40 protein-coding genes (1 of these 40 running past the window's edge) are annotated in these 57,671 nt (G+C 70.3%); 24 read left to right on the top strand and 16 right to left on the bottom strand.

Going from position 1 to position 57,671, the window contains the following annotated elements:
* Window positions 1-382 carry the 3' end of a homogentisate 1,2-dioxygenase gene (gene hmgA, locus CEK69_RS17990; protein ID WP_152247128.1) on the top strand. It extends 920 nt beyond the left edge of the window, so 382 of the gene's 1,302 nt are visible here — the last part of the coding sequence; the start codon falls outside the window, past its left edge; its stop codon occupies window positions 380-382.
* 73 nt (window positions 383-455) lie between these two features.
* Here the strand turns inward: hmgA and CEK69_RS17985 are convergent, their stop codons facing one another.
* A complete protein-coding gene (locus CEK69_RS17985; protein ID WP_152247126.1) occupies window positions 456-962 on the bottom strand; it encodes a hypothetical protein in 507 nt (168 codons plus the stop codon).
* A 230-nt stretch (window positions 963-1,192) separates the two neighbouring features.
* Between CEK69_RS17985 and CEK69_RS17980 the strand changes: the two genes are divergently transcribed.
* Window positions 1,193-1,885: a lectin gene (locus tag CEK69_RS17980; RefSeq protein ID WP_193314032.1), complete on the top strand. Its 693-nt coding sequence runs from the start codon at window positions 1,193-1,195 to the stop codon at window positions 1,883-1,885.
* Between the two features lie 154 nt (window positions 1,886-2,039).
* Here the strand turns inward: CEK69_RS17980 and CEK69_RS17975 are convergent, their stop codons facing one another.
* The 3 genes from CEK69_RS17975 to CEK69_RS17965 form a co-directional block, all read right to left on the bottom strand.
* Window positions 2,040-5,150, bottom strand: a complete 3,111-nt coding sequence (locus CEK69_RS17975; RefSeq protein ID WP_152247124.1) for an efflux RND transporter permease subunit — start codon at window positions 5,148-5,150, stop codon at window positions 2,040-2,042.
* A 148-nt stretch (window positions 5,151-5,298) separates the two neighbouring features.
* Window positions 5,299-8,532: an efflux RND transporter permease subunit gene (locus tag CEK69_RS17970; protein ID WP_043094504.1), complete on the bottom strand. Its 3,234-nt coding sequence runs from the start codon at window positions 8,530-8,532 to the stop codon at window positions 5,299-5,301.
* Window positions 8,533-8,729: 197 nt separating this feature from the next.
* Complete coding sequence (locus tag CEK69_RS17965) at window positions 8,730-9,968, bottom strand: efflux RND transporter periplasmic adaptor subunit (RefSeq protein WP_017912391.1); 1,239 nt, start codon at window positions 9,966-9,968, stop codon at window positions 8,730-8,732.
* 286 nt (window positions 9,969-10,254) lie between these two features.
* Between CEK69_RS17965 and CEK69_RS17960 the strand changes: the two genes are divergently transcribed.
* From CEK69_RS17960 to CEK69_RS17945, 4 genes are all read left to right on the top strand, one after another.
* A complete protein-coding gene (locus CEK69_RS17960; RefSeq protein ID WP_017911042.1) occupies window positions 10,255-11,559 on the top strand; it encodes a M20 family metallopeptidase in 1,305 nt (434 codons plus the stop codon).
* Window positions 11,560-11,948: 389 nt separating this feature from the next.
* Window positions 11,949-12,767 (top strand): NADPH-dependent 7-cyano-7-deazaguanine reductase QueF, encoded by an 819-nt coding sequence (queF, locus tag CEK69_RS17955; protein WP_152247122.1) that lies wholly within the window; start codon window positions 11,949-11,951, stop codon window positions 12,765-12,767.
* 371 nt (window positions 12,768-13,138) lie between these two features.
* Window positions 13,139-13,432 (top strand): LysM peptidoglycan-binding domain-containing protein, encoded by a 294-nt coding sequence (locus tag CEK69_RS17950; RefSeq protein WP_017911040.1) that lies wholly within the window; start codon window positions 13,139-13,141, stop codon window positions 13,430-13,432.
* A gap of 48 nt (window positions 13,433-13,480) precedes the next feature.
* Window positions 13,481-14,005, top strand: a complete 525-nt coding sequence (locus CEK69_RS17945) for a hypothetical protein (RefSeq protein ID WP_017912389.1) — start codon at window positions 13,481-13,483, stop codon at window positions 14,003-14,005.
* Window positions 14,006-14,392: 387 nt separating this feature from the next.
* On the opposite strand, the gene CEK69_RS17940 is transcribed toward CEK69_RS17945, so the two are convergent.
* From CEK69_RS17940 to CEK69_RS17920, 5 genes are read right to left on the bottom strand one after another with little or no spacing between them, the layout of a single operon-like run.
* A complete protein-coding gene (locus tag CEK69_RS17940; RefSeq protein ID WP_152247120.1) occupies window positions 14,393-15,517 on the bottom strand; it encodes an amidohydrolase family protein in 1,125 nt (374 codons plus the stop codon).
* Window positions 15,514-16,290 carry a DeoR family transcriptional regulator gene (locus CEK69_RS17935; RefSeq protein ID WP_026143390.1) on the bottom strand — a complete coding sequence of 259 codons (777 nt, stop codon included), beginning with the start codon at window positions 16,288-16,290 and terminating at the stop codon, window positions 15,514-15,516. Before CEK69_RS17935 ends, CEK69_RS17940 begins: the two co-directional genes overlap by 4 nt.
* 33 nt (window positions 16,291-16,323) lie before the next feature.
* A complete protein-coding gene (locus CEK69_RS17930) occupies window positions 16,324-17,658 on the bottom strand; it encodes a D-tagatose-bisphosphate aldolase, class II, non-catalytic subunit (RefSeq protein WP_152247118.1) in 1,335 nt (444 codons plus the stop codon).
* Window positions 17,659-17,673: 15 nt separating this feature from the next.
* Window positions 17,674-18,612 carry an ROK family protein gene (locus CEK69_RS17925; protein ID WP_152236744.1) on the bottom strand — a complete coding sequence of 313 codons (939 nt, stop codon included), beginning with the start codon at window positions 18,610-18,612 and terminating at the stop codon, window positions 17,674-17,676.
* Window positions 18,605-19,759 carry an SIS domain-containing protein gene (locus CEK69_RS17920; RefSeq protein ID WP_152247116.1) on the bottom strand — a complete coding sequence of 385 codons (1,155 nt, stop codon included), beginning with the start codon at window positions 19,757-19,759 and terminating at the stop codon, window positions 18,605-18,607. The genes CEK69_RS17925 and CEK69_RS17920 overlap by 8 nt, the downstream gene beginning before the upstream one ends.
* A gap of 323 nt (window positions 19,760-20,082) precedes the next feature.
* Here CEK69_RS17920 and CEK69_RS17915 point away from each other — a divergent pair, with 323 nt between their 5' ends.
* The 7 genes from CEK69_RS17915 to CEK69_RS17885 all read left to right on the top strand — a co-directional run bounded on the left by CEK69_RS17915 (window position 20,083) and on the right by CEK69_RS17885 (window position 34,330).
* Window positions 20,083-23,445 (top strand): TIM-barrel domain-containing protein, encoded by a 3,363-nt coding sequence (locus CEK69_RS17915; RefSeq protein ID WP_152247114.1) that lies wholly within the window; start codon window positions 20,083-20,085, stop codon window positions 23,443-23,445.
* Between the two features lie 119 nt (window positions 23,446-23,564).
* Complete coding sequence (locus tag CEK69_RS17910; protein ID WP_152247112.1) at window positions 23,565-26,537, top strand: TonB-dependent receptor; 2,973 nt, start codon at window positions 23,565-23,567, stop codon at window positions 26,535-26,537.
* A 64-nt stretch (window positions 26,538-26,601) separates the two neighbouring features.
* A complete protein-coding gene (locus CEK69_RS17905) occupies window positions 26,602-27,957 on the top strand; it encodes a Gfo/Idh/MocA family oxidoreductase (RefSeq protein WP_152247110.1) in 1,356 nt (451 codons plus the stop codon).
* A gap of 226 nt (window positions 27,958-28,183) precedes the next feature.
* Complete coding sequence (locus CEK69_RS17900; protein ID WP_152247108.1) at window positions 28,184-28,666, top strand: hypothetical protein; 483 nt, start codon at window positions 28,184-28,186, stop codon at window positions 28,664-28,666.
* Window positions 28,667-29,145: 479 nt separating this feature from the next.
* On the top strand, window positions 29,146-31,377 hold the full coding sequence (locus CEK69_RS17895) for an NADP-dependent isocitrate dehydrogenase (protein WP_152247106.1): 2,232 nt from the start codon (window positions 29,146-29,148) through the stop codon (window positions 31,375-31,377).
* Between the two features lie 258 nt (window positions 31,378-31,635).
* The gene (gene aceK, locus CEK69_RS17890) at window positions 31,636-33,375 is read left to right on the top strand and encodes a bifunctional isocitrate dehydrogenase kinase/phosphatase (protein WP_152247104.1); all 1,740 of its coding nucleotides are present in this window, start codon (window positions 31,636-31,638) and stop codon (window positions 33,373-33,375) included.
* Window positions 33,376-33,436: 61 nt separating this feature from the next.
* On the top strand, window positions 33,437-34,330 hold the full coding sequence (locus tag CEK69_RS17885) for a TonB family protein (RefSeq protein WP_226975221.1): 894 nt from the start codon (window positions 33,437-33,439) through the stop codon (window positions 34,328-34,330).
* Window positions 34,331-34,392: 62 nt separating this feature from the next.
* Here the strand turns inward: CEK69_RS17885 and CEK69_RS17880 are convergent, their stop codons facing one another.
* From CEK69_RS17880 to trxA, 3 genes are all read right to left on the bottom strand, one after another.
* Window positions 34,393-35,193 (bottom strand): hypothetical protein, encoded by an 801-nt coding sequence (locus CEK69_RS17880; protein WP_152247102.1) that lies wholly within the window; start codon window positions 35,191-35,193, stop codon window positions 34,393-34,395.
* 127 nt (window positions 35,194-35,320) lie between these two features.
* The gene (gene rho, locus CEK69_RS17875; RefSeq protein ID WP_152247100.1) at window positions 35,321-37,120 is read right to left on the bottom strand and encodes a transcription termination factor Rho; all 1,800 of its coding nucleotides are present in this window, start codon (window positions 37,118-37,120) and stop codon (window positions 35,321-35,323) included.
* Between the two features lie 242 nt (window positions 37,121-37,362).
* The gene (gene trxA / locus CEK69_RS17870; RefSeq protein ID WP_017908556.1) at window positions 37,363-37,704 is read right to left on the bottom strand and encodes a thioredoxin TrxA; all 342 of its coding nucleotides are present in this window, start codon (window positions 37,702-37,704) and stop codon (window positions 37,363-37,365) included.
* A gap of 202 nt (window positions 37,705-37,906) precedes the next feature.
* Here trxA and rhlB point away from each other — a divergent pair, with 202 nt between their 5' ends.
* The 6 genes from rhlB (at window position 37,907) to rpoH (ending at window position 44,072) form a co-directional block, all read left to right on the top strand.
* The gene (gene rhlB, locus CEK69_RS17865; RefSeq protein ID WP_152247098.1) at window positions 37,907-39,664 is read left to right on the top strand and encodes an ATP-dependent RNA helicase RhlB; all 1,758 of its coding nucleotides are present in this window, start codon (window positions 37,907-37,909) and stop codon (window positions 39,662-39,664) included.
* A 73-nt stretch (window positions 39,665-39,737) separates the two neighbouring features.
* Window positions 39,738-40,424, top strand: a complete 687-nt coding sequence (ftsE, locus tag CEK69_RS17860; RefSeq protein ID WP_043094534.1) for a cell division ATP-binding protein FtsE — start codon at window positions 39,738-39,740, stop codon at window positions 40,422-40,424.
* The gene (gene ftsX / locus CEK69_RS17855; protein WP_152247096.1) at window positions 40,421-41,365 is read left to right on the top strand and encodes a permease-like cell division protein FtsX; all 945 of its coding nucleotides are present in this window, start codon (window positions 40,421-40,423) and stop codon (window positions 41,363-41,365) included. Before ftsE ends, ftsX begins: the two co-directional genes overlap by 4 nt.
* A 7-nt stretch (window positions 41,366-41,372) precedes the next feature.
* Window positions 41,373-42,215 (top strand): response regulator, encoded by an 843-nt coding sequence (locus tag CEK69_RS17850; RefSeq protein ID WP_017909425.1) that lies wholly within the window; start codon window positions 41,373-41,375, stop codon window positions 42,213-42,215.
* Between the two features lie 28 nt (window positions 42,216-42,243).
* Window positions 42,244-42,975 (top strand): uracil-DNA glycosylase, encoded by a 732-nt coding sequence (gene ung / locus CEK69_RS17845; RefSeq protein WP_152247094.1) that lies wholly within the window; start codon window positions 42,244-42,246, stop codon window positions 42,973-42,975.
* A 218-nt stretch (window positions 42,976-43,193) separates the two neighbouring features.
* On the top strand, window positions 43,194-44,072 hold the full coding sequence (rpoH, locus tag CEK69_RS17840; RefSeq protein WP_026144446.1) for an RNA polymerase sigma factor RpoH: 879 nt from the start codon (window positions 43,194-43,196) through the stop codon (window positions 44,070-44,072).
* Window positions 44,073-44,196: 124 nt separating this feature from the next.
* Here rpoH and CEK69_RS17835 read toward each other — a convergent pair whose 3' ends face one another.
* Both CEK69_RS17835 and CEK69_RS17830 read right to left on the bottom strand, forming a co-directional pair.
* The gene (locus CEK69_RS17835; RefSeq protein WP_026143642.1) at window positions 44,197-44,814 is read right to left on the bottom strand and encodes a trimeric intracellular cation channel family protein; all 618 of its coding nucleotides are present in this window, start codon (window positions 44,812-44,814) and stop codon (window positions 44,197-44,199) included.
* Window positions 44,815-44,871: 57 nt separating this feature from the next.
* Window positions 44,872-46,176 (bottom strand): NAD(P)/FAD-dependent oxidoreductase, encoded by a 1,305-nt coding sequence (locus CEK69_RS17830; RefSeq protein WP_152247092.1) that lies wholly within the window; start codon window positions 46,174-46,176, stop codon window positions 44,872-44,874.
* A gap of 194 nt (window positions 46,177-46,370) precedes the next feature.
* Here CEK69_RS17830 and CEK69_RS17825 point away from each other — a divergent pair, with 194 nt between their 5' ends.
* Window positions 46,371-48,104 (top strand): VanW family protein, encoded by a 1,734-nt coding sequence (locus CEK69_RS17825; RefSeq protein ID WP_226975220.1) that lies wholly within the window; start codon window positions 46,371-46,373, stop codon window positions 48,102-48,104.
* Between the two features lie 253 nt (window positions 48,105-48,357).
* Here the strand turns inward: CEK69_RS17825 and CEK69_RS17820 are convergent, their stop codons facing one another.
* A complete protein-coding gene (locus tag CEK69_RS17820) occupies window positions 48,358-50,547 on the bottom strand; it encodes a primosomal protein N' (protein ID WP_152247090.1) in 2,190 nt (729 codons plus the stop codon).
* A 697-nt stretch (window positions 50,548-51,244) separates the two neighbouring features.
* On the opposite strand from CEK69_RS17820, the gene CEK69_RS21350 reads away from it, so the two are divergent.
* The 3 genes from CEK69_RS21350 to sppA all read left to right on the top strand — a co-directional run bounded on the left by CEK69_RS21350 (window position 51,245) and on the right by sppA (window position 56,208).
* Complete coding sequence (locus tag CEK69_RS21350; protein WP_226975219.1) at window positions 51,245-52,702, top strand: hypothetical protein; 1,458 nt, start codon at window positions 51,245-51,247, stop codon at window positions 52,700-52,702.
* A 160-nt stretch (window positions 52,703-52,862) separates the two neighbouring features.
* Window positions 52,863-54,233, top strand: a complete 1,371-nt coding sequence (locus CEK69_RS17805) for an MATE family efflux transporter (RefSeq protein ID WP_017911990.1) — start codon at window positions 52,863-52,865, stop codon at window positions 54,231-54,233.
* A 76-nt stretch (window positions 54,234-54,309) separates the two neighbouring features.
* Entirely contained in the window at window positions 54,310-56,208 is a 1,899-nt protein-coding gene (sppA, locus tag CEK69_RS17800) for a signal peptide peptidase SppA (RefSeq protein WP_017911991.1), read from the top strand.
* Window positions 56,209-56,290: 82 nt separating this feature from the next.
* Here the strand turns inward: sppA and CEK69_RS17795 are convergent, their stop codons facing one another.
* Window positions 56,291-56,497 carry a hypothetical protein gene (locus CEK69_RS17795; protein ID WP_017914852.1) on the bottom strand — a complete coding sequence of 69 codons (207 nt, stop codon included), beginning with the start codon at window positions 56,495-56,497 and terminating at the stop codon, window positions 56,291-56,293.
* Between the two features lie 87 nt (window positions 56,498-56,584).
* Between CEK69_RS17795 and CEK69_RS17790 the strand changes: the two genes are divergently transcribed.
* Window positions 56,585-57,358 carry an SDR family oxidoreductase gene (locus CEK69_RS17790; RefSeq protein WP_152247088.1) on the top strand — a complete coding sequence of 258 codons (774 nt, stop codon included), beginning with the start codon at window positions 56,585-56,587 and terminating at the stop codon, window positions 57,356-57,358.
* Window positions 57,359-57,671 lie beyond the last annotated feature (313 nt).

Here is a 57,671-nt window from a genome sequence, read left to right as displayed (position 1 = left end):
CGCCAACATGGATTTCGCGATCTTCCCGCCGCGCTGGTTGGTGGCGCAGCACACCTTCCGGCCGCCGTGGTTCCACCGCAACGTGGCCAGCGAGTTCATGGGCCTGGTGCACGGCGTCTACGATGCCAAGGCCGACGGCTTCGCCCCGGGCGGCGCGTCGCTGCACAACTGCATGAGTGGGCACGGCCCGGACGCGGCCACCTTCGACAAGGCCTCGCAGGCCGACCTGTCGCGCCCGGACGTCATCGCCGACACCATGGCCTTCATGTTTGAGACCCGCGCGGTGCTGCGCCCGACCGCGCAGGCGCTGGACGCCGCGCATCGCCAGCGCGACTACCAGCAGTGCTGGCAGGGCCTGCGCCGGCACTTCCGCGCGCCCTGAGCGGGCGCCGGCGCGGTCGCGCCGCTCAGGCTGCTGCCGGGACTGCCGCTGCCACGCACGGCGGCGCTGCCCGTCAGGCGGCCTCCGCCGCGGCCGTCAGCGCGCCGTGCAGCGATGCCGGCAGGATCTCCAACACGCGCTCGCGGATGCGCTGCGCGTAGCGCTCGGAGGTCATCTCCGGCATGGCGCGCAGCGCCAGCGCGATCGCGCGCAGGGTGTCCTGCTCCTCGCGCGCGGCGCGCAACTGCAGCTGTAGGGCAGGCGAGGCCGGATGCCGCTGCAGTTGCAGAAGGTCCAGCAGATACATGCGTGCATTGAGCAGGGCGCGACGCGGGTCGGCCGGTGGTGGTGGCGCGCTCGCGGCCACCGTTGCGGCGGCGACGCCGCGCCCATCGTCCAGGTAGCCCTGCTCCAGCAGCCCCTGCACGATCGCATCGGCGCCGCGGCCGCCCAGCGTGGCCAGTTCCTCGAGGCTGCGCTGGCCGTCGGCCAAGATCAGCACGCGTCGCTGGCGCATGTCCAGCGGCGCATCGTGCGATTGCAGTGCCGCAAGGGCGAGGGCGGTCTTGCGCGGGTGCATGGCGGCGCGGTCGGTAGGCGCGCAGCTTGGCGCAGCGCGGTGAAATGCCGATGACAGGGGCGATGCGTCGGTGTGTCGGTGCCTGCAGCCGTCTTGTCATCGGCGTGATCGAACGCCCGGTTCAGGGCGCTGTGCCGAGCCGCGGCTGCGCGCTGCGTGTCGTCGCCGCAGCGCCGTGCAGCGCAAGCGCATGCACGCTAGCCTATGCGCTGGTCCAGCGAGGAAGTGCGATGAAGCCGATTCAACCAGGCGTGGCGGTGTTGCTGCTCGCGCTTGCCGCCTGCGACCGGCAGCCGCCCGCGCCGCCAGCCGCGCCTCCCGCACCGTCTGCGCCGGCGCAGGTGCCGACCGCGGCACCCGCCACGGGCGACGACGGCGCCTTGCCGCCGCCGGACATCGACCAGCCCGATAGCGACGTGCCGCCGGCACAGGCGCCGGCCTCGGCGCTGCCGCCGGAACTGGCCGCGGACGACCGGCAACTGGCCCGCATCGATGGCTATGGCGACCTGCGCCTGGGCATGTCGGCGGCGCAGGCACGCGCCGCTTGGGGCGGCGAGCTCGACGGCCAGCCCAGCGCCGGCAGCAGCTGCTACGTGCTGCGTCCGCGCTGGGCCAAGGGCAACCACCGGTTCGGCCTGATGGTCGAAGACGACAAGTTGGTGCGCTACGACGTGCGCACCCCCAAGGAGACCGCGCCCGGCGGCGGCAAGGTCGGCATGGACCTGGCGCAACTGCGCGCGCTGTACGCCGGTCGCGTGGAAGAGCAGCCGCACAAGTACGTCGAAGGCGCCAAGATGCTGCGCGTGCGCGGCGAGTCCGGCCAGCCTGGCGTGTTGGTGTTCGAGACCGACGCAGCCGGCAAGGCCGTCGCCTGGCGCGTGGGCCTGCCGCCGCAGGTGGATTACGTTGAAGGATGTGGCTGAGAAGCCGGGAATAGGGAATCGGGAGTGGGGAATGGGAAGAGCATGAGGGTCGAGTGACTGAGGCAGCTGGTGCCGCTTTCGCCTCAGTGGCGCATGACCGCTCTTTGCTCCTCGCTTTTCCGATTCCCCATTCTCTATTCCCGATTCCCGGCCGTCAGGCCACCCGCAGCTGCCGGCGCTCGCGCCGGCGCGCGCGACGGGCGTACCAACGTTCGCGCAGGCAGGAGAAGATCACGTACAGGGCCGGGGTGCTGAGCAGGGTCAGGCTCTGCGAGATCAGCAGGCCGCCGATCATCGCGATGCCGAGCGGGCGGCGCAGCTCCGAGCCTTCGCCCAGGCCCACCGCCAGCGGCACCGCGGCCAGGATCGCCACCATCGTGGTCATCATGATCGGGCGGAAGCGCACGATGCAGGCTTCGCGCGCGGCCTCCAGCGGGGTCTTGCCGTGCTCGCGCTCGGCGACCAGGGCGAAGTCGATCATCATGATCGCGTTCTTCTTGACGATGCCGATCAGCAGCACCAGCGCGATCATCGAGATCACCGACAGCTCGGTGCCGGTGACCCACAGCGCCAGCAGCGCGCCCATGCCGGCGGCCGGCAGGGTGGAGAGAATGGTCACCGGGTGCACCAGGCTCTCGTAGAGCATGCCCAGCACGATGTAGACCACCACGATCGCGGCCAGCACCAGCACCAGCATCGAGTTCGGCTGCAGCTGCACGCCGAAGCCGCCGCCGTCGGCGATGCGGATATCGCCGGGCATGCGCAGCCCGGCCACGGTGGCGGCGATGATCGCATCGCCCTCGCCGGTGCTCACGCCTGGCGCCAGGTTGTAGCTCAGGTCCATGGTCGTGTACTGGTTCATGTGCGTGATCTGCGACGGCGCCAGCCCCGGCACCTGACGCGCCACCGCGGTCAGCGGGATCATCGTGCCGTTGCGGGTGGGCACGTAGATGCGGTTCAGCGCCGCCGGCGTGGCGGTCTGGTCCGGCAGCGCGTTGACCACCACGCTGTACTGGTTGAGGTCGGAGTAGATGGTGGAGATCTGGCGCTGGCCGAACGCGCCGTACAGCGCGCCGTCGATGGCGCCGATCGACACGCCCAGGCGCGCGGCCAGGGCGCGGTCGATCACGATGTTCTGGCGCAGGCCGGCGTTGTCCACGTCGGTGCCGACGTCGCGCAGCTTGGGGTTCTGCTTCAGGGCGGCCTGCAGCTTGGGCAGCCACTCCTGCAACTGCGCGTTGTCGTTGCCCTGCAGCGAGACGCGGTACTGCGCGCCCTGGCTGGTGCCGCCGCCACCGTCGCTGGGCAGGTCCTGGATCGCGCGCAGGCGCAGCTGCAGGTCGGGGTAGCGGTCGGCCTTGGCGCTGAGCCGCGCCAGCACCTGCGCGGTGGTATCGGTGCGGCCTTCGTCGCGGCGCTTGAGCTCGATGTTGAAGCTGGCGCTGGAGCCCTGGCGGCTGCTGCCCAGGCGCGCACCGACGATCTTCACCGCCGGGTCGGACATCAGCATGTCGGTGATGCGGCGCTGGCGGTTGACCATGTCGGCGAAGGACACGGTGGCGCTGGAGGTGGCGCGGCCCCAAATCAGGCCGGTGTCCTGCGCCGGGAACGAGCCCTTCTTGACCGCGCCGGCCAGGAACACCGTGGCCGCGATCAGCAGCAGCGGGGTCAGCGCCAGCAACAGCGCGTGGCGCAGCGAGAAGTCCAGGGCCACGGTGTACACGCGCAGCATGCGATCGTGCATGCGCTCCAGCCAGGCGCCGAAGCGGCCGGGTTGCTCCGGCTCGGCGTGCGCGGACAGGAAGCGGCTGCACAGCGCCGGGGTCAGCGTCAGCGAGACCACCGCCGAGACGCAGATCGCCGCGACCAGGGTGACGGTGAACTCGCGGAAGAACACCCCGATCATGCCGCTGGCGAACAGGATCGGAATGAACACCGCCACCAGCGAGGCGGTGATCGAGACGATGGTGAAGCCGATCTCGCGCGCGCCGGCCAGCGCCGCGTCCAGCCGCGACATGCCCTCGTCGAGGTGGCGCATGATGTTCTCGATGACCACGATCGCATCGTCGACGACGAAGCCGATCGCGATCACCAGCGCCAGCAGGCTCAGGTTGTTGAGGGTGAAGCCCATGACGTACATCGCCAGCGCCGCGCCGGCCAACGACAGCGGCACGGTGGCCGCGGCGATCAGCGTGGGCGCCAGCCGGCGCAGGAACAGCGCCATGGTCAGCACCACCATCGCCAGGCTGATCATCAGCGTGGCCTGCACCTCGTTGAGCGAGGCGCGGATGGTCGGGGTACGGTCGAAGTACGCCGTCATCTTCGTGCCCGGCTGCAGGTAGGTGCGCAGCATCGGGATCTCGGCTTTGACCCGGTCCACCGTCTCCACGATGTTGGCGCCGGCGCGGGTGAACACATACATCACCACCGCCGGCTTGCCGCCGAACCAGGCCGCCTGGTAGGCGTCCTGCTGGCCGTCGTAGACGTTGGCGATGTCGCGCAGGCGCACCGCGCGGCCCTGCTGCTGGCTGATCACCACCTGGCCGAAGTCGGCGGCCTTGGCCACCGCGTCGTTGGCGACGATGGCGGTGGTGGTGGCGCCGTCGCTGAGGAAGCCGGTGGGCGAGGTGACGTTGGCCGCGCGCACCGCGTTGCGCAGGTCGTCCGGGGTCAGGCCCATGGCGTTGAGCGCGCGCAGGTTCACGTCCACCCGCACCGCCGGCGTGGAGGCGCCGCCGATGTCCACCGAGGCCACGCCGGTGATCTGGCGCAGGCGCTGCGCCAGCAGCGAATCGGCGACGTTGTACAGCTCGTCGGCCGACTGCGTGTCCGAGGTCAGGGCGATGGCGATGACCGGGTCGTCGTTGGGATTGGCCTTCTGGTAGCGCGGCGTGGCCAGGCCGGAGGGCAGGTCGGCCTGCGCGGCGTTGATCGCGGTCTGCACGTCCTGCGCCGCCGAATCGATGTTGCGGCTGCTCTGGAACACCAGGAACACCATGCTGTTGCCCTCCGAACTGGAGGAACGCATGGTGTCGATGCCGGGCACCTGGCCCAGGTGCCGTTCCAGCGGCGCGGTGACGGTGGCGGCCATGGTCGAGGCGTCGGCGCCGGCCTGGCTGGCCTGCACGAAGATCACCGGGATCGAGATGTTCGGCAGCGCCGCCACGCCCAGGCGCAGGTAGCACATCATGCCGATCACGAACAGGCCGATGGCCAGCAGCGCGGTGCCGATGGGACGGCGGATGAAGGGCGCGGAGATGTTCATGGGGCAGGGATTGGGGAGTCGGGATTGGGGATTCGGGAAGCGACATTCCCGCGCGCTGCCGGCTCAGTGACGCCATGTGGGATGCCCGGGAATCCGACGCCGCACGCGCGCCACGACTCCCGAATCCCGACTCCCCAATCCCGGCCCCTCACGCCCTTCCCTCCGCCGCCGTCGCCTGCCGCGCCGCACGCCGCTCGCGCCAGCGACGCACGCGCTCGGAGGCGCGTTCCATGTACAGGTAGATCACCGGGGTGGTGTACAGGGTGACCAGCTGCGACAACAGCAGGCCGCCGACGATGGAGATGCCCAGCGGGCGGCGCAGTTCCGAGCCGATGCCGTCGCCCAGCGCCAGCGGCAGTGCGCCCAGCATCGCCGCGGCGGTGGTCATCATGATCGGGCGGAAGCGCAGCAGGCAGGCGCGGCGGATCGCGTCGTGGGCGTTGGCGCCTTCGCGGCGCGCGTCGATCGCGAAGTCGATCATCATGATCGCGTTCTTCTTGACGATGCCGATCAGCAGCACGATGCCGACGATGCCGTCCACCGACAGGCTCAGTCCGCACAGCATCAGCGCCAGCAGCGCGCCGACGCCGGCCGGCGGTAGCGTGGAGATGATCGTCAGCGGGTGGATGTAGCTCTCGTACAGCACGCCCAGCACGATGTAGATCAGCACCACCGAGGCCAGCAGCAGCCACACCACGTCGGTCTGGCTGCCGGTGAACTCGGCGGCCTTGCCGATGAACTCGGCATGCAGCTGCGGCGGCAACTGCAACTGCGCGCGGGTTTCCTCGATCGCCGCCACCGCCTGCGACAGCGAGTAGCCCTGCGCCAGGTTGAACGACACGGTGACCGCCGGCAGCTGCTGCTGGTGGCTGACCACCAGCGGCGTGGTCGACTGCTTGGCCTCGGCCACCGCCGCCAGCGGCACGGTGCCGCCGCTGCCGACGGTGATGCCGGTGTTCTGCGCGCCGATGCCAGTGGCGGTGGAGGAGTTGCTGGAGGTGGTCTGGCCGAAGCTGGTGGCGTTGCTGGCGGTCAGCGCGCCGCTGCCGTTGCTGGCCACCGCCAGCTGGTTGAGCAGCGCGGTGCTGGTGCGGAACTCCGGCGCCACTTCCAGCACCACGCGGTACTGGTTGAGCTGGGTGAAGATGGTGGAGATCTGGCGCTGGCCGAAGGCGTCGTACAGCGTGTCGTCGATGGTCTGCATCGGCACGCCGAGGGTGCTGGCCTTCTCGCGGTCCACGTGCAGTTCCAGCGCACGGCCCTGGTTGGCCAGGTTGTTGTCCACGTCGGCCAGTTCCGGGCGCTTGCGCAGCGCCTCGGTCAGGCGCGTGGCCTGGGTCGCCAGCTCGGCGCTGTCCACGTCCGAGAGCGAGTACTGGTATTCGGTGGCGGCCACGCGGGTGTCCAGGGTCACGTCCTGCACCGGCTTCAGGTACAGGGCGACGCCGGGCAGCCCGGCCACCGCCTTCTGCAGCCGCGGCAGCAGGTCTTCCAGGCTGTCGCGGTCGCTGCGCGGCTTCAGCACGATGCTGAGCTGGCCCTGGTTGAGGGTGGGGTTCATCGAGCCGGCGCCGATGAAGGCGGCCACGCCGGTCACCGCCGGGTCGCGCCGCAGCGCCTCGGCCACCGCCTGCGTGCGCTGCTCCATCTGCGGGAACGCCACGTTCTGGTCGGCCTGGACCACGCCCGTGATCAGCCCGGTGTCCTGCTCGGGCAGCAGGCCCTTGGGGATCACCACGTACAGCAGCACGGTCAGCACCATGGTCGCCAGCGCCACCAGCAGGGTCAGCTTCTGGTGGCCCAGCACCCAGTCCAGGCTGCGCTCGTACACGCCCACGGTGCGCGACCACAGCGTGGTCTTGCCGGCCGCCGCGGTGCGCTCGTGCGCGTCCTCGCCCTCGGGCAGGGCGTCGGGCTTGAGCAGGTAGGCGCACATCATCGGCGTCAGCGTCAGCGACACCAGCATCGAGATCACCACCGCGATGCTCAGCACCCAGGCGAACTCGTGGAACAGGCGGCCGGTGACGCCGGGCATCAGGATCAACGGCAGGAACACCGCCACCAGCGACACGGTCAGCGACAGCACGGTGAAGCCGATCTGGCGCGCGCCGATCTCCGCGGCCTCGCGGCCGCTCTTGCCCTGTTCGATGTAGCGCACGATGTTCTCGATCATCACGATCGCATCGTCGACCACGAAGCCGGTGGCCACCACCAGCGCCATCAGCGACAGGTTGTCCAGCGACATGCCGGCGAAGGCCATCACCGCGAAGGTGCCGGCCAGCGACAGCGGCACCGCCACCGACGGGATCACCGTGGCCCACAGCCGGCGCAGGAACACGAAGATCACCGCCACCACCAGGCCGATGGTCAGGATCAGTGTGAACTTGACCTCGTGTACCGAGGCGCGGATGGTCTCGGTGCGGTCGGAGAACACGTCCAGGTGCACGCCGGCCGGCAGCACGCCCTGCAGCTGCGGCAGGATCGCGCGGATCTGCTCGACCGTCTGCACGATGTTGGCGCCGGGCTGGCGGCGCACTTCCAGCAGCACCGCCGGCTTGCCGTCTGCCCAGGCGGCGAGCTGGTCGTTCTCCACCCCGTCCACCACCTTGGCCACGTCCGACAGCCGCACCGGCGCGCCGTTGCGGTAGCTGATCACGGTGTCGCGGTACTCGGCGGCGCTGGACAGCTGGTCGTTGGTGCCGATGCTGTAGGACTGGGTCTTGCCGTTGAGCGAGCCCTTCGGCGCGTTGACGTTGGTCTGGGTCAGCGCGCTGCGCAGCGCCTCCAGGGTCAGGCCCATGTTCGACAGTTGCGCCGGATTGACCTGGATGCGCACCGCCGGGCGCACGTTGCCGGCGATCGACACCAGGCCCACGCCCGGCACCTGCGACAGACGCTGGGCCAGGATCGAGTCGGCGTAGTTGTTGACCTCGCGCAGCGGCAGCGTGTCGGAGCTGAGCTTGAGGGTGAGGATCGCCGCGTCGGCCGGGTTCACCCGGTTGTAGACCGGCTGGTAGGGCAGCGAGGAGGGCAGGGTGGACTGGCGGATCGCCGCCTGCACGTCCTGCGCGGCGATGTCGATGTCGCGGTCCATCGCGAACTGCAGCACGATCGTGGACAGACCGGCCGACGAGTCGGAGGTCATCATCTGCAGCCCGGAGATCTGCCCGAGCTGGCGCTCCAGCGGCGTGGTCACCAGCGAGGCCATGGTGCTGGCGTTGGCGCCGGGATACTGCGTGGTCACCACCAGGCTGGGCGCGTCGATTTCCGGCAGCGCCGACACCGGCAACTGCCGGTAGCCGAGGATGCCGAGCAGCAGCACGCCTGCCATCAGCAAGGTGGTGGCGATCGGGCGGCGGATGAAGATCGTCGAAAAGCCCACGGGGAAGATCCTTGCTGGTGAGAGTCCGGCGCGGCCAGGCCGGCGCCGGGAAAGACGGCGGAATCAGCGGGGGCCGCGGCCTTGCGCCGCGATCGCGACGCAGGGCGGGAACGCCGCCGCCTGCGCGCGATCCGGCCGACGCCCGCCACGCAGGCGCGGCAGGGCAGTTGCCGCCGCGCGCCGCGTGCGCGGCACGCTCAGCGCGGCCCGCCGCCGCGGCGTCCGCCGCCGCGCTGCTGCTGCTTGCCCTCGGCCGCCTTCAGTTCGGCCTCGGTCGGCTCCGGCGGCGCTTCGCCCGGCTTCAGCGCGTTCACCTTGGTGCCGGGCTTGAGCCGGAACTGGCCTTCGGTGACCACCCGCTCACCGGCCTTCAGGCCTTCGGTCAGCTGCACGTGGCTGTCGCCCACTTCCGCGCCCTGCTTCACCGTCTGCATCTTGACCGTGTTGTCGGCCTGCACCACGTACACGTAGTCGCCGTTGGGCCCGCGCTGCACCGCCTGGGTCGGCACCACCACGCCGTCGGCCACGGTGCGCAGGGTCAGGCGCACGTTGACGAACTGGCCCGGCCACAGCGCGCGGTCGTCGTTCGGGAACACCGCGCGGACCTTGAACGTGCCGGTGTCGGCGCTGATCTGGTTGTCGATCACGTCGACCTGGCCGTCGCTGGCGATCGGATGCGCATCGGTGCGGTCCAGCGCGGTCACCGGTAGCGGCGCGGCCGCCTGCGCCTGGCGCACGTCCTGCAGCTGGATCTCCGGCAGGTTGAAGGTCACGTAGATCGGGTGCACCTGGGTGATGGTGACGATGGTGCTGCTGGTGCTGACGATGTTGCCCACGTCCACGCCGCGGATGCCGGCGATGCCGTCGCTGGGGGCGAGGATGCGGGTGTACTGCAACTGCACCTGCGCCGCACGCATCTGCGCGTCGTTGGCGGCGACCGCCGCTTCGTACTGCGCCACCTGGTTGCGCTGGGTGTCCAGGTCGGTCTTGGCCACGTACTGGCGGTAGGCCGGCGAGTCGGAGCGCTGGAAGGTGGAACGCGCGGTGGCCAGCAGCGCCTGGTTCTGGCGCTTGCTCGCCGCGGCCTGGTCGTAGCTGGCCTGCAGCGAGCGCGGGTCGATCTGCGCCAGCAGCTCGCCCTTCTTCACTTCCTGGCCTTCGCGGAAATTCAGGCTCATCAGCTGGCCGCCGACCTGCGGGCTGACGGTGACGGTGCTCAGCGCGGTCACCGTGCCGGTGGCGGTGGCGTAGATCGGCACCGCCTGGTGGGTGGCGGCGACGACCGTCACTGGGACCGGCGTGTTGTCGCTGTCGTCGCCCATGCCGTCACCGGGGCCGCCGCCCTTGTGATGTCCGCCGCGCATGACGCGCATGCCCACCACCACCACGGCCACCGCTGCGAGGATCAGCAGCGCAATCTTCCAGAAACGCGACATCCGGGGAAACTCCTGTGGCGAGGCGGGGTGGAGGGCCCTCCCGCAGTGGCTGGTGACGAGCGAGAAAGCATATCGCCGGCGCGTTGCGATTGGACCATGACTGAAGGGACAGACCCTGCGGGCGGGCAAGGCCGGTCGTCCGCTCTCGCAACGCGCAGGCGGCGCATCGGTTGACACGGATTCGCAAGGGTTTTTTGTCCGCAGCGGGATCCGCGGCCGCCCCTCGCCGGCGGCCGATGCACTACAGTGACTGAACGCCCGTTGCGTCCCGATCTGGAGCCTTGCCATGCCGCGCCTGTCCCGCCTGCTGTCCGCGATGCTGTTCGCCGTCCCCGCCCTGGCCTGGGCGCAGAGCGCCGAGCGCCCGGAGGTGACGGCCGCCGCGGCCAGGCTGCAGGCCAAGGTGGTGGAGTGGCGGCGCGACTTCCACCAGCACCCGGAGCTGTCCAACCGCGAGGAGCGCACCGCCGCCAAGGTCGCCGAGCGGCTGCGCGCGCTGGGCCTGAAGCCGCAGACCGGCATCGCCCACCACGGCGTGGTGGCGATCGTCAAAGGCGCGCTGCCGGGGCCGAAGATCGCCCTGCGCGCGGACATGGACGCGCTGCCGGTGACCGAGCAGACCGGCCTGCCGTTCGCCTCCAAGGCCACCAGCGAGTACCGCGGCGAGACCGTGGGGGTGATGCACGCCTGTGGCCACGACGCGCACACCGCGATCCTGCTCGGCGTCGCCGAGGCGCTGGTGGCGATGCGCGCGCAGCTGCCGGGCGAGGTCATGCTGGTGTTCCAGCCGTCGGAGGAGGGCGCCCCGGGCAACGAGGAGGGCGGCGCCTCGCTGATGCTCAAGGAAGGCCTGTTCCGCGACTTCAAGCCGCAGGCGATGTTCGGCCTGCACGTGTTCTCCAGCGTCCAGGCCGGCAAGATCGCGGTGCGCGGCGGCCCGCTGATGGCCGCCTCGGACCGTTTCAGCATCAAGGTGATCGGCCGCCAGACCCATGGCTCGGCGCCGTGGAACGGCATCGACCCGATCGTGACCAGCGCCGACCTGATCGGCGCGGCGCAGACGGTGATCAGCCGACGCGCCAACCTGTCCAAGCAGCCGGCGGTGCTCAGCTTCGGTGCGATCAAGGGCGGCATCCGCTACAACATCATTCCCGACGACGTGGAGATGGTCGGCACCATCCGCACCTTCGACGAGGGCATGCGCCAGCAGATCTTCGCCGACCTCAGGACCGTGGCCGAGCACACCGCCGCCGCGCACGGCGCCAAGGCCGAGGCGCACGTGCCCGACCAGGACGGCAACCCGGCCACGGTCAACGACCCGGCGCTGACTGCGCGCATGCTGCCCAGCCTGCAGGCGGTGGTCGGCGCCGGCAACGTCTACGAACCGCCGCTGCAGATGGGCGCGGAGGATTTCTCGTTCTACGCGCAGCAGGTGCCGTCGATGTTCTTCTTCGTTGGCGCCACCGGCCCCGGCATCGATCCGGCCACCGCGCCCAGCAACCACTCGCCGCAGTTCCTGCTCGACGAGACCGCCCTGGACGTCGGCCTGCGCGCGATGCTGCAGGTGACGCTGGATTATTTGAAGCAGTGATTGGGGAGTCGGGATTGGGGATTCGTAAGCGCATGGGTGCGGCGGCTTAGGGAATCGTCATCGGTGCTGCTCCATCGCATATCCATTGGAGCGGCGCTCGATCGTCCCCGGTGAGTCAACCGTCATGCAGGCGCGAGGCGCGAGTGGCGCGCTTGCCGATGGCGCAATGCGTCGGGACTGAAGTCCCTCCCACAGTGCATCCGGCGGGCTCGCGGTGAGCCTTTGTGGGAGCGATCTCGGTCACGACGTGCAACGCCTCGCATCGACGCGAGCACGTCGATCCAGGTGAGCCAGATTTTGCTTCTGCCAATCCCGAATCCCGAATCCCGAATCCCGAATCCCCACCCCATACACCTCCCAGCCAGAACGCGCCCGCTACACTGCACGGCATGAACACCCCCCAGGATTCCAGTCTCGGCCGCGAGGTCGCCTACCCGTCGCAGTACGATCCCGCGCTGCTGTTTCCCATCCCGCGCGCTGCGGCGCGCACCGAGATCGGTCTCGACCCCGCGGCGCTGCCGTTCTCCGGCGTGGACCGCTGGCACGCCTACGAACTGAGCTGGCTCGATGCGCAGGGCAAGCCCTGTGTCGCCACCGCGACCCTGCACGTGCCGTGCGCCTCGCCCAACCTGATCGAATCCAAATCGCTCAAGCTCTATCTCAACTCGCTCAACGCGATGCGCTTCAACAGCGCCGAGGCGCTGCGCAGTTGCATCGTCACGGATCTGTCGGCGCGCGCCGGTGCCGACGTGGCGATGGAATTCGGCTTGCCGCCGATGGACACGCTGGGCGAGGGCGAGTCGCTCGATGCGCTGGACATCGCCATCGACTGCTACGGTCCGCCGCGTCCGGACTTCCTGTCCGCTGCCGACGGCGACATGGTCGAGGAAACGCTGACCAGCGAATTGCTCAAGTCCAACTGCCCGGTCACCGGCCAGCCGGACTGGGCCTCGCTGCATGTGCGCTATCGCGGCGGCCGCATCGACCGCGAAGGCCTGCTGCGCTACCTGATCAGTTTCCGCGAGCACGCCGGCTTCCACGAGCAGTGCGTGGAACGCATCTTCCACGACCTGATGACCCGCTGCCGGCCGCAGTCGCTGCAGGTGGAGGCGCGCTACACCCGCCGCGGCGGGCTGGACATCAATCCCTGGCGCGCCACCGCGGACGTGGCCGAGCCGCTGAGCTTCCTGCGCGATCTGCGTCAGTAGAGCGGCGCTGACACCGCGATTGCGCCATCGGCCGCGACGCGCGACTTCATCGACGCGGCCGAGCGTGCTGCAGTCGGGACTGAAGTCCCTCCCACAAGAAGCGCCCTGCGGGGAGCGCTGTCGTCAGCTTCTCTGCGGCAGGCCGGGGTTCGCGCAGTCGTCGCCTGGACGATGCGCCCACATGGCGATGGTGGCGTGTGTTCGCGGTCCTGCTGGCATGCACGGTCCCGAGCATGCGAGCGACACATTTCGCCGCGTTGGAATGCGCGCGGCGCGCCTGAACCGCAGCCGCGCGGTTCACGGCCGCGCGATCCTTTTTTAACAAATCCTGTGACACCGTGGCAGTGTCCCATCACGCAGGAAGCCACGCGATGAACAGCGACAAGCGCGCCGATTTCTCGGCGGTCACCGCCAAGGTGGACACAACCGCCGACGTCGTACAGAAAGCGGATTTTTCCGCCGTGCAGAGCAAGGTCGACAGCACCGCCGAGCAGGTGCAGCAGGTGTACGTGGTCAAGCCTGGCGATTCGTTATCCAAGATCGCCAAGCTGCATTACGGCGACGGCAACGCCTGGACGCGCATCTTCGAGGCCAACCGCGACGTGCTGGCCGACCCCGACAAGATCTATCCCGGCCAGACCCTCAAGCTGCCCGCCGGCGCCTGAGGCGTCGCCACCCCCCCCCTTTCGTTATTCCGACAGGAGTCCTCACCGATGAAGACCCGCTCGATCTCCGCGTTTTCGCCCCTGATGATCGCCCTGGTCGGCGCGTTGGCGCTGGCCGGCTGCAAGAAGCAGGAGCAGCAACAGACCGTGTCGCCCGATCCCACCTCGTCCGCGCCGACCGAGCAGATGCCGGGTCCGGCCGCAGCCCCGGCGGAGCAGCCGGCGCCGGCCGCCGCAGGCGCCAATGCGGTGAACGTGGCCGCCGTCGCTGTCGGCAACACGGCCGCCGCGGACAAGTCCGTCGCGCCGATGACCACGCTCGCCAGCAAGGACAAAATCATCGTTTCGGTGAAGACCGAGGGCTCGGCGACCAACGCCAACGTCGGCGCCAAGCTGGTGTTCCAGGACGGCCAGACCGCCGGCGAGCGCACCGAGACGCTCAATACCAGCGGTGCCGACACCACCAACTTCGAGTTCACCAATCCCAAGGGCTGGCCGGCCGGCCAGTACAAGGCCGAGGTCACCGTGAACGGCCAGGCGGCGGGCACGCCGCAGACGTTCGAGGTGAAGTGATCCAGGGCTGAGGCCCGATCACGGGTCGCACGCGCCGCCTCTCTCCCGGCACGTGCTACACGCTGGCGCAGCCGCGAGGCTGCGCCTTTTTTATGCGTGGCCCGATGCTCCGACAGCACTGCCGATGCGCTGGAGGAAGAAGGTGAGGGGCTTCAGGACACTCCCACAGCCCGGAAACCCGTCATAGGAGCGGCTTCAGCCGCGATCGGCCTTAGCGGGTACGCCCGTCGCGGCTGACGCCGCTCCTGCCACGGAGGCGCAAGCTGCATCCGGCGGATCAGCGGCGCCCTTCCATCCCGACGCACGTCCTGGACGATGCCTTGCCGTCCACTCGGCGGCGTCTGCGCGCACCACCGCTGGCCAGCACCGCGCAGCCGCGCACGGCGATCAGTGATGCGCGTGCAGATCCAGCATGCGCCCACCCACCACCACCTGGCGCAGGCGCAGGTCGCTGTCCAGCACCACCAGGTCGGCGCGGGCGTCGGGGGCGATGCGGCCGCGGTCGCCGAGGCCCAGGTAGTCGGCCGGGAAGGTGGACACGCGCTGTGCGGCATCGGCCAGTTCCAGGCCCGCCTGCACCAGGTTGCGCAACGCCTGATCCATGGTCAGTGCGCTGCCGGCCAGCGAGCCGCTGGCCAGGCGCACGCAGCCGCCGCACTTGTGCACGCGCTGCTCGCCCAGTGCGTATTCGCCGTCGGGCATGCCGGTGGCGGCGGTGGCGTCGGTCACCGCGTACAGGCGCGGGATCGCACGCGCGGCAAGGCGAATCACGCCGGGATGCACATGCTGCAGGTCGGGAATGAGTTCGGCGTACTGCGCATGCGCCAGCGCCGCGGCGGCGATGCCGGGGCGGTAGTGGTCCACGCCGGTCATGCCGTTGAACAGGTGGGTGAAGCCGGCCGCGCCGGCCTGCAGCGCCGCCACGCCGTCCTCGTAGCTGCCGGCGCTGTGGCCGAGCTGCACGCGGATACCCAGCGCGGTCAGCGCCGGAATCAGCGCGGTGTGCGCGCCGATCTCCGGCGCCAGGGTCAGCACCCGGATCGGCGCCAGCGCCTGCCACTGCTGGACCAGGGCGAGGCTGGCCTCGATCGTGCGGTCGGGTTGCGCGCCCAGCCGCTGCGGGCTGATGAAGGGGCCTTCCAGGTGCACGCCGGCGATGCAGGCGGCGTCGGCATCGGGCGCGGCCATGGCCGCGGCGACGCCGCGCAGTGCGTGCGCGATCTCCTCGACGCCGGCGGTCATGGTGGTCGCCAGCAGGGTGGTGGTACCGAAGCGCAGGTGGGTGCGGGCGATGCGCCGCGCCGCGTCGCCGCCCTGCATCAGGTCCACGCCGGCGGCACCGTGCACATGCAGGTCGACGAAGCCCGGCAGGATCAGCGGCAGCTGCGGATCGTCGCCGCCGCTGTGGTCGTCCACCTGCAGCCGGCGCACGTGGGTGTCGAAGTGGACGTGGCCGCGGCGCCAGCCCAGCGGCGTGAGCAGGCGGCCGTGCAGGGAACGCGGGTCGGTCATGGCGCGGGCTCGGCGACGATCACCTCGATGCCCAGCCGCTGCAGCCCCTCGCGGGTGGCCTCGTCGATGCCGGCGTCGGTGATGATGGCGTGGATCTGGTCCAGGCGGGCGATGCGGTGCAAGCTGACCCGGCCGAACTTGGAGGCGTCGGTCAGCACCACGATGCGCCGCGCGCGCTCGACCATGCGGTGGTTGAGCCGCGCTTCGGCCTCGTCGTGGGTGGTCAGGCCGAACTGCAGGTCCAGGCCATCCACGCCCAGGAACAGCGTGTCGAAACCGTAGGCGTTGAGGCTGGCCTCGGCCTGGCTGCCCTGCAGCGACAGCGATTGCTGGCGCAACTGGCCGCCGGTGAGCAGCACGTTGATGCCCGGCGCGTTGGCCAGTTCCCAGGCGATGTTGAGGCCGTTGGTCATCACCGTGACGTCGCGGTGCGCGCGCAGGTGGCGGGCCAGGGTCATCGTGGTCGAACCGGAGTCGATGATGATGTTGGCGCCGGGCTGCACCATGCGCGCGGCGCAGGCGCCGATCGATTCCTTCAGTGGCAGGTTCAGCGCGTCCTTCTCGTGGATGTCCTGCTCCTGCGGCGGCGTGCGCACCAGCGTGGCGCCGCCGTGGGTGCGGGTGGCCAGGCCCTGCGCCTCGAAATGGTTGAGATCGGCGCGAATGGTCACCGCCGACACGTCGAAGCGTTCCACCAGGTCGGCAACCTGCACCGTGCCATGTTCGAGCAGCGACTGCAGGATCTGCTGGCGGCGGGAGCGGGTGTTGCGCATGGCCATTCTCGGATTCGCGGGCGACCGGGAAGATTAGCCGTTCGCCGCGACGCCGGCAGCCGCTTCGGCGCGTGGCTGGCGCGCGCCGGCGCGGTTGGCGCTGCAGGCGCGGGCGTATTCGCCCAGGCACAGGCCGATGCGGTGCTGGACCAGGGCCGCCGGGGTATTGGCGAGCTGGCCGGCGCGCACCGCGCGGTACTGCTCGGGCAGGAACTGGCTGAGCAGCACCAGCGGCGGCGCATGCGCTTCCAGGTTGGCGAACAAGGTGTCCACCGCCGCGCGCACCGCCGGCGCGCCCCAGTAGTAGCGGCAGCGGTCGCTGAAGGAATGGCGGCGCAGCAGGCGTTGCGCGGCGGCGTCGCCCGGATAGTAGGACTGCCAATATCCGGGTTGCGCCAGCATCGCCGCGTCCAGCACCTGCGGCAGTTGCGAGCACTGCGCCGCGGGGAGCAGTTCGGCTTCGATCGCGGCCAGCGCGCACAGCGCTTCGCGGTAGGCGAAGGTGGCGGCCGGGCCGACCTTGAGGATGGCGAAGTGGTCGCGCACCAGCGCGTGCAGCGCGTCCTCGCGCTGGTAGTCGGTGGAGTGCGCCTCGAACACGATGCGCGGTTGCTGCTCGAGGAAATCGGCCAGCGCGGCGGCGGCGGCCGGGTCGTAGTCGTGCACGCTGCTGTGGTCGAAATCCACGCCCGGCTGCACCACCAGCGCGATCACCCGCTGCCACGCGGCGCGCAGCGACGGCGTGTCGAAGGCCCGCCGGTGGATGGCCAGGGTCTGCGCGGCCGCGGCCGGCGTGGTCACCTGCAGGCCGCCGGCCAGCGAGGCTTCGCCACCGGGAATCGGCACCTCGGTGCCGATCACGTACACCGGCGGCGGCAGCCCATGTGCGGCGGCGGTGCGCTCGGCGATCTCGGCCAGTTCGGCCGACCGCGCGGCGACGATGGCATCGGGCAGCGGCACCGGGTCGTCGGCGCAGGCCATGCTGCAGTCCAGGTGGATCTTGTGGAAGCCCGCGGCGACGTACTGTTCGATCAGCACGCGCGCATGCGCCATGGCCTCGGCGGCCGGCCCCTTCTGCCAGGCGTTCGGGCCCAGGTGATCGCCGCCCAGGATCAGCCGCGCGCGCGGGAAGCCTTCCGTGTCGGCCAGTGCGCCGACGTAGTCGCGGTACTGCGCCGGGGTCATGCCGGTGTAGCCGCCGAACTGGTCGACCTGGTTGGAGGTGGCCTCCACCAGCAGCAGCGTGTCGTGGGCCAGCGCGACCTGCATCGCCGCGCGCAGCACCTGTTCGTTGCTGCAGCAGACGCTGTACAGGCCGACGTTGGCGCCGGCGCGGTGGGAGGCGAGCAGGGTCTGCAAGGGCGACATGGACACTCCGGCGGATCAGGAATAAGCGGGATGGCAGGCCAGCAGCGCGGCACCGCGGGCGCCGCCGGCATCGCCGAAGCGCGGCGGCACGATCGGCGGCACCTGCACGCCGGCGAACAGGTGCGCGGCGATGGCGTCGGGCAGTTGCCGGTACAGCGGCGGGTATTGCGACAGCCCGCCGCCGAGCACGATCACGTGCGGGTCCAGTGCCAGCACCACGGCGGCCAGGCTGTGGCCGAGCAGGTCGCGGTGGATGTCCAGCGCCTGATGCGCGCGCGCATCGCCGGCCTCGGCCAGGGCGATCACCGCGCTGGCGTCGGCGGCGTCGCTGCCGAGATGGCGCGCGATCGCCGCCACGCCGCTGCCGGACACGTAGCGCTCCACGCAGCCCTGCAGGCCGCAGCCGCAGTCCAGCAGCGGCAGGCGATGGCGCTGCAGCAGGTGCCCGGGCACGCTCCAGTGGCCCCATTCGCCGGCGATACCGTTGCAGCCCGCGAGCAGGCGGCCTTGCACGCAGAAGCCGCCGCCGGCGCCGGTGCCGAGGATGGCGCCGAACATGCTGGGGTAGCCGTCGGCGGCACCGCCGTGCGCCTCGGACAGTGCGAAACATTGCAGGTCGTTGCCGATGCGCAGCGGACGCGGCAGCCGCGCCTGCAGGTCATGCGCCACGCACTGGCCGGTCAGCGCCGGCACGTTCGCGCTCAACTGGCGGCCGTTGCGGCGGTCGCGTACACCGGGCAGGGCGATGCCGAGCGGGCTGTCGTGGTGGCCGAGCGCGGCATCGGCCGCGGCCACCAGCGCCACCACCGCCTGCAGGAAGCCGGCGTAATCGCCCTGCGGCGTGGCCACGCGGCGCCGCCACAGCACCTGCAGCGCGGCGTCGCAGGCCACCAGCTCGATCTTGGTGCCGCCGACGTCGAGGCCGTAGCAGGTGGGCGCGCCGGTCTCAGCCATGGTGGATGGTGACGCCCTGGACCACGCGGTTGACGGTGCCGTCGGGGAACGGATTGTCCGGGGTCAGGCCGAGCGCGGCCGAGCGCTGCAGCGCGAACAGTTGCGCGAAGCCCAGCCACAGCGGCGCCAGCCACGGATCGTCCAGGCCGGCGACGGCGAGCGTGTGGTCGTCGCCGGCCCCGATGTCCGCATGCGGGCCGATCGCCAGCACCTGGCCGGCCACGCCATCGCGACGCAGTTCGTCGAGCAGGTCCTGCTCGTAGCGGCGCGCCAGCGGCTGCACGCTGCGCAGCATCACCACCAGGGTGCTGCGGTCGAGCGTGGACTTGGGGCCGTGGCGGAAGCCCAGCGGCGTGTTGGCCAGCGCCAGCACGCGGCCGGCGGTGAGTTCCAGCACCTTCAGCGCGGCCTCGCGCGCCAGCGCTTCCAGCGGGCCGCTGCCGAGATAGATCACCCGTGCGAACGGGCGCTGCGCCAGCGCCGCCACCGCGCCATCCCATTGCGTCAGGCCGCGGTCGGCCAGTTCGGCCAGCCGCTGCAGGCGCGCGCTGCGCGTTTCCCACGGCGCACGCTCGAACACGCTCAGCGCCGCCAGCAGCATGCAGGTCAGGCTGCTGGTCATGGCGAAGGCGCGGTCGCAGCTGGCCGGCGGCATCAGCAGGGTGCAGGTGTCGGCGCGGCCGGCGCCGCGGCGGGCCAGTTCGCCGTCGGCGTTGCAGGTGATGTCGAGGAAGCGCGCGTCGTCCACGTCGCTGCGCACGCGCTCCACCGCGGCCACGCTTTCCGGGCTGGAGCCGCTGCGCCCGAACGACACCAGCAGGGTCGGCCGCGCGCGCTGCAGGTACAGCGCCGGATGGGTCAGCAGGCTGGTGGTGTGCACCGCGCGCACCTCGGCCGGCCACTGCGCATTGATCGCGTCGGCCACCATCTCGGCGATGAAGCCGGAACTGCCGGCGCCGGTGAACAGCACGCGCTGGTTCGGATCGGCGAGGCGGTCGCCGAGGAAGGCCTGCAGGCGGTCGCCGGCCTGCGCCAGATCCTGCGCCAGGGTCCGCCACAGCGCCGGCTGCTGGGCGATCTCGCGGGCGGTATCGGCCCCGCCCAGGCGCTGCCAGGCGGATGCATCGGAAAGCTGAAGGAGGTCCATGCGGTGGTTCCTGTTGGGCCATCGCACCATCCGGCTTTTCTTTCGAAATGTCAAACATCGAAAGAAAAAAGAAAGTATTTACCTGTGCCCAATGTGCTTGCGGATGGCCCGCCCTAAAACGAAAGTTGCAAGTGGATGCCGTTATCGCAAGCCGGATCAGCCGATTCTGCCGAGCTGAAAGCAAAGTCATGCGAGGCAATATCTTTCGTTTTGCCAAAATAAATCTTGTTTTTTGCTTTCAATTTATTGACATCTTTCAAATCCCTGGCCTAGAGTCGGCGCAACGCTTTCGAAACGCCCGGGGAAACGGGTTTGGGGGTCGTGTGGAGAATCGCGTTCGTCGCTCGTCGCTGTTGCCGGCGATCGCGCTGCCGGCCCTGCTGCTGGTGGCGGCCACCGTCGTCGCCGAGCCGGTCGGCAACCTGCGTACGGTCGCCGCCAGCGCCAGCCGCGACGGCGTGCAAGGCTGGGACCTGCAGACCGACCGCGGCGTGCGCCTGCGCATCGAACTGCCGGCGGCCGACATCGTGCGCGTGCAGGCCGGGCGCCACGGCACGCTCACCGGCGCCGGCGACAAGGCCACGCCGATCGTGCTGCCGCAGCCCAAGGCCGCGGTGCAGGCGCAACTGGAAGACGATGCGCAGGAACTGCGCGTGCGTACCGACGCGCTGGTGCTGCACGTGCAGCGGCAACCGCTGCGGCTGCGCCTGGAGCGGCTGGAACAGGGCCGCGCGGTCGCGCTGTGGCAGGAACTGCAGCCGCTGGACCTGGATGCCACGCAGAGCGTGCAGGTGCTGTCCTCGCAGGCCGACGAAGCCTATTACGGCGGCGGCCAGCAGAACGGGCGCTTCGAGTTCAAGGGCCGTGAACTGGAAGTGTCGTATTCCGGCGGCTGGGAGGAGGGCGATCGCCCGAGCCCGGCGCCGATGCTGCTCAGCAGTCGCGGCTGGGGCATGCTGCGCAACACCTGGAGCGACGGCAGCTACGACCTGCGCCAGCCCGACCAGGCCACGCTGCTGCACCGCGAAGACCGCTTCGACGCCTACTACTTCGTCGGCGCCGACCTGCCGGCCCTGATCGAGCGCTATACCCGGCTGACCGGCCGCCCGAGCATGCTGGCGCGCTGGTCCCTGTCCTACGGCGATGCCGATTGCTACAACGACGGCGACAACGCCAAGAAGCCCGGCACCGTGCCCGACGGCTGGCACGACGGCCCCACCGGCACCACCCCGGACGTGGTCGACAGCGTGGCGCGGCAGTACCGCGAGCACGACATGCCCGGCGGCTGGATCCTGCCCAACGACGGCTACGGCTGCGGCTACACCAGGCTGCCGGAGACCGTGCAGGGCCTGGCCCGCGATGGCTTCCGCACCGGCCTGTGGACCGAGAACGGCGTGGACAAGATCGCCTGGGAAGTCGGCAAGGCCGGCAGCCGCGTGCAGAAGCTGGACGTGGCCTGGACCGGCAAGGGCTACCAGTTCGCGATGGACGCCAACCACCAGGCCTACGACGGCATCCTCGCCAACTCCGATGCGCGCCCGTTCCTGTGGACGGTGATGGGCTGGGCCGGCATCCAGCGCTACGCGGTGGCCTGGACCGGCGACCAGAGCAGCAGCTGGGACTACATCCGCTGGCACGTGCCGACCCTGATCGGCTCCGGCCTGTCCGGCATGGCCTACGCCGCCGGCGATGTGGATGCGATCTTCGGCGGCAGCGCCGAGACCTTCACCCGCGACCTGCAGTGGAAGGCCTTCACCCCGGTGCTGATGGGCATGAGCGGCTGGTCGTCGAACGCGCGCAAGCATCCGTGGTGGTACGACGAGCCGTACCGCAGCATCAACCGCGATTACCTCAAGCTGAAAATGCGCCTGACCCCGTACATGTATGGCCTGGTGCACGATGCCGCGCAGACCGGCGCGCCGCCGGTGCGCGGGCTGATGTGGGAGGACCCGCGCGATCCGCACGCGCAGGACGAGACCTACAAGACCCAGTTCCTGCTCGGCCGCGACCTGCTGGTGGCGCCGGTGTACCGCAGCCAGGCGGCCAGCCGCGGCTGGCGGCGCGACATCCATCTGCCGGCCGGCGGCTGGATCGACTACTGGGACGGCCGCCGCGTGCAGGCCGGCGCCGATGGCCGCCAGCTCGACCGCCAGGTCGACCTGGCCACGCTGCCGCTGTTCGTGCGTGCCGGCGCGATCCTGCCGATGTACCCGGCGATGCTGTACGACGGCGAGAAGCCGCTGGACGAGGTGACCTTCGACCTGTATCCGCAGGGGGCCTCGCAGTACACGCTGTACGAGGACGACGGCAACACCCGCCGCTACCAGCAGGGCGAGTCCAGCACGCAGGCCGTGCGCGTGCAGGCGCCGGCGCAGGGCAGCGGCCCGGTGCAGGTATGGATCGATCCGGTGCAAGGCCGCTACGCCGGACAGCTGCCGCAGCGCCGCTATGCCTTGCGCGTGCTCGCGCGGCAGGCACCGCGGTCGGTGCAGGTCGGCGAACGCGCGCTGCCGACGGTTGCCGACGCCGCGGCCTTCGCCCAGGCCAGCGAAGGCTGGTACTTCGACGCCAAGGAGCGCCGCGGCACCGTGCACGTGCGCACCGCCGTGCAGGACATCCGCCAACCGCTGCAGCTGCGGTTGGACTTCCCGGTCGCCGCCGCTGCGGCCGACGACGCCTATCCGGCTGCGCCGGAGCTGGGCCGCGCGCTGCCCGCCGACAGCCTGCTGGTGGTGAACCGCCCGGCCGAGGAGCCCGGGCACCCGCTGGAGAACGCTTTCGACGACGACCCGGGCACCTGGTTCCGCAGCGTGCGCAACCAGGCCGTGCGCACCGGTGCGCACGAATGGGTGATCGGTTTCGGCGAGCGCAAGATGATCGACGGCATCGAGCTGGCGCCGCGCAACGACAAGAACTGGAAGCACGGCCAGGTGCGCGACTACGAGGTCTACCTGGGCGACAGCAACGGCGAGTGGGGCGAGCCGGTGGCGCGCGGCCATCTGCGCTTGCAGGAAGGCGTGCAGCGCATCGACTTCCCGGCGCATGCCGGCCGCCTGCTGCGCTTCCGCGTGCTGAGCGTGCAGAACCCCGAGGGCGACGGCGCCGACAGCAACGATCCGATGGTCGTCGCCGCGCAGCGCCGGCCGCGCGCCTTCGATGCGCTGCAGCCGCGCGACGTCGGCCCGATCGCGCTGTCCACCTTCCACATCCTCGAGCACCCGGCTTCGGAACGGCCGGCGCAGCAGCGCTATCTGTCCGAGCTGGCGTTGCCGGCGGCATTGGCCGGTCGCGTGCGCGCCGACCAGGCCTTGCGCGGCGATGCCGGCATGCGCATGAACGGCCTGCAGTTCCGCCGCGGCCTGGGCGTGGGCGCCGACAGCCGCCTCGACCTGCGCCTGCACGGCGACTGGCGCCTGCTGCGCGCCGACCTGGGCATCGACGACGCCTGTCGCAGCGCCGGCGGCCTGCAGTTCCAGGTCTGGGGCGATGGCCGCCTGCTCTACGACAGCGGCCTGGTCAGCGCGCCCGGCGTGGTCAAGCCGGAACTGGATATCCGCGGCCTGTCCACGCTGAGCCTGCGCACGCTGGGTGCGCAGGGCCCGCAGCCTGCCCAGGTCTGCGCCAATTGGGCCAACGCCGTACTGATCGGCCAGGAGGGCGACACCGCCAGCTTCGTCGCCCCATGACCGCCCCGTAACACCGCTCCTCCCCCGCCTTTCCCGACTGCGGCCGCCTGGCCGTGGCCCGGGAGCGCTTTGCCCGCCGATTCCGCGTTCGCGCCGCACCCTGCCAGGAGAGAACCCCGATGTTGCCCGCCCGTCACCGCCATTCCCGCTGTCGCCCGCTCGCTCCGTTGACCCTGGCCATCGCCGGTGTCCTGCTCGCCGCCCTGCAACCCGCCGCCGCGCAGGACAGTCAGGCCGCCACCGACCTGGCCCGGGTCGAGGTCACCGGCTCCAACATCCGCCGCACCGACGTGGAGACCGCCTCGCCGGTGCAGGTGATCAGCAAGCAGGACATCCAGGCGATGGGCGCGCGCACGCTGCTGCAGGTGCTCGACAACCTGCCCGCGGCACGCCCGGCGCAACAGGACGCGCGCTCGCTGTTCACCGGCTCCGATGGCGCCTCGCAGGCCAATCTGCGCGGCCTCGGCGCGCAGGGCACGCTGGTGCTGTTGAACGGCCGCCGCCTGTCGTACTACGGCGCGCCGGCCGGCTTCCAGACCCAGTTCGTCAACATCGATGCGATCCCGGCCGCGGCGATCGAGCGCATGGAAGTGCTCACCGATGGCGCCTCGGCGGTGTACGGCACCGACGCGGTGGCCGGCGTCATCAACGTGATCACCAAGCGCAACTTCCAGGGCGCGGAGATCAATTTCAGCAACGACACCTCCAGCCGCATCGAGTCCTACGGCGAACACCAGGCCAGCATCACCGCCGGCTTCGGCGACCTCACCGAGAACCGCTTCAACGTCTACGGCGCGGTCAACGTGTACCGGCGCGATGCGATCCCGCTGCGCGACTTCTACGACAAGCGCCCGGCGCAGTACTACGTCAACAATCCCAACTACCTGACCAACCTGCGCCTGGGCGTGGGCAGCAAACCGGGCCAGTTCAACCCGGGCAGCTACTTCGCCTTCGACCCGGTCACCGGGCGCCGTGTGCAGGAAGCCGCACCGGGCTGCCAGAACGTGCTGACCAGCGAGGCCGCCGGCCCGCGCTGCGTGTGGGAAACCTGGTTGAACAACGAGATCGACGCCGGCGCCAAGTCCGAACGCAACACGGCCTACCTCAACGGCACCTTCCTGGTCGGCGCCAGCACCGAACTGTTCGCCGAGGCCACCTACACCGACATCGACCTGCGCGCCAACGGCGGCACCCCGCGCGCGTTCAACACCACCACCGGCAACCCCACCAGCTGGTTCTCGCGCAACACCGGCAACACCGTCAACCAGTTCCTGTATCCGTTCCTCGGGCCCAACAACGAGTACAACCATGCCAGCCCGCAGTTGAAGGCGATGATGGGCGGGGTGGTCGGCCTGCAGTACCTGCTGCAGGACGCCGGCCCCGACTACTTCGGCCAGCGCAACACCGACAAGAGCTACCGCGTGCTCGGCGGCGCGCGCGGCAGCTTCGGCGACTGGAACTGGGAAACCGCCTTCGCCACCGCCGGCACCCACTCGGTCACCTACCAGACCGTCAACGTCAACGTGAAAGGCTTCGAGAAGGCGTTCGGCCCGTTCACCATCGACCCGGGCACCGGCCGGGTGATCATCTCCGACCACCCGGCGTACAGGTTCGGCGAGATCAGCGCCGCCAACGCCGCGCTGATCCGCGAAGCATTCCCGACCTTCGACATCGAATCGTGGACGCGCCTGCACACCCTCGACGGCAAGATCGAAGGCCCGCTCTTCCAACTGCCGGCCGGCGAGATGCGCGCCGCGTTCGGCTTCAACGCCAGCCGCGAGACGTTTTACACCCCCGGCAACCCGGACGCGGCCAACGGCCTGATCACCCAGCAGGGCGGCTCCTGGTTCGACGGCAAGCGCAACACCTATGCGCTGTTCGCCGAGACCGTCGCGCCGATCACCGACAAGCTGGAACTCGACGCCGCGTTGCGCGCCGACAAGTACCCGAACTTCAGCACCAACCTGGCGCCCAAGGTCGGCTTCAAGTACCAGGCCTTCGAGCAACTGCTGCTGCGCGGCACCTATTCCACCGGCTTCCGCGCGCCCAGCCTGGCCGAGTCCGGCAGCGGCGGCGTCTACGCGCAGTTGGGCGGCTACCGCGACGAGGTGCGCTGCGGCGAGACCAATGCCATCGCCAACCTGCTGCTGCAGTCGCGCCGCAGCGGCGACGTGGATCTGGGCAAGAGCCTGCTCAACGCCGACTGCAGCCGCACCGTGGCGCGCATGACCCAGCCGAACCCGGACCTGAAGCCGGAGAAGGCCAAGATCGCCACGCTCGGCTTCGTCTACGAGCCGGCCAACTGGCTGTCGGTGTCGGCCGACTACTGGTTCATCTACCGCGACAACGAGATCGTCGCCCCGGACTACCGCCGCGCCGGCGACATCACCGCCATGACCCGCTCGCCGATCACCGACAGCGACCGCGCCAACCTCGCCCAGCTGGCGGCGATGTGCGCCGATCCGGCCAGCGGCGTGGCCTGCCCGGGCACGTTGCCGGGCTACAGCGTGGGCAATGTCGCCAGTGTGGTCGGGCAGTACCGCAACCGCGGCAAGACCCTGGTCGACGGCTTCGACATCGACGCGCGCAGCCGCTTCTCGCTCGGCCAGTGGGGCGGGCTGAACATCGGCCTGGCCGCCACCATCGCCAACCGCAACCGCTTCTACATGGACCAGGATAGCGGCTGGTACTACGGCGACGTTGTCGGCTACTACAACAACCCGCGCCTGCGCGCCACGCTCAACGCCGACTGGACCTACCGCCAGGTCACCACCAGCATGTTCGTCAACTACGTCGGCGGCACCAAGTGGGCCACCGACCGGATCGACGCCGAGGACAACAACCCGCAGACCTGCACCGCCGGCTACCTCAAGCTGCAACCGAGCAAGTGCGATGGCGCGCCGTCGTGGTGGACCGCCAACCTCAGCGTCACCTGGCGCCCGGACGACGCCTGGAACCTCAGCTTCACCGTCAAGAACCTGTTCGACCGCCTGCCGTTCTACGATCCGAACAGCTTCCTGGGCGATTCCAGCGACTACGCCACCATCTCCGGCCGCGGCTACAGCGTGACCATCGGCTACCGCTTCAAGTGAGCGCACCTGCAGCAGCATGCGTGCCGGCCGACGCCGGCGCGCATCCAAGAGGAGACCGCACCACATGAAACGACGCGACTTCATCGCCGCTGGCGCCGCCATCGCCGCCAGCAGCCTGCTGCCGCAGACACCGGCCTGGGCACGCAAGCGCACCCTGCGCCTGGCCATGATCGGCACCGGCATGCGCGGCCAGGTGCTGCTGACCGAACTGCTGCGCCGCGACGACGTCGAACTGGTCGCCCTGTGCGACAGCGAGCCGATCATGCTCGGCCGCGCCATGGCCATGGTCGCCAAGGCCGGCAAGCCCGCACCCACCGCATACGGCCAGGACCGCGACGCCAATGCATGGAAGCGCGTACTGGCGCACAAGGGCCTGGATGGCGTGATCGTGGCCACGCCCTGGGAGTGGCATGCGCCGATGGCGATCGCGGCGATGCAGGCCGGCGTGGCGGTCGGTTGCGAGGTGGTGGCCGGCATCACCCTGCGGGACCACTGGGATGTGCTCAACGCCCAGCTCGCCACCGGCACCCCGTACATGCTGCTGGAGAACGTCTGCTACCGCCGCGACGTGATGGCCGCGCTGCAGATGGTGCGGCAGGGCCTGTTCGGCGAACTGGTGCACCTGCAAGCCGGTTACCAGCACGATCTGCGCGGGGTGAAGTTCAACTCCGGCGACCCGGACCAGCCCTACGACAGCGGCGTGGAGTTCGGTGCCAAGGGCTGGAGCGAAGCGCGCTGGCGCACCGCGCATTCGGTGCAGCGCAACGGCGAGCTGTATCCCAGCCACGGCATCGGCCCGTGCGCGATGTACGCCGGCATCAACCGCGGCAACCGCATCACCCACCTCAACGCGTTCGCCAGCAAGGCCCGCGGCCTGCACGACTACACCGTGGCCAAGAGCGGCGGCAACACCCATCCCAGCACCAAGGTGGCGTTCAAGCTGGGCGACGTCGTCACCACCACCCTGGCCTGCAGCAACGGCGAGACCATCCTGCTGCAGCACGACACCTCGCTGCCGCGTCCCTACTCGATGGGGTTCCGCGTGCAGGGCACCAAGGGCCTGTGGATGGATCTCAACCAGTCGATCCACCTCGAAGGCCGCAGCCCGCCGCACCAATGGGAAGCCTTCAAGCCCTATCAGGACCAATACGAGCACCCGCTGTGGACGCGCTACGCCGCCACCGCGGCCGGCGCCGGCCACGGCGGCATGGACTGGTTCGTCATCCACGCCTTCGTCGAAGCACTGAAGGCGAGGGCACCGATGCCGATCGACATCTACGACGCCGTGACCTGGAGCGCGATCACCCCGCTGTCCGAACAGTCGATCGCCAGCGGCTTCCAGACCGTCGCATTCCCGGATTTCACCGCGGGCGCGTGGCGCCAGCGCACGCCGATCTTTGCGTTCGACGGCATGTACTGAGCGCGGTCGCCCCGGTACTCCACGCCTTGCATCCGTGCCGGGTGGCGGCCGGGTGTTTCGCTCCACGGACACTTGCATGTCAAACACCAGCGGCTATAGTGCCGCGCGTGGTGCGCTCCGGCGCGCTTTTTTCTGCGTGTCCAGTGTTGCGGTCGGGCCGATTCGCCTTGGGTGGATGGCCGGCCTGGGCTGGGCGTCGATCATCCTTTAGCCGTCAGTGAGCGCAATGAACGCACCCCTCTTGGAACTCGTCGAGCTTCTTTCTTCCGGCAGCACCGAACCCGACGAACGAAGCGAGATCGTTCGGGACATCGAAGCCTTCCTGCCGGAGCTGGAGTGGACCGAGTGCGAGGAACAGGCGTATGCAGTCGCGATCACCGCGGCGATGGAGCGTTACTCCGCCAACGGCGACAAGATGATCGATGTCCACCACGAGCTCTGCCAGATGATGGGCGACGCATTCCCTGCCTTTCCCAAGAACGTGGGGACGCAGACCGAGTACTTCACCTGGCTGGATCGCCATCTTGCCGAATGGACGGACGAAGGCGATGGCTACGACGTGGTGGAAATCGACGATATGACCACCGAAGACAATCACCTGTTTGTGGTCTACCGGCGCGACGTGCCGCGCATTCTCGAGATTGCGGCGTCGTTGGGCGTGCCCGCCAGGCGTCCGCTGGACTACTGGCGCGGGCTCGGGTACGTCTGAGGTCGGCTATCCAGTTAGGCGGATGACTCCCAGGAAGGCGTAGCGCGGCCACGCCGGTTGGCGGTCGAGCTGTAGAGCGAATCCGATCTACACAGGCGGCGCGTCATCGCGGAGATGATCTTGGGCGCCGCGAGAGAGAGCCCGGCCGCATGGTGTGCTGTCATTCGGCAGAGACGGGTGGCGCCGCATCACTGCTCACGCCCGCTACCGACATTCGTCCGGCGGCGTGAGCCGCAGGTGTCGATCCACGCACGGCGTCCATCGGCACCCCGCGGATTGAAGCGCCCTCCCAGTGATGGAGCGCGCATGAACCGCGCTGGCGGACGGCGGACCCCGCGCTTTGCCCGCAGCCGGCAGACACGCGACAATGGACGGCCGATGTCAGGCAATTGCCGGCATCGCGAACCTACAAGAAAACATACGCCGCCGTACTGTCGGTGCTGCCTATTTCCCCCCTGCCAGAGGTCATCCGTCGCGTCATGTCGAATACGCCCAAGATCCTGTACACGCTCACCGATGAAGCCCCGTACCTGGCGACGCAGTCGCTGCTGCCGATCGTCGCCGCGTTCGCCGGCACCGCCGGCATCGCCGTGGAGACCCGCGACATCTCGCTGGCCGGTCGCCTGATTTCGCAGTTCCCCGAATACCTGCGCGAGGACCAGCGCATCGCCGACGACCTGGCCGAGCTGGGCCAGCTGGCGACCACGCCGGAAGCCAACATCATCAAGCTGCCCAACATCAGCGCCTCGGTGCCGCAGCTCAAGGCCGCGATCAAGGAACTGCAGCAGCAGGGCTATGCGCTGCCGGACTACGTGGACGAGCCGAAGGACGAGAAAGAGAAAGAAGCAAAGGCGCGCTACGACAAGGTCAAGGGCAGCGCGGTCAATCCGGTACTGCGCGAGGGCAATTCCGATCGCCGCGCGCCGGCCTCGGTGAAGAACTACGCGCGCAAGCACCCGCACCGCATGGGCGCGTGGAGTGCCGATTCCAAGTCGCACGTGGCGCACATGGACGCCGGCGATTTCTACGGCAGCGAGCGTTCGGCGCTGATCGAACAGGCCGGCAGCGTCAGGATCGAGCTGGTCGGCAAGGACGGCGCGGTGACCGTGCTGAAGGAAAAGACCGCGGTGCAGGCCGGCGAGCTGATCGACGCGGCGGTGATGAGCAAGCGTGCGCTGGCCGCCTTCGTGCAGGCGCAGATCGCCGATGCCAAGCAGCAGGGCGTGCTGTTCTCGCTGCACCTGAAGGCGACGATGATGAAGGTCTCCGACCCGATCATGTTCGGCGTGGTGGTCGAGGCGTTCTACCGCGACGTGCTGGACAAGCATGCCGCCACGCTCAAGCAGGTGGGTTTCGACGCCAACAACGGCATCGGCGACCTGTACGCGCGCATCGCCAGCCTGCCGGAGGCGCAGCGTGCACCGATCGAGGCCGACCTGCAGGCGCTGTACGCGCAGCGTCCGGGCCTGGCGATGGTCAACTCCGACAAGGGCATCACCAACCTGCACGTGCCCAGCGACGTGATCGTCGATGCGTCGATGCCGGCGATGATCCGCGACTCCGGCAAGATGTGGAACGCCGAAGGCAAGCTGCAGGACACCAAGGCGGTGATCCCGGACCGCTGCTACGCCGGCGTGTACCAGGCGGTGATCGAGGACTGCAAGCTGCACGGCGCGTTCGACCCGGCCACCATGGGCAGCGTGCCCAACGTCGGCCTGATGGCGCAGAAGGCCGAGGAATACGGTTCGCACGACAAGACCTTCCAGATTCCGGTCGACGGTACCGTGCGCGTCACCGATGCCGGCGGCACGGTGCTGCTGGAGCATGCGGTGGAAGCCGGCGACATCTGGCGCATGTGCCAGACCAAGGACGCGCCGATCCAGGACTGGGTCAAGCTGGCGGTCGAGCGCGCGCGCCTGAGCGCCACCCCGGCGGTGTTCTGGCTGGATCCGCAGCGCGCCCACGATGCGCTGATGATCCAGAAGGTGGAGCGCTACCTGCAGGATCACGACCTCACCGGCCTGGACATCCGCATCCTGCCGCCGGTGGAGGCCACCGCGTTCTCGCTGCAGCGCATCCGCAAGGGCGAGGACACCATCTCGGTCACCGGCAACGTGCTGCGCGACTACCTCACCGACCTGTTCCCGATCATGGAGCTGGGCACCAGCGCCAAGATGCTGTCGATCGTGCCGCTGATGGCTGGTGGCGGCCTGTTCGAGACCGGTGCCGGCGGTTCGGCGCCCAAGCACGTGCAGCAGTTCGTCGAAGAGAACTACCTGCGCTGGGATTCGCTGGGCGAGTTCCTGGCCCTGGCCGCGTCGCTGGAGCACCTGGGCCAGCGCCACCATAATGCCGCCATCGGCGTGCTGGCGCGCACCCTGGACCAGGCCAACGGCCAGTTCCTGGACAACGACAAGTCGCCTTCGCGCAAGGTCGGCGGGCTGGACAACCGCGGCAGCCACTTCTACCTCGCCATGTACTGGGCGCAGGCGCTGGCCGCACAGGACGAGGACGCCGCGCTGAAGGCGCGCTTCGCGCCGCTGGCCAAGCAGCTGACCGAGCAGGAAGCGACCATCGTCGCCGAGCTCAACGGCGTGCAGGGCCAGCCGGTCGACATCCAGGGCTATTACCGTCCGAACCTGGAGCTGATCGGCAAGGCGATGCGGCCGAGCAAGACCCTCAACGACGCCCTGGCGACGTTGAACGCCTGATCGCCCGAACTGGATGTGACGCAAGGGCCGCCCCTCGGGGCGGCCCTTTGCGTTTCCGGCGCAGGAAGCGTCAGGTAGGAGCAGCTTCAGCCGCGACAGGGCGTTCCCGGTACGGCCGGTCGCGGCTGAAGCCGCTTCTACGGCCGACCTGTGTCCGGCTCGATCCTGGCGAAGCAGGTCGCTGGATGTGCGCACGAGGCGGAGCGTGGCAAGGTGCCCGACACCCGCGCGACGCCGCCACCTGGGTACACTGCGGCCATGCCCTCCGCGCCGCTGCCGCTGCCGTCCGAACGCCGTGCCCTGGTCATCGGCCGTATCGTCTTCGAGGCGTTCGAGGACTATCACGCGCGCTTCGCGCAGATCTCTTCGCGTGCGCGCCAACGCTTCGAGGCGCGCGACTGGAGCGCGGCACGCGAAGACGCGATCGAACGCATCGCCTTGTACGACCAGTGCATCGCCGAGTGCATGCTGCGCCTGCGCGCGGTACTGCTCGGCCAGGCGCACGATCGCGCGCTGTGGATCCGTGCGCGCGACCACTACGCCGAACTGATCGCTGCGCTGATCGACCAGGAACTGTACAAGACCTTCTACAACACCCTGACCCGGCGCTTCTTCCGCACCCAGGGCGTGGACGCGCAGATCGAGTTCGTGGCGCTGGACATCGAACCCACCGACGCCATCACCCATCCGGTGGCGCGGCACAACTACGTGGTGTCCGAGGCGCGGCCGGTGGATGCGTTCGTGCGCGTGCTCGGCGACTACCGCTTCGACGTGCCGTACGCGCACCGCACGCGCTGTGCGGCGGCCATCGCGGTGCGGCTGCAGGACGACCTCGCCCACTGGGGCGAGAATCCGGTACGCGGCATCGAACTGCTGGAGACGGTGTTCTATCGCGAGCGTCGCGCCTACCTGATCGGCCGCGTGTTCGGCGAACACCGTTTCTCGCCGTGCGTGATCGCCCTGGTCAACGACGAACAGGGCCTGCGCGCCGAGGCGGTGCTGACCAAGCGCAACGACGTGGCGCAACTGTTCGGCATCTCGCGCAGCTATTTCCAGGCCGACCTGGCCACCGTCGGCGATGCGGTGGTGTTCCTGCGCAGCCTGCTGCCGCACAAGCCGATCGACGAGCTGTACACCATGCTCGGCCGCGCCAAGCAGGGCAAGACCGAGCGCTTCCGCACCTTCTTCCGCCACTTCCAGGCGCATCCCAACGAACAGCTGGTGCATGCCGAGGGCACGCCGGGCATGGTCATGGCGGTGTTCACCCTGCCCAGCTATCCGCTGGTGTTCAAGCTGATCCGCGACCGTTTCGCCTATCCGAAGACGATGAGCCGCGAGGAAGTGGAGGAGAAGTACGCGCTGGTGTTCAACCTCGATCGCGTCGGCCGCCTGCTCGACGCGCAGCCGTACCGCTCTCTGCGCTTCCCACGCACGCGTTTCGCGCCGGCGCTGCTGAAAGAGTTGATGGAAGGCTGCGCGCGCAGCCTGCGCGAGGACGGCGACGACCTGATCGTCGAGCTGTGCTACGTGCAGCGGCGCCTGCGCCCGTTGAACCTGTACCTGCGCGAGCAGGGCGCCGAGGCCGCGCGCGAGGCCGCGCTGGACTACGCGCAGGCGATCAAGGACATGGCCCGCAACAACATCTTCCCCGGCGACATGCTGCTGAAGAACTTCGGCGTATCGCGGCAGGGCCGGGCGGTGTTCTACGACTACGACGAACTGTGCCTGGTCACCGATTGCAACTTCCGCGACTGGCCGCAGCCGCGCAATGAGGAAGAGGCGATGTCCGCCGAACCCTGGTTCCACGTCGCCCCGCGCGACGTGTTCCCGGAGCGCTTCGCGATGTTCATGGGTCTGCCCGCGGCCTCGCTGGAAGCGGTGCGGCATTCGCACGGCGAACTGTTCGATCCGCAGTGGTGGCGCGACCTGCAGGCGCGGCTGCGCGAGGACGATTATCCGGACGCGCCGCCGTACCCGGACGCGCTGCGCCTGGCCTGAGTTGCCGGCGGGCCGCCAGTGCGTTGTAATCGGCGCCTCATCTCAGGCAAAGGAATGCGCGATGCACCGTCGATCCCTCCGTTCGTGGTGGCGCTGGAGCGCCGTGCTCTCGCTGCTGCTGGCGTTCGCCGCCGTGGCCGCCGACGGGGTCGGCCCCGGCGCGGTGCGCAAGCAGATCGAGAGCAGCATGCTGGTGAGCGGCACCATCGACATCGAGCCCAGCGGCACGGTGTCGGCGCTGGCGCTGGATCGGCAGGAGCGCCTGCCCAAGGGCGTGGTCGACTTCGTCCGCAGCACCGTGATGCAGTGGAAGTTCGAGCCGGGCCTGCGCGATGGCAAACCGGTGCCGGCGCGCGCGCCGATGACCCTGCGCGTGGTCGCCAAGCGCCTGCAGGGCGACGACTACCAGGTCGAGATCCGCGGCGCCGATTTCAGCCACTACGATCCCAACGACCGCAGCGTGGTCACTTCGATCCAGATGAAGCCGCCGGCCTATCCGGAAGCCGCCTACAGCGTCGGTGCCGCGGGATCGGCATATCTGGTGCTCAAGGTGGGCCGCGATGGTCGCGTCGCCGACGCCGCGGTGGAGCAGGTCAACCTGCGCGTGGTGGCGTCCGAGCGGCAGATGCAGCAACTGCGCGAGGTGCTGGGCAAGAGCGCGCTGGGTGCGGCGCGCAAGTGGACCTTCCGCCCGCCGAGCGAAGGCAAGGACGTGGAGGCGCCTTACTGGACCGTGCGCGTGCCGGTCGACTACGCGCTGCGCGACGATATTCCCCAGGGCGCACCGTCGTCCTATGGCCGCTGGACCAGCTATGTGCCCGGCCCGCGCCAGCGCGCGCCCTGGATCACCAGCGACGATGCGACCGGCTTCTCGCCGGACCTGTTGCCGGCTGGCGGCGTGTACATGGCCGACGGCGCCGGCCCGCGCCTGCTGACGCCGCTGCAGGGCGGTTGATCGGCGACCGTGTTCGCCCGGTCTTACAGGCCGGGCTGCCCCGCGTAGACCACCCGCCGACGTTAGCGCGCCGCGCGGCGGTCGTCGTCGCGGCGTCGCGTCGAGACGACCAGCACCGCCAGCAACAGTCCGGCCAGCAGCAGCGACGCACCGACCGTACCCAGGTCCAGGCCACCCTTGCCGGCCGGCTTGCTGAGCAGATCGCCGAGAGTCGCGCCGAACGGGCGAGTCAGCACGAACGCCGCCCAGAACAGCGCCGTGCGCGAGACCCGGGTGAACGCGTAGGCCGGGGCGATTGCCGCCAGCAGCGCCGCGATCAGCAGCGCGCCGCCGGCGAAGCCCAATCCCGAACTGTCGGCCAGGTAATCGCCCAGCGCGGTGCCCAGCGTGTTGGAGACCAGGATCGCCAGCCAGTAGAAGACCTCGGCGCGGCCACTGCCGATCCGCGCGACCGACAGGCTGCGTTCGCACAGCCACCACGTCGCCAGCACCGCGACCAGCAGGCTCACCAGCAGCAGCGCGCCCTGCGCGTAGCCCAGGCCCAGGCTGCGGTCCATGTAGTCCGACAGCGTGGTGCCGGCGGTGCTGGTGGTCAGGATCACCCACCAGTAGCGCCATGGCTGGAAGTTGCGAGCGTGCAGTTGCGCCCACAGCGAGACCAGGAAGACCGCGAGCAGCAGCACGCTGCTCAGCGCATAGCCGACATCCAGGGTCATCGACAGCAGATCGCCGCCGGTCTCGCCCAGGGTGGTGGCGCAGATCTTCATCACCCAGAAACCGAGAGTGACCGGGGCGACCTTGCTGACGGCGGTGTTGGCGGTGGCGGGCATGGCGACGGACGCGGCGGGGCGAATGCCGCCCATCTCACCCGCGCCCACGTCGAAAGACCGTCGGACCCGACGCCAGCAAGACACTGGGCAACACAGTGCCGCCGCCACAAACGCGAACGCCCCGCCGAAGCGGGGCGTTGCGGTCGAACCGGCGCTGGACTCAGCGCTTCATCGAACCGAAGAACTCGTCGTTGGACTTGGTGTTCTTCATCTTGTCCAGCAGGAATTCCATCGCCGCGATCTCGTCCATCGGATGCAGCAGCTTGCGCAGGATCCAGATCTTCTGCAGCAGTTCCGGCTCGATCAGCAGGTCCTCGCGGCGGGTGCCGGAGCGGTTGATGTCGATGGCCGGGTACACGCGCTTCTCGGCGATACGGCGGTTCAGGTGCACTTCGCTGTTGCCGGTGCCCTTGAACTCTTCGTAGATCACCTCGTCCATCTTGCTGCCGGTCTCCACCAGCGCGGTGGCGATGATGGTCAGCGAGCCGCCTTCCTCGACGTTGCGCGCCGCGCCGAAGAAGCGCTTCGGGCGGTGCAGGGCGTTGGCGTCGACGCCGCCGCTGAGCACCTTGCCGGAGGACGGCACCACGTTGTTGTAGGCGCGGGCCAGGCGGGTGATCGAGTCGAGCAGGATCACCACGTCCTTCTTGTGCTCGACCAGGCGCTTGGCGCGCTCGATCACCATTTCGGCGACCTGCACGTGGCGCGCGGCCGGCTCGTCGAAGGTCGAGGAAATGACCTCGCCGCGCACGGTGCGCTGCATTTCCGTCACTTCTTCCGGGCGCTCGTCGATCAGCAGCACGATCAGGTGCACGTCCGGGTGGTTGGTGGTGATCGCCGTGGCCACCTGCTGCATCAGCATGGTCTTGCCGGCCTTGGGCGGGGACACGATCAGCGCGCGCTGACCCTTGCCCTGCGGCGCCATCAGATCGAGGATGCGGCCGGAGATGTCTTCCGAGGAACCGTTGCCGCGCTCCAGGGTGAAGCGCTTGCGCGGGAACAGCGCGGTCAGGTTCTCGAACAGGACCTTGTTCTTGCTCGCTTCCAGCGGCTCGCCGTTGATGGTGTCGACGATCGACAGCGCGAAGTAGCGCTCGCCGTCCTTCGGGAAGCGGATGCGGCCGGACAGGTGGTCGCCGGTGCGCAGGTTGAAGCGGCGGATCTGGCTGGGCGAGATGTAGGTGTCGTCCGGGCCGGCCAGGTAGCTGGCCTCGGCCGCGCGCAGGAAGCCGAAGCCGTCCGGCAGGATTTCCAGCACGCCGTCGGCGGCGACACCTTCGCCGTGGCGGGTCAGCACCTTCAGCAGGGCGAAGATCACGTCCTGCTTGCGCGCGCGGGCCACGCCGTCCTGGATGTTGAGCTGCTCGGCGATGTCCAGCAGCTTCTGCGCCGGCATCTTCTTCAGGTCGCTCAGCGAGTAGATCGGGAAGCCTTCCGGCACGCTGGCGTGCGGGCGCGGCACGAACGGCTCGTTGCCGCCGTTGTCGCTGGGCAGGCCGTTGTCCTGGAAGCGGTCGCCGCCGCGCTGGTTGCGGTCGCGGTCGCGGCGATTGCGGAAGCGATCGCGGCGGTTGCCCTGCTGGTTGTTCTGGTTGTTCTGGTTCTGATTGTTGAAGCGGTTGTTGTTGCCGCCGTCGCGCGGCTCACGGCCTTCGCGCGGCTCGCCGCCTTCGGACGCCTGGCCGCCGCCCTGCTGGGCCGGTGCGTCGCCGCCGCCGTGGCTCTGGCCGCCGCTCGCGGCCGGGGCCGGGGCCGACTCCGTGGCCGCGGCGCGCGGCGCCTCGGTCTGGACGGGCGCAGGCGCGGGCGCGGGATTCAGCTGCAGGGTCGGCTGTGCCGGTGCGCCGTGCTCGGCGACGCCTTCCGCGCCGCTCGCGGCCTTGCTGACGCGCGGCTTGCGCACGCGCTTCTCGGCGGGGGCGTCGGCGCTCCCGGGTTCGGACATGGTGTGATCGGACAAGTGGTGTTCCTCGCTAAGAGTGCGAGCGCCCAGCGTGGGGGCATACGGGGTTGGGAGGAGGTCTGGGAGAGAATCTTCCAGAGGGGGTGCGGTGTGCGAATGCCACCGGATGTATCGACACTATCACCGCCACGCAGGCACGGCAAGCAGGCGTTCGTGGGCGATTCAGCCGCCGGCGATGCTGCGCCGGCCGGGCTGCGGCGGCGCCGCCCCGGTTGCGGAGCGGACGCCGGCAGCGGGCGTCAGGCGGCGCTGCCGCCCAGGGTCTTGTCGATCATCTGGGTCAGCTGGCCCTTGCCGACGGCGCCGATCTGGGTGGCCTGGATCTGGCCGTTCTTGAACAGCAGCAGCATCGGGATCGAGCGCACGTGGTACTTGATCGCGGTGGCGCGGTTCTCGTCCACGTTGACCTTGGCGACCTTGAGGCGGCCGTCGTAGGCATCGGCGAGGTCGTCCAGCACCGGCGCGATCATCTTGCACGGGCCGCACCACTCGGCCCAGAAGTCCACCAGGACCGGCTCGTCGGACTGCAGCACCGTGGCATCGAAATCGGCGTCGCCGACGTAAAGGACCTTGTCGCTCACTTTGGGGGTTCTCCTGGGCCAATGCGACTGGCCGGACCGGGTGGCCGCCGCATTGCGGTAAACTGGGGCATTGCGCGGCGATCTCAAGGGATTCCCCCTGTCGCGCGACCCGGCATGGAAGACGCCAGTGTGCGACGCTGCCGGGACCGATGCAAGCCGCGACCTTACGCTTCGGGCGGGGTGGCCTCACGAAGATGGAATGATGAGCGACAAACCGCTGACCGATGTGACTTTTTCCGCGTTCGAACTGCAGCCCGCGCTGCTCGCAGGCCTCGAAAGCGCCGGCTTCACCCGCTGCACCCCGATCCAGGCGCTGACCCTGCCGGTGGCCCTTCCCGGCCGCGACGTGGCCGGCCAGGCCCAGACCGGTACCGGCAAGACCCTGGCGTTCCTGGTGGCGGTGATGAACCGCCTGCTCAGCCGCCCGGCGCTGGCCGACCGCAAGCCGGAGGATCCGCGCGCGCTGATCCTGGCCCCGACCCGCGAACTGGCGATCCAGATCCACAAGGACGCGGTCAAGTTCGGCTCCGAACTGGGCCTGCGCTTCGCCCTGGTCTACGGCGGCGTGGACTACGACAAGCAGCGCGAACTGCTGCAGCAGGGCGTGGACGTGATCATCGCCACCCCCGGCCGCCTGATCGACTACGTCAAGCAGCACAAGGTGGTGTCGCTGCACGCCTGCGAGATCTGCGTGCTCGACGAAGCCGACCGCATGTTCGACCTGGGCTTCATCAAGGACATCCGCTTCCTGCTGCGGCGCATGCCCGAGCGCGGTACCCGCCAGACCCTGCTGTTCTCGGCCACCCTCAGTCACCGCGTGCTGGAGCTGGCCTACGAGCACATGAACGAGCCGGAAAAGCTCGTGGTCGAGACCGAGAGCATCACCGCCGCGCGCGTGCGCCAGCGCATCTACTTCCCCTCCGACGAGGAGAAGCTGACCCTGCTGCTGGGTCTGCTGTCGCGCAGCGAGGGCGCGCGCACCATGGTGTTCGTCAACACCAAGGCGTTCGTCGAGCGCGTGGCGCGGGCGCTGGAGCGCAACGGCTACCGGGTCGGCGTGCTGTCCGGCGACGTGCCGCAGAAGAAGCGCGAGACCCTGCTCAACCGCTTCCAGAAGGGTCAGCTGGAGATCCTGGTGGCCACCGACGTGGCCGCGCGCGGCCTGCACATCGACGGGGTCAAGTACGTCTACAACTACGACCTGCCGTTCGACGCCGAGGACTACGTGCACCGCATCGGCCGCACCGCGCGGCTGGGCGAGGAGGGCGACGCGATCAGCTTCGCCTGCGAGCGCTACGCGATGAGCCTGCCGGACATCGAGGCCTACATCGAGCAGAAGATCCCGGTCGAGCCGGTCACCGCCGAGCTGCTGGTGGCGCTGCCGCGCACCCCGCGCGCGCCGGTGGAGGGCGAGGCCGCCGAGGCCGATGGCGAGGAGAGCATCGGCGAGATCTTCCGCGAGGCCCGCGCCCAGCGCGAGGCCGACGAGCAGCGTCGTGGCGGCGGGCGCGGGAAGCCCGGCGGCGGCCGCAGCGGCCCGGGCGGCCGTGGCGAGTCGCGCAGCGCCGACGGCAAGCCGCGGCGTCCGCGCACGCCGCGTCCGGCCGATGCCACGGCCGCTGCGGCCGACGGCACTGCGCCGGTTGCCGCCGCGCCGGCACCCGCGCCCAAGCCGCCGCGTGCTGCGCCGGCCGAGGGCGCAGCGCCCGCGGTCGAAGGCGAGCGTCCGCCGCGCAAGCGCCGTCGCCGTCGCGGCGGGCGTCCGCTGGAAGGTGCCGAGGGCGCACAGGCCGGCAACGGCAGCGCCGCTCCGGCGACCGCGGCCCCGGCCAAGCCGGTGCAGGTCGTGGCCACCCCGGTCAAGGCCGCGCGCCAGGCCGAGCGTGGTGCGGCGGCGAAGAACGATTCGTTCCTGACCCGCCTGGGGCGCAAGCTGCGCTCGCTGGTGTCCAGCTCCTGAGCCGGACCGGCCGTCCGCCGCGTGCGACGCGCGCGGTGGACGAACACCCCAGCCGCTCCGGCATAATCGCCGGATGAGCGTTCTGCGGTTCGACAATGTCAGCAAACAGTACGCCGGCGGCCACGCGGCGCTGGTGGACGTCAGCTTCGAGGTCGAGGAGGGCGAGATGCTGTTCGTCACCGGCCATTCCGGTGCCGGCAAGAGCACCTTGCTCAAGCTGATCCACCTGAGCGAGCGGCCCTCGCGCGGCGCGGTGCTGTTCGGTGAGCGCAACCTGCTGAAGGTGCGCGGCCGCCGCGTGCCCCTGCATCGGCGCGAGGTCGGTGCGGTCTATCAGGACCACCGCTTGCTCACCGACCGCAGCATCGCCGAGAACGTCGCGCTGCCACTGATCCTGCGCGGCACCCGTCGCGCCGAGATCGGCAAGCGCGTGCGCTCGGTGCTCGAGCGCATGGGCCTGGGCCACCGCGAGAAGGCGCTGCCTTCGCAGCTGTCGGCCGGCGAGCAGCAGCGCGTCGGCATCGCCCGGGCGATGGTCGGCGAACCGCGGCTGCTGGTCGCCGACGAACCGACCGGCAATCTCGACCCGACCCTGGCCGCGGAGATCATGCAGCTGTTCGCCGAACTGCCGGCGCGCGGCACCAGCGTGCTGGTGGTCAGCCACGACCTGGCCCTGCTCAAGCAGATGCGCAAGCGCGTGCTGATCCTGGACCACGGCCGCCTGGTCGACGACATCTCGCCGCAGGACCTGGCCGAATGAGCGCACGCAACGCCGGCGCCGCGGCGCCCTCGCGGCTGGGCGTGTGGTGGGACCACCACCTGCACAGCATCGTCTACAGCCTCGGCCGCGCCATGCGCAAGCCGTGGGCCACGCTGCTGACCATGGCGGTGATGGCGCTGGCGCTGACCCTGCCGCTGGGCCTGTCGATCGCCCTGGACAACCTCAAGCAGTTCGCCGGCAGCGTGCAGCAGTCGCGCGACATCAACGTGTTCCTGAAGACCGACGTCGACGCCGCCGCGGCGCAGGCGCTGGCGCAGACCCTGCGCGGCCGCGCCGACGTGGCCGCAGTAAAGCTGCGCACGCCCGCCGAAGGCATGGCCGAGCTGCGCGACAGCGCCGGCCTCGGCGAAGCGCTGGATGCGCTGCAGGACAACCCGCTGCCGACGCTGCTGATCGTCACCCCGGCCGCGGCCGACGACACCCCGCTGGCGACCGCGCTGACCGCGCTGCCGCAGGCCGACCTGGTCCAGCACGACGCGCTGTGGCGCAAGCGCCTGGACGGCTGGCTGCATTTCGGCGAACGTCTGGTGCAGGTGCTGTCGCTGCTGCTCGGCGCCGGCGCCGTATTGGTGGTCGGCAACACCGTGCGCCTGGACATCCAGTCGCGGCGCGAGGAGATCGGCGTGCTGCAGTTGCTCGGCGCCAGCGACGGCTTCATCCGCCGCCCGTTCCTGTACCTGGGCGCCTGGTACGGTTTCGGCGCCGGGGTGCTGGCGCTGGGCCTGCTCGCCGCCTCCGGCATGGCCCTGGGCCAGCCGCTGGCGGCGCTGGCCGACAGCTACGGCAGCCACTTCGTGCTGCACGGGCTGGACGCGCTGCACGCCGGCTTCGTGCTGCTCGGCACTCTGCTGCTGGGCTGGCTCGGCGCCTGGCTGGTGACCGGCCACTTCCTGCGCCAGACGCGGCCCACCGACACCTGAGGCGCACATGGCCGGGCACGAGCTCAAGCATCTGATCAGCGCCGCCCCCCGGGTGATGGTGGTCGATGGCTCGAAGCTGGTGCGCAAGCTGATCGCCGACGTGCTGCATCGCGAACTGCCCGACGTGACCGTGGTCGGCTGCGCCAGCATCGCCGAGGCGCGCGCCGCGCTGGAGGCCGGTCCGGTCGATCTGGTCACCACCTCGCTGGGGCTGCCCGACGGCGACGGCCTGACCCTGGCCCGCAGCGTGCGCGAGGCCGCCGGCCAGGCCTACGTGCCGGTGATCGTGGTCTCCGGCGACGCCCAGCAGCACTTGGTCGAGCGCCGCTTCACCGAGTACGTCACCGACTATTTCGACAAGGCGCTCGGCCACGAGGCGCTGGCCACCTTCATTCGCGGCTACGTGCAGCCGCAGCCGGTGGCCGGCGCCACCGTGCTCTACGTCGAGGACAGCCGGGTGGTGGCCGAAGCCACCAAGCGCATGCTCGAGCGCCAGCAACTGCACGTGGTGCATGTGCTCAGCGCCGAGGACGCGTTCGCCCTGCTGACCGCCGAGTCGCTGGGCCGCACCACCCGCCGCATCGACCTGGTACTGACCGACGTCACCTTGAAAGGCGAGCTCAACGGCCGCGACGTGGTCCAGCGCATCCGCGTCGACTTCGCCTACGGCAAGCGGCGCATGCCGGTGCTGGTGATGACCGGCGACAGCAACCCGCATACCCAGTCCGAGCTGCTGCGCGCCGGCGCCAACGACCTGGTGCAGAAACCGATCGAAGAGCGCCTGCTGGTCACCAAGGTGCTATTCCAGTTGCGCCTGGCCCGGCTCGACGAGATTGCGGTGACCTTCTGACCGATGTGATGTCCCGAGCCTGGAAGCGATGAGCAACAACGAAGACGAAAGCCGGATCCAGCTGGAGCCGTCGTGGAAGGCGCAGGTCGGCGACTGGCTGCTGCGCCCGGAGATGCGCGAACTGGCTACCTTCCTGCGCCAGCGCAAGGCCGCCGGCGCGCGGGTGTTCCCGCCGGGGCGGCAGATCTTCGCCGCCTTCGACGCTACCCCGTTCGAAAAGGTGGAGGTGGTGATCCTCGGCCAGGACCCGTACCACGGCTTCGGCCAGGCGCACGGGCTGTGCTTCTCGGTGCTGCCGGGGGTGCCGGTGCCGCCGTCGCTGCTGAACATCTACAAGGAGATCGAGGACGACCTGGGCATCCGCCGGCCGGACCACGGCTGCCTGCTGCCGTGGGCGCAGCGCGGCGTGCTGCTGCTCAACGCGGTGCTGACGGTGGAGGAGGGCCGCGCCGGCGCGCACCAGGGCAAGGGCTGGGAGGGCTTCACCGACCACGTCGTGGAGACCCTCAACCGCGAGCGCGAGGGCCTGGTGTTCCTGCTCTGGGGCAGTTACGCCCAGGCCAAGGGCAAGGTCATCGACACCCGCCGCCACCGCGTGCTGAAGGCGCCGCACCCCTCGCCGCTGTCGGCGCACCGCGGCTTCCTCGGCTGCAAGCATTTCTCCGCGGCCAATGAGTACTTGAAGCGCCGCGGCGCCGCCCCCATCGACTGGAGTCTGCCGCCGCGCGCAGAGCTGGAAGCGGTGCTGGGGGGCGCCTGAACCGCGGTTGGACAGGGCGACGCTGTCGCCTGACGTGGACGCCATTTTCGCGAACCGGCTGCTACTTTTGCGGTCAGAGAACGGGATGACGATGCGTCCCGATTGTTTCAGTGGCTTGTGATGCAGTGTCATTCCTGATTCATATGTTGCATAAACAGAACACAGGAACTTTTTACTGTACCCAGCAGTCCAATTAGTAGACTGCTAAGATGAGCCCTATGAGCCAGACGCTTACTTCCAACGCATTGGTTGCCAACAACCTCCCGATCCCCAGTCCGCTCGGTTCGCTGGATGCCTATATCGGCGCCGTGCATCAGATCCCGGTGCTGACGTCCGACGAGGAACGTGCACTGGCGGTGCGGTATCGCGACCAGGAAGACCTGGACGCGGCCCGCGAACTGGTCCATTCCCACCTGCGCTTCGTGGTGCACGTGGCCCGCGGCTACAACGGCTACGGCCTGCCGCTGGGCGACCTGGTCCAGGAAGGCAACATCGGCCTGATGAAGGCGGTCAAGCGCTTCGACCCCGACATGGGCGTGCGCCTGGTCAGCTTCGCGGTGCACTGGATCCGTGCCGAAATGCACGAGTACATCCTGAAGAACTGGCGCATCGTCAAGGTCGCCACGACCAAGGCGCAGCGCAAGCTGTTCTTCAACCTGCGCAAGTCCAAGACCCGCCTGGGCTGGATGAACGCGGCCGAGGTCACCGCCGTGGCCAAGGACCTCAACGTGTCCGAGCGCGAGGTGATGGAGATGGAGTCGCGCCTGTCCGGTCGCGACATCGGCTTCGACGCGCCGTCCGACGAGGACGACGACCACGCGCCGCCGTCGCCGGCCGCGTATCTGATGGCCAACGAGGAAGATCCCTCGCAGGCCTACGAACGCGCCGACAGCGAGGACAACCAGCTGCAGCTGCTGCGCGAAGGCCTGGCGGAACTGGATGCGCGTTCGCGCGACATCATCAAGCGCCGCTGGCTGGATGCCGACAGCAAGATCACCCTGCAGGAACTGGCCGACGAGTACGGCGTGTCGGCCGAGCGCATCCGCCAGATCGAGGCGAACGCGCTGAAGAAGATGAAGGCGCTGTTCGTGGCCTGAGTCGCCTGCGGCGAGCGATTGCAACGTGCGAAAAGGCCCGGCATTGCCGGGCCTTTTTTCTTGTCCTGGGCTGCCCGCGGATTGGCGATTGCCGGCTGCGGAAGTCCGTCCGCACGCCGCTGGATCACGACTCCGGCGGACGCGCCACCGGCAGGTGCCAGCCGTAGCGGATCGCCATGAAGCGCAGGCCGAAGCACAGCACCGCACCCACCCCCAGGCCCCAGGGCTGCGGCAGGTGCAGCACCTGCGCCGCGGCCACCACGCCGCCGCCGAGCAGCGCCGCCACCGCGTACAGCTCGGCCTGCAGCACCACCGGCGTGCGCGCCACCAGCAGGTCGCGGACGATGCCGCCGCCGATGCCGCTGAGCATGCCCAGCAGCGGCGCGCTGAGCGGGCCCAGGCCGAACGCCAACGCCTTGCTGGTGCCGTAGACCGCGAACAGCGCCAGGCCCATCGCGTCGAAGATCTGCACCGGATTGCGCAGGCGCTCGACCGTGTGGTGGCTGTAGAAAGCCAGCAGCCCGGCCAGGCAGGCGACGCCGAGATAGCGCACGTCGGCCAGCGCCGCCGGCGGGGTGGCGCCGATCAGCACGTCGCGGGCGATGCCGCCGGAGACCGCGGCCGCGCACGACAGCACCAGCACCCCGAACAGGTCCAGGCGATGGCGCACGCCGACGGTGGCGCCGCTGATCGCGAACACGAAGGTGCCCAGCAGGTCGAGCAGGAACAGGAAGGTGGCCAAAACGGCACTGCGCTGCAGCAAAAAGGCCGGCTAGGATCGCAGCCCGGCCTTGCAGTGTCACCTGTCCACGGGCGGTGCGGGCTGCGCCCGCGTGTCCTCCGCCGCGGGCGGGTCGCCGAGGATGATGCGCGCGGCGCGCTGGTAGCTCCAGTACGCCCAGGCCCAGTTGAGCAGCACCACCACGCGGTTGCGGAAGCCGATCAGGAAGAACACGTGCGCGGCCAGCCAGAACCACCAGGCCAGCACCCCGGAGAGCTGCAGCCGGCCCAGGTGCACGATCGCGGCCATGCGCCCGATGGTGGCCAGGTTGCCGTAGTCGGCATAGCGGAACGGCACGCTGGCGGTGTCGCCGCGCAGCCGCCGGCGCAGGGTATCTGCGACGTGCCGGCCCATCTGCTTGGCGGCCGGTGCCACCCCGGGAACCGGGCGGCCGTCGGCCTGCTGCAGCGCGGCCAGGTCGCCGGCCACGAACAGCTCCGGATGGCCGGGCACGCTCAGGTCCGGCTGCACCTGCACGCGGCCGCTGCGGTCCAGCGGCGCCTGCAGGGTCTTCGCCAGCGGCGAGGCGGCCACGCCGGCGGCCCAGACCACGGTCCGCGCCGGCACGAAGGCGTCGCCAAGGCGATAACCATGGGCGTCGATGTCGGCGACCGGCACCCCGGTCAGTACTTCCACGCCGAGCTTTTCCAACTGCTGCTGCGCCTTGGCCGAAAGGTGTTCGGGGAACGAGGACAGCACGCGCGGCCCGGCCTCGATCAGCCGCACGCGCGCCTCGGCCGGGTCGATGCGGCGGAACTCGTGCTTCAGCGTGTGCCGCGCGATCTCCGCCAGGGTGCCCGCCAGCTCGACCCCGGTGGGGCCGCCGCCGACGATGGCGAAGCTGAGCCAGGCCGCGCGCGCCGCGGGGTCGGTTTCCGCTTCGGCACGTTCGAACGCCAGCAGCAGGTGCCGGCGCAGTTGCAGCGCGTCGTCCAGGGTCTTCAGGCCAGGTGCGTGCGCGGCCCAGTCGTCGTGGCCGAAATAGGCGTGGGTGGCGCCGGTGGCGACCAGCAGGTAGTCGTAGTCCAGCGCCTGGCCATCGGCCAGGCGCACTTGTCGCGCCTGCTTGTCGATGTCGACGACTTCGCCCAGGCGTACTTCGACGTTGTCCTGGTGGCGCAGGATCTGCCGCAGCGGCGCGGCGATGTCCGGCGCCGACAAGCCGGCGGTGGCGACCTGGTACAGCAGCGGCTGGAACAGGTGATGGTTGCGGCGGTCGATCAGGGTGATGCGCAGCGGCGTCCTGGCCAGGGCGCGGGTGGCCCACAAGCCGGCGAAGCCACCGCCGACCACGATCAGGTGCGGCACGGGTGTGTCGTTCATGCAGGACTCCAGGAGCGGGAGAAAGAGGAGAGCGTCCGGTATCGGCGCGGCGGTCGCCTCGCAGTCGCGCGCGCACCGATCCGCCGGAACGCGCGCTGCCGAAAAGGCGCTGCGCGCTCGTCGAGGGCCGGACCTGCATGTCCGTATAGTAGCGCGATGCCAAGCGCGGTCAGCGACAGGGAGGACGCACGCTCATGCCAGCGACAGTGAAGGCGCGCGCGTCGGCGCCACCACCGGCGCCGCTGCCCTCGCGCTGGCGCAGCCTGCTGTTCTGGGCCAAGACGCGGGCGCTGCAACTGCGCCGCGCGCTGCACGATCTGCGCGGCGGACCGCGTCGGCATCGGCGCGACGCCGGCCTGGCGATCGCCGACGGCACCTGTGCCGAATCCGTCACCGCGCTGTGGCCCGACAGCGAGGAGACCGCACCGCAGCTGGTGGCCGGCAAGATCCACAACCTGCGCCTGGCCGCGCGTGCGCTGCACGGCGTGGAGGTGCCGGCCGGGGCGACCTTCGGTTTCTGGCGCCAGCTCGGCCGCGCCACCCGCCGCCGCGGCTTCGTCGCCGGCCGCGAACTGCGCGAGGGCTGCCTGGTGCCGTCGATCGGCGGTGGCCTGTGCCAGGTGTCCAATGCGATCTACGACGCGGCGCTGCGGCAAGGCCTGGAGATCGTCGAGCGGCACCGCCACACCCAGGTGATTGCCGGCTCCCTGGCCGAGCGCGACCGCGACGCGGTGGTGTTCTGGAACTACGTGGACCTGCGCCTGCGTGCCGCCGCGCCGTGGCGGCTGGAGGTGTGGCTGGACGGCGAAGCGCTGCACGTGCGCATCCGTGGCGGTGCCGTGGCGCCGGCGGCGTTGCCGTTGCCGCCGCTGCAGCGACCCACCGCGCCGGCCGGTGTCGACGCCGCCAACGACTGCACCCGCTGCGGCCGCAGTGCCTGCCATCGCCATGTGCCAGCGGTGCCCGATGGGCTGCACCGCACCTGGCTGGTCGATGAGGACTGGCCGGAATTCGCCGAAGACCGCCGACGCCGGCAGCAACCCGGCGACCGCGTGCTGGCGCTGCCGCGGACCAGCGTCGCGGCCTTGCGCGCGGCGCTGCTGCGGCGCTGGTGGTTGTGGCGCGGCATGCCGTTGCCGCAGGCGCGCCAGCGCGCGCAGCGCATCCGCCTGCAGGCGCTGCGGCGGCGCCTGGGCGCGCGCGATGTCGACCTGGTGGTGCCGCAGAGCCTGTTGCCGGAGCTGTGGCTGGCCGGCGAGTTGCAGGGCCGGCGCTGGGACGTGTGCATGACCGCCTTGCCGATGCATCTGCTGCAGGCGCGCCTGGACGTGGCCGCGCAGCGGCATCCGCACAGTTCCACCCTGCGCGATTTCCGCGCCGATCCGGCGCTGGTCGCCGCCGAGCGTGCGGCACTGGCGCAGGCGCGGCGCTGGATCACGCCGCACCGCGAACTGCTGGCGCTGGCCGGCAGCCGCGGCCTCGCGCTGGCATGGCAACGGCCGGCGCTCCCGACGGTCGCGGCGGAACATGCGGCCATCACGGCGGACGCCGCGCCGCGGGTACTGCTGGCGGCCTCGGCGCTGGCGCGCAAGGGCGCCTACGAACTGCGTGAGGCGGTGCGTGATTTGCCGCTGGTGTTGCTGCTGCCGCCCGGTGCGCAGGAGACGCCGGACTTCTGGAGCGGCATCGCGGTGCAGCGGGTCGCGTCGATGGCCGAAGGCGTGCACGCTGCTTGCCTGGTGCTGCTGCCGGCATGGATCGAGCAACAGCCGCGCGGCCTGTTGCTGGCCATGGCGCTGGGCAAACCGGTGATCGCCACCGCCGCCTGCGGCCTGTCCGCGGACGCTGGCGCGTGGCGCTGCGTGGAGGCCGGCGACAGCGCTGCGCTGCGCGCGCAGGTGATCGACGCCTTGGGTCTGGCGGGCTGAGCAACGCACGAGGTGTCACGGCCGCTGGCGCGTTGCCCGCCTGCCTCGCTACGCGTCAAGCGGATGCGCTGTTCCTCTAGAGCGGCTCCGGGGGGAATACGGGTGGTGTCGCGATACGCGCCATTGCCTCATGCCTCGTGACAGCGGCTTCAACCGCGACGAAGCACTCCCGGTAACGCCTCATCGCGGCTGAAGCCGCTTCTACGGCATTGGACAGCGCGTCGGTTCTGCCGAGCTGCCACCACTCGCCGTGTCAGTACAGATCCTGCGGATCCACATCCAGCGACCAGCGCACCCGCCGTGCCTGCGGCAGCGCGTGGATCGCGGGCACCGCCGCGTCCAGCAACGCGTGCAGCGCGCGCCGCGTGTTGGCCGACAGCAGCAACTGGGTGCGCTGGAAACCCGCGCGGCGCGGCATCGGCGCCGGCATCGGGCCGAAGCGCTGCACCTCGTCCTGCACCGGCAGCAGCGCGCGCACCGCGGCGAGGAAGGCGTTGGCGTGCTCGACCTGCTTGGCCTCGGCGCGCAGCAGCGCCAGGTGCGCGAACGGCGGGAAGCCGGCGGCCTCGCGTTGCTCCAGTTCCGCGGCGGCGAAGGCGTGGTAGCCGCCGTGCACCAGGGTCTGCAGCAGCGGATGCGCGGGGTGGTGGGTCTGCAGCCAGACCTCGCCCGGGCGCGCGGCGCGGCCGGCGCGCCCGGCGACCTGGATCAGCTGCTGCGCAAGCTTCTCGCTGGCGCGGAAATCGGCCGAGAACAGGCCTTCGTCGATGCCCACCACCACCACCCGGCTCAATTGCGGCAGGTCGTGGCCCTTGGCCAGGATCTGGGTGCCGACCAGGATGCCGGGCGCAGTGCCGAGCGTGGCCAACTGCGTCTCCAGCGCATCGCGGCGCTGGGTGGTGCTGCGGTCAATGCGCAGCACCGGCACGTCCGGGAACGCCTGCACCAGGCGCTCCTCCAGGCGTTCGGTGCCGATGCCCTGCGGCTGCAGGGCCAGGCTGCCGCAGTCCGGGCAGGCCAGCGGCGCCGGCTGGCGCGCGCCGCAGTGGTGGCATTGCAGGCGCCGGCCGCCGGCGTGCACGGTCATCGGTGTGGCGTGCAGCGGGGTGCTGCAGCGCTGGCACGGCGCGGTCCAGCCGCAGTCGTGGCACAGCAGCACCGGCGCATAGCCGCGGCGGTTCTTGAACACCAGCACCTGGCCGCCGTCGGCCAGTGCCGTGCCGATCCCGGCCAGCACCTCGGGCGACAGCCCGTCCTGCAGCGGGCGCTTGCGCACGTCGAGCACGCGCACCGTCGGCGGTCTGGCGTCGCCGGCGCGGCGGGTCAGGCGCAGGTGTGCGTAGCGGCCGCCGGTGGCGTTGTGCAGGCTCTCCAGCGACGGCGTGGCGCTGCCCAGCAGCACCGGCACGTCCAGCGCCTTGCCGCGCACCAAAGCGAAATCGCGGGCGTGGTAGCGGATGCCGTCCTGCTGCTTGTAGCTGCCGTCGTGTTCCTCGTCGACCACGATCAATCCTGCCCGCGGCAGCGGCACGAATATCGCCGAGCGGGTGCCGACCACCACCCGCGCCTCGCCGCGCCAGGCGGCGGCCCAGACCCGGGCGCGTTCGTTGTCGTTGAGCCCGGAATGCAGCGCGTTCACCGGCACCCCCAGGCGGGCACGGAAGCGGGCCAGGGTCTGCGGGGTCAGGCCGATCTCCGGCACCAGCACCAGCGCCTGGCGCCCGCGCGCCAGACAGGCGGCGATCGCCTGCAGGTAGACCTCGGTCTTGCCGCTGCCGGTCACACCGTCGAGCAGGAACGGGGCAAACCCGGCGGCGGCGACCACCGCGTCGATGGCGGCCTGCTGTTCGGCATTGGGGATCGGACCGGGTTGTGGCTGCGGCGCCGCAGCGCTGGCCGGCACCGCGATGCGCTCGGCGTGGCCGCGCTTGGCCAGCGCGCGCGCGGCGCTGCGCCAGTCGTCCATCGCCTGGTCCAGCCGGTCCTCGTCCATGGCGCCGTCCGCCAGCAGCGCGGCGAAGCGGTGCGGGCGGGTGCCGGCGCGGGCGCGGTGGCTGGCGCCGGCCTCGGTCAGGCGCCAGGCCCAGGCATGGGTGTCGGGCAGCGGTTCGCCGCGGCGCAACGGCACCGGCAGGGCGGTCGCCAGCACCTCGCCCAGCGGCGCGTGGCTGTAGCGCGCCAGCCAGCGCAGCGACTCGGCCAGTTCGCCATGGAGCAGGGGCACCGGGTCCAGCCAGGCCAACGCCGCGCGCAGGCCGTCGGCGTCCTCGACCTGGCCGATCGCCGCCACCACCCCGCTCAGTTCGCGATTGCCAAACGGCACCTGCACCCGGCGACCGACGTCGCCGTCGGCGACCGCCCCGCCGGGCGGCGGCAGGTAGTCGAACAGCTGCGGCAAGGGGACGGGCAGGGCGACGCGGAGCGTGGCGGCGGGGGAGGGCATCCACCTAGTCTAGGGCGTGTCACCAATCCCCGAGCATGCCGCGTTGGGTCTGGCAGGCGCGCAGCCGGCGTTGCGGGCGCAGCGCCTGACTGGCCGTCAGGTCAAGCTGCGCGGCGCCGGCTGCGCGCCTGCCAGACCCAACCCGAAGGGCCGCGGTTGCGCACGCCCGTGGCCGCGTCATCGCTCGGGCGTGGACGGACGTCCACTTCCTCGCTCTTCCTTGCCACAGGCACGCGCAATCACGGCGCGGCATGCTCGGGGATTGGTGACACGCCCTAGCGGCCACCGCAAAGTGGGTTCCGGGGGTCGGGAGTTGCGCACGATTGCTGCCCGCAAAGTGATAAACCGGTCGTAAATGGCCGCCGTGCTTGGGGAATCGAATTTATCCACACCTGCTGTGGATAAAGCTGTGCATGACGGGCATGCTCCACGCCGTGAAGACGGACTCACAAGCCTCTGCCACGAGTTGGACAAAAAAGCGCCAATCGCATTTAATCTTTTAAGAACAACAACTTGGCCGTGAAACACAGATGCAACATGGTTTCGCGGGGGCTTGACAAGACCTGTCGCAGGCCAATTTCCGGCGCTGTGCACAACCGGCCGTCGCGACGGCCGCGGGTGAGCCGATCGGGACGCCGCTGTCAAGCGCGCGGTGTGGCGGCTGCCTCGTTATCATCGCGCCGATGATGGAGTTCCGATGACCGCCACGTCCCCTTCCGACGGCGTGGCCGCACCGCCCGCCCTGGCCGCGTTCCTGCGCGGCATCGAACGCCGCGCCGCGGTCCTGGCCGACCTGCAGAGCGGCCGGCCCGAACGCGGCATGCCGGCCCTGGCGGCGGCGATGCGGGCCTTCCGCAGCCACGCCGCGGCGCTGCCGATGGCCGACTGGCCGCTGCGGTTCTGGAAGCTGCTCGCTGCGGTGCCCACCCTGCGCCAGGCCGATGCCGCCGACGGTGCCTGGCCGGCGCCGCTGGCGCATCTGCGCAGCCTGCAGCCGGCCGACCGCCTGGCGCTGTTGTTGCGCATCGTCGCCGGGCTGGACGAGCCGCTGGCCGCGCAGGTGTTGCAGCTGACCACCGAGGACTACCAGCAGGCGCTGGCGCGGGCCTGTCCGCGCGACGCCGGCGGGCGTCCGGATGCGGCCGGCTGGCGCGCGCTGGCCGACGCGGCGCAACAGTGTCTGCGCGATCTGCCGCCGGCGCGGCTGCAGGCCCTGGCGCAACTGCGCGATGCGGCGATCGCCGGCAGCACGGCCTCGCCTGCGCCGGCCAAGGCGCAGGCCCCTGCCGCCGCCGCGGCCGCGGCGCGTCCACGCCGCCGCGGCGCGCGCTCGGCCCTGCGCACGCGCCTGGCCGGGGCGGTGATCGCGGTGGTGGTCCTGGCCCTGGTCGGGACGGTGTTCTGGGACCGCCTGCCCTGGCATCGGTCCCGCGCCGCGACCGCGGCCGGTGCCAGCGACGCGAGCCTGGCGCTGGGTGATACCGGCCCGGTGCAGGTGGAAGTGCTGCCGCCGGAATCGGACACCGCCAGCGCGCCGCCGCTGCCGGCCGACCCGCCGGCGCCGCTGCCGGAGCCGGCGATCTACGACCTGGATTTCTATGCGTGGTACGCGGCCGGCGCGCCGCCGCCGCGGATCGAGCGCAGCGCCCCCAGCGCCGCCGACCTGGCCGAGGCCGCCGAAGCCCCGCCGGCGGCCACCGTTGCCCCGGCCGTCGCGCCCGCGGCGACCACGCCACCGGCGCTGACCCCGGCGCAACTGCGCGCGCGCCAGGCCGCCTGGGATGCGCTGCCGGCGGCGGCGCAGGCGCGGCTGCGTCAGGTCGCCACGGCCTTCGCCGGCCTGCCGATCGAGCAGCAGCACAGCCTGCATGCGCAGTTCGCCGAGATGGACGCCCTGGAGCGCCACGGCTGGTTGCTCGGCCCGGAACTGGGTGCCGAGTTCTGGGCGCTGCAGCCGCTGCTGGGCTACGTGCCGGAGGCGCAGCGGCAGGCACTGCTGGGCCTGTTGCGCGGCCTGCCGGCGGACCAGCGCGAGCATCTGGCGCTGCTGTCGCAACGCACCCCGCCGCAGGACCGTGCCGCCTTGCGCCGCGACCTGCTGGCGCAGGGCGCCGACAGCCGTGGTGCCTGGCTGAAGCAGCGCGCCGCGCGCTGAACTGCGCGCGGCGCCTGGCGTTGCGTGCACCCGGTCCCGGGCCCCGGGTCCCGGCTTCTCCTGCAGTGATCCGCCGCAGCGGGTAGAATGCCCGGCCTCCGCCACCCGGTGCCGGCGCTGTCTGCGCGGCCGCAGTCGGCGGGATCGCCAGAGTCTTGCAATGTTTTCGTCTTCCACCCCGGCCTCGGTCCGGGGCCGCGAACTGCGCACCACCGCGCAGCTCGCCCTGCCGCTGGTCCTGGGGCACGTCTCCACCGGCCTGATCAGCTTCGTCGACAACGTGATCGCTGGCCACCACGGCACCCGCACGCTGGCCTCGGTGACGGTCGGCACTGCGTTGCTGTGGCTGCCGATGATGATCCCGATCGGCACCCTGATTGCCCTGACCGCCTCGGTGTCGCAGCTCGACGGCGCCAAGCGCCATGCGCAGATCGGCCCGCTGTTCCGCCAGGCACTGTGGCTGTCGCTGGGCCTGGGCCTGCTGATGTTCGCGTTCCTGAGCGTGATGCCGATGGCGCTGCCGCAACTGGGCATCGCCCCGGAGATCGTGCCCGGCGCGCGCGATTTCCTGCTTGCGATCCGTTGGGGCGTGCCGGCGCTGGTGCTGTACTTCTGCATGCGTTACCTCAGCGAAGGCATGCACTGGACCCTGCCGACCATGCTGCTCGGCTTCGGCGGCCTGCTGCTGCTGGCGCCGCTCGGCTATGCGCTGACCTTCGGCCTGTGGGGTCTGCGCGAGCACGGCGCCGGTGGCCTGGGCATGGCCTCGGCGATCATGATGTGGGCGCAGGCGCTGTGCTTCGCCATCTACCTGGCGCGGTCCAGGCGCTTTGCGCCGTTGCGCCTGTTCGCGCGGTTCGAGGCGCCGGACCTGCGCGCGATCGTCGGGCTGCTCAAGACCGGGCTGCCGATCGGCGTGACCATCCTGATGGAAGGCGGCCTGTTCATCGTCACCGCGCTGCTGATCGCGCGGCTGGGCGAGGTGCCGGCGGCCGCACACCAGATCGCGATCAACGTGGCGCAGCTGTGTTTCATGGTGCCGATGGGCGTGGCCGAGGCGACCACGGTGCGGGTCGGCCGCGCCGCCGGCGCCGGCGATGCGGTAGGCGTGCGTGGTGCGGCCTGGGCCGGCTATGCGATCGTGCTCGGCACCCAGGCGCTGTCGGCGCTGGTGCTGCTGGTCGGCCACGATGCCATCGTCGGCGTCTACACCAGCGATTTGGCGGTGGCGGCGCTTGCCTCCACGCTGCTGCTGTACGCGGCCACCTTCCAGTTCCCCGACGGCGTGCAGGTGCTGTCGGCCGGCGCGCTGCGCGGCCTCAAGGACACCCGGGTGCCGATGCTGCTGGCCCTGTGTTCCTACTGGGGGCTGGGCATGCCGCTGGGCGCCGGCCTCGGCCTGTGGCTGGGCTGGGGACCGCAGGGCATGTGGATCGGCCTGATCCTGGGGCTGACCGCGGCGGCGGTGATGATGGGCGCGCGCTTCCGCTGGAGCAGCGCGCGGCTGCTGGCCGCGCCGGCGGCCCCCTGACTTCAGACGCATGTGCGGCGCCTGACGCAGCCGGTATGCTGCGCAGGCGCAAGACGCCTTCCTTTCGGAGCTTTCCATGAACCAACCCGTGCGTCGCAGCCCCGTCGCCAACTTCTTCGTCGGCCTGTGGGATGTGATGAACTTCACCCGCCGGTTGATCTTCAACCTGGTGTTCTTCGGTTTCCTGTTGCTGATCCTGCTGGCGATGGTGTTCGCCATGGCGCGCGGCGACGGCGGCAAGGCGCTGCGCGACCGCACCACGCTGCTGATCGCGCCGGAAGGCAAGCTGGTCGAGCAGTTCAGCGCCGACCCGGTCAGCCGCGCGCTGGCCAAGGCGATGAACGACAAGGGCGCGCAGGAGATCCAGTTGCGCGACCTGGTGCGCGCCATCGAGGCGGCCAAGACCGACCCGAAGATCGAGCGCGTGGCGCTGCGCCTGGACAAGCTGCAGCCCAGCGGCTTCGCCTCGATGCGCGAGGTGGAGAAGGCGCTGCAGGACCTGCGCAGCTCCGGCAAGCAGATCGTCGCCTACAGCGACAATCTGAATCAGTGGCAGTACCTGCTGGCCGCGCAGGCCAACGAGGTCTACCTGGACCCGATGGGCTCGATGACCCTGGAAGGCCTGGGCCGCTACCGCCAGTACTTCCGCGAGGGCCTGCAGGACAAGCTCGGCGTGGACGTGCACCTGTTCAAGGTCGGCGAATACAAGTCCGCCGCCGAGCCGTACGTGCTCGACGCGGCCTCGGCGGCGTCCAAGGAAGCCGACCTGTTCTGGATGAACGATGTGTGGCAGCGCTATGTGGCCGACATCGCCAAGGCGCGCAAGCTGGCGCCTGAGCAGATCAACGCCGGCATCGACACCATGCCCGAGGGCGTGGCCGCCGCCGGCGGCGATCTGGCCAAGTTCGCCCTGCAGCAGAAGCTGGTGGACGGCCTGAAGACCCGCGAGGACGTCGAGCAGTTGCTGGCCAAGCGTGGCGTGGCCGACGACGATGCCGACACCGGCTACCGCAACGTCGACCTGGACGGCTACCTGCAGCAGCTGGACCTGCGCCGTTCGCCGGTGGACTCGCGTCCGCAGGTGGCGGTGGTGGTCGCCGCGGGCGAGATCAGCGGCGGCGAACAGCCGGCCGGCCGCATCGGTGGCGAGTCGACCGCGGCGCTGCTGCGCCAGGCGCGCGACGACGACGCGGTCAAGGCGGTGGTGCTGCGCGTGGATTCGCCCGGCGGCGAAGTGTTCGCCTCCGAGCAGATCCGCCGCGAGGTGGTGGCGCTGAAGGCTGCCGGCAAGCCGGTGGTGGTGTCGATGGGCGACCTGGCCGCGTCCGGCGGCTACTGGATCAGCATGAACGCCGATCGCATCTACGCCGACCCGTCGACGATCACCGGCTCGATCGGCATCTTCGGCATGATCCCCAACATCACCCGCACCCTGGACAAGATCGGCGTGCATACCGACGGCGTGGGCACCACCCGTTTCGCCGGCGCCTTCGACATGACCCGGCCGATGGATCCGGCGGTGGGCCAACTGATCCAGTCGGTGATCAACAAGGGCTATGCCGACTTCACCGGCAAGGTCGCGCAGGCGCGCGGCAAGTCGGTCGAGGCCATCGACCAGGTCGCGCGCGGCCGCGTCTGGAGCGGTGCGCAGGCCAAGGAGCGCGGGCTGGTGGACGCGTTCGGCGGCTTCAAGGACGCGGTGGCCGATGCCGCCGCGCGCGCCAAGCTGGGCGGCCCGGACAAGTACCGGGTGCGCTACGTCGAGAAGCCGGCCACGCCGTTCGCGCAGTTCGTCAGCGGGTTCGCCGGCAGCCGCCTGGGCGTGTGGATGCTGAGCGACTCGGCGCTGGGCCACGCCCTGCTGGCGCGCAGCCTGCCGGAACTGGACACCCAGCTGCGCTTCGTCAAGGACGCGGCCGACACCCGTCCGGGCGCACCGGTGAAGGCGCTGGCCTACTGCTTCTGCGGTCTGTAAGCCGGCCCTGCGCCGGCAGCGGCGCGCTCTTGCGAGCGCGTCGCCTGCTTCCTGCAACGCCGGCCCCCGTGGCCGGCGTTGTTCATTGTGCGGTGGCGGCGTCGAGCGCGGCGTTCTGCGCGGCCGCGGCGTGGTCGAGCGTGGCCTGGGTCTGCCTGGCGCGGTCCAGCGGCTGGGCGATGGCGCTGCGCAATGCGCTGGCCTTCGGCGGTGGCGGCGCATCGGGCGGTTGCGGCGGCTCCGGCTTGCATGCGGCCAGCAGGGCGAGCAGCGGCAATGCCAACGTCATCCTGCGCAGTGGTGCGGACATGGCGGCGACCTCCTCGAGGGTGGAGGTATCATCCTACGCCTCCCATGTGAGCAGACAGGCACGCGCATGCAGCACCGTTGGCGGCTGGACGGACAGACCGCGCTGATCACCGGCGCCAGCGCCGGCATCGGCCTGGCGATCGCGCGCGAACTGCTCGGGTTCGGCGCCGACCTGCTGTTGGTGGCGCGCGACCTCGATGCGCTGGAAGCGGCGCGCGACGAGTTGCGCGAGGCCTTTCCCGAGCGCGAGATCCTGGCGCTGGCCGCCGACGTCGCCGACGACGAGGACCGCCGCGAGATCCTGGACTGGGTCGAGGACCATGCCGACGGCCTGCACCTGCTGATCAACAACGCCGGGGGCAACCTCAGCAAGGCCGCGGTGGACTACACCGAGGACGAATGGCGCGGCATCTTCGAGACCAACCTGTTCTCCGCGTTCGAACTGTCGCGCTACGCGCATCCGCTGCTGGCGCAGCATGCGGCCTCGGCGATCGTCAACGTCGGCAGCGTGTCGGGACTGACCCACGTGCGCAGCGGCGCGCCCTACGGCATGACCAAGGCGGCCTTGCACCAGCTCACCCGCAACCTCGCCGCCGAATGGGCCGAGGACGGCATCCGGGTCAATGCGGTGGCGCCCTGGTACATCCGTACCCGCCGCACCTCCGGGCCGCTGTCGGATCCGGACTACTACGAGCAGGTGATCGAGCGCACGCCGATGCGCCGTATCGGCGAACCGGAGGAAGTGGCGGCGGCGGTCGGCTTCCTGTGCCTGCCGGCGGCCAGCTACATCACCGGCGAATGCATTGCGGTGGACGGGGGGTTCTTGCGTTACGGGTTCTAGTGGCTGTGCGGCGGCCGCGTGCGCCGGGCGCCGGCCGAAAGGCGCAGTGCAGCCAGGCCCCGGGCGTATGTCGTCGGGACTGAAGTCCCTCCCACAAGGTGGGTGCGCGCTTACTGCGGTGGATCGGTTGCGGGGTAATCCGTAGGAGCAGCTTCAGCCGCGACCAGGCTTTCCCGGTAACGCTCGGTCGCGGCTGAAGCCGCTCCTTGTATCTGGACATGTCGCCCCTAAACAGGCGTCATGTCTTCCGACTGATCATCGGAGGAGGTGTGGGAGGTCCAGTCGCTCCTAAAGCTTCGAGCTTGCATCGTAA

This window comes from Xanthomonas sp. LMG 12462, assembly GCF_009192885.1.
Classification (GTDB): domain Bacteria; phylum Pseudomonadota; class Gammaproteobacteria; order Xanthomonadales; family Xanthomonadaceae; genus Xanthomonas_A; species Xanthomonas_A sontii.
This window is presented reverse-complemented; position numbering and strand designations above follow the sequence as displayed.

Bases quoted from the DNA above. Each gene is read 5' to 3' on its own strand.
- CEK69_RS17985 (WP_152247126.1), bottom strand. From the start codon at position 962: ATGCACCCGCGCAAGACCGCCCTCGCCCTTGCGGCACTGCAATCGCAC.
- CEK69_RS17980 (WP_193314032.1), top strand. From the start codon at position 1,193: ATGAAGCCGATTCAACCAGGCGTGGCGGTGTTGCTGCTCGCGCTTGCC.
- CEK69_RS17975 (WP_152247124.1), bottom strand. From the start codon at position 5,150: ATGAACATCTCCGCGCCCTTCATCCGCCGTCCCATCGGCACCGCGCTG.
- CEK69_RS17965 (WP_017912391.1), bottom strand. From the start codon at position 9,968: ATGTCGCGTTTCTGGAAGATTGCGCTGCTGATCCTCGCAGCGGTGGCC.
- CEK69_RS17960 (WP_017911042.1), top strand. From the start codon at position 10,255: ATGCCGCGCCTGTCCCGCCTGCTGTCCGCGATGCTGTTCGCCGTCCCC.
- queF (WP_152247122.1), top strand. From the start codon at position 11,949: ATGAACACCCCCCAGGATTCCAGTCTCGGCCGCGAGGTCGCCTACCCG.
- CEK69_RS17950 (WP_017911040.1), top strand. From the start codon at position 13,139: ATGAACAGCGACAAGCGCGCCGATTTCTCGGCGGTCACCGCCAAGGTG.
- CEK69_RS17945 (WP_017912389.1), top strand. From the start codon at position 13,481: ATGAAGACCCGCTCGATCTCCGCGTTTTCGCCCCTGATGATCGCCCTG.
- CEK69_RS17940 (WP_152247120.1), bottom strand. From the start codon at position 15,517: ATGACCGACCCGCGTTCCCTGCACGGCCGCCTGCTCACGCCGCTGGGC.
- CEK69_RS17935 (WP_026143390.1), bottom strand. From the start codon at position 16,290: ATGCGCAACACCCGCTCCCGCCGCCAGCAGATCCTGCAGTCGCTGCTC.
- CEK69_RS17930 (WP_152247118.1), bottom strand. From the start codon at position 17,658: ATGTCGCCCTTGCAGACCCTGCTCGCCTCCCACCGCGCCGGCGCCAAC.
- CEK69_RS17925 (WP_152236744.1), bottom strand. From the start codon at position 18,612: ATGGCTGAGACCGGCGCGCCCACCTGCTACGGCCTCGACGTCGGCGGC.
- CEK69_RS17920 (WP_152247116.1), bottom strand. From the start codon at position 19,759: ATGGACCTCCTTCAGCTTTCCGATGCATCCGCCTGGCAGCGCCTGGGC.
- CEK69_RS17910 (WP_152247112.1), top strand. From the start codon at position 23,565: ATGTTGCCCGCCCGTCACCGCCATTCCCGCTGTCGCCCGCTCGCTCCG.
- CEK69_RS17905 (WP_152247110.1), top strand. From the start codon at position 26,602: ATGAAACGACGCGACTTCATCGCCGCTGGCGCCGCCATCGCCGCCAGC.
- CEK69_RS17900 (WP_152247108.1), top strand. From the start codon at position 28,184: ATGAACGCACCCCTCTTGGAACTCGTCGAGCTTCTTTCTTCCGGCAGC.
- CEK69_RS17895 (WP_152247106.1), top strand. From the start codon at position 29,146: ATGTCGAATACGCCCAAGATCCTGTACACGCTCACCGATGAAGCCCCG.
- aceK (WP_152247104.1), top strand. From the start codon at position 31,636: ATGCCCTCCGCGCCGCTGCCGCTGCCGTCCGAACGCCGTGCCCTGGTC.
- CEK69_RS17885 (WP_226975221.1), top strand. From the start codon at position 33,437: ATGCACCGTCGATCCCTCCGTTCGTGGTGGCGCTGGAGCGCCGTGCTC.
- CEK69_RS17880 (WP_152247102.1), bottom strand. From the start codon at position 35,193: ATGGGCGGCATTCGCCCCGCCGCGTCCGTCGCCATGCCCGCCACCGCC.
- rhlB (WP_152247098.1), top strand. From the start codon at position 37,907: ATGAGCGACAAACCGCTGACCGATGTGACTTTTTCCGCGTTCGAACTG.
- ftsE (WP_043094534.1), top strand. From the start codon at position 39,738: ATGAGCGTTCTGCGGTTCGACAATGTCAGCAAACAGTACGCCGGCGGC.
- ftsX (WP_152247096.1), top strand. From the start codon at position 40,421: ATGAGCGCACGCAACGCCGGCGCCGCGGCGCCCTCGCGGCTGGGCGTG.
- CEK69_RS17850 (WP_017909425.1), top strand. From the start codon at position 41,373: ATGGCCGGGCACGAGCTCAAGCATCTGATCAGCGCCGCCCCCCGGGTG.
- ung (WP_152247094.1), top strand. From the start codon at position 42,244: ATGAGCAACAACGAAGACGAAAGCCGGATCCAGCTGGAGCCGTCGTGG.
- rpoH (WP_026144446.1), top strand. From the start codon at position 43,194: ATGAGCCAGACGCTTACTTCCAACGCATTGGTTGCCAACAACCTCCCG.
- CEK69_RS17830 (WP_152247092.1), bottom strand. From the start codon at position 46,176: ATGAACGACACACCCGTGCCGCACCTGATCGTGGTCGGCGGTGGCTTC.
- CEK69_RS17825 (WP_226975220.1), top strand. From the start codon at position 46,371: ATGCCAGCGACAGTGAAGGCGCGCGCGTCGGCGCCACCACCGGCGCCG.
- CEK69_RS17820 (WP_152247090.1), bottom strand. From the start codon at position 50,547: ATGCCCTCCCCCGCCGCCACGCTCCGCGTCGCCCTGCCCGTCCCCTTG.
- CEK69_RS21350 (WP_226975219.1), top strand. From the start codon at position 51,245: ATGACCGCCACGTCCCCTTCCGACGGCGTGGCCGCACCGCCCGCCCTG.
- CEK69_RS17805 (WP_017911990.1), top strand. From the start codon at position 52,863: ATGTTTTCGTCTTCCACCCCGGCCTCGGTCCGGGGCCGCGAACTGCGC.
- sppA (WP_017911991.1), top strand. From the start codon at position 54,310: ATGAACCAACCCGTGCGTCGCAGCCCCGTCGCCAACTTCTTCGTCGGC.
- CEK69_RS17795 (WP_017914852.1), bottom strand. From the start codon at position 56,497: ATGACGTTGGCATTGCCGCTGCTCGCCCTGCTGGCCGCATGCAAGCCG.
- CEK69_RS17790 (WP_152247088.1), top strand. From the start codon at position 56,585: ATGCAGCACCGTTGGCGGCTGGACGGACAGACCGCGCTGATCACCGGC.